Annotated in this window: 53 protein-coding genes (1 of these 53 only partly in view); 16 read left to right on the top strand and 37 right to left on the bottom strand. The window is 65.8% G+C overall.

Annotated features, from left to right (window positions below; translation table 11 throughout):
- From IE083_RS09485 to IE083_RS09460, 6 genes are all read right to left on the bottom strand, one after another.
- Positions 1–73, bottom strand: partial view of a very short patch repair endonuclease gene (locus tag IE083_RS09485; protein WP_229799691.1) — the 5' portion only. 371 nt of this gene lie to the left of the window's left edge; only the first 73 of its 444 coding nucleotides appear in the window; the start codon lies at positions 71–73; its stop codon lies off the left edge, out of view.
- 32 nt (positions 74–105) lie between these two features.
- Complete coding sequence (dcm, locus tag IE083_RS09480) at positions 106–1,437, bottom strand: DNA (cytosine-5-)-methyltransferase (RefSeq protein WP_189353364.1); 1,332 nt, start codon at positions 1,435–1,437, stop codon at positions 106–108.
- Between the two features lie 195 nt (positions 1,438–1,632).
- Positions 1,633–2,130 (bottom strand): M48 family metallopeptidase, encoded by a 498-nt coding sequence (locus IE083_RS09475; RefSeq protein ID WP_189353363.1) that lies wholly within the window; start codon positions 2,128–2,130, stop codon positions 1,633–1,635.
- A 78-nt stretch (positions 2,131–2,208) separates the two neighbouring features.
- The gene (locus tag IE083_RS09470) at positions 2,209–3,216 is read right to left on the bottom strand and encodes a class I SAM-dependent rRNA methyltransferase (protein WP_189353362.1); all 1,008 of its coding nucleotides are present in this window, start codon (positions 3,214–3,216) and stop codon (positions 2,209–2,211) included.
- A 146-nt stretch (positions 3,217–3,362) separates the two neighbouring features.
- A complete protein-coding gene (locus IE083_RS09465) occupies positions 3,363–3,716 on the bottom strand; it encodes a DUF1304 domain-containing protein (RefSeq protein ID WP_189353361.1) in 354 nt (117 codons plus the stop codon).
- An 11-nt stretch (positions 3,717–3,727) separates the two neighbouring features.
- Positions 3,728–4,180 carry an acyl-CoA thioesterase gene (locus IE083_RS09460; RefSeq protein ID WP_189353360.1) on the bottom strand — a complete coding sequence of 151 codons (453 nt, stop codon included), beginning with the start codon at positions 4,178–4,180 and terminating at the stop codon, positions 3,728–3,730.
- A gap of 66 nt (positions 4,181–4,246) precedes the next feature.
- Here IE083_RS09460 and IE083_RS09455 point away from each other — a divergent pair, with 66 nt between their 5' ends.
- On the top strand, positions 4,247–4,840 hold the full coding sequence (locus tag IE083_RS09455) for a TetR/AcrR family transcriptional regulator (protein ID WP_189353359.1): 594 nt from the start codon (positions 4,247–4,249) through the stop codon (positions 4,838–4,840).
- Between the two features lie 3 nt (positions 4,841–4,843).
- Here IE083_RS09455 and IE083_RS09450 read toward each other — a convergent pair whose 3' ends face one another.
- The 6 genes from IE083_RS09450 to IE083_RS09425 all read right to left on the bottom strand — a co-directional run bounded on the left by IE083_RS09450 (position 4,844) and on the right by IE083_RS09425 (position 10,871).
- Complete coding sequence (locus IE083_RS09450) at positions 4,844–5,395, bottom strand: YaeQ family protein (protein WP_189353358.1); 552 nt, start codon at positions 5,393–5,395, stop codon at positions 4,844–4,846.
- Between the two features lie 72 nt (positions 5,396–5,467).
- The gene (locus IE083_RS09445) at positions 5,468–6,076 is read right to left on the bottom strand and encodes an FMN-binding negative transcriptional regulator (protein WP_189353357.1); all 609 of its coding nucleotides are present in this window, start codon (positions 6,074–6,076) and stop codon (positions 5,468–5,470) included.
- Positions 6,077–6,224: 148 nt separating this feature from the next.
- A complete protein-coding gene (locus tag IE083_RS09440; RefSeq protein WP_189353356.1) occupies positions 6,225–8,102 on the bottom strand; it encodes a diguanylate cyclase in 1,878 nt (625 codons plus the stop codon).
- A 134-nt stretch (positions 8,103–8,236) separates the two neighbouring features.
- Entirely contained in the window at positions 8,237–8,863 is a 627-nt protein-coding gene (locus IE083_RS09435; RefSeq protein ID WP_189353355.1) for a LysE family translocator, read from the bottom strand.
- Between the two features lie 55 nt (positions 8,864–8,918).
- Positions 8,919–9,419 (bottom strand): GNAT family N-acetyltransferase, encoded by a 501-nt coding sequence (locus IE083_RS09430; protein WP_189353354.1) that lies wholly within the window; start codon positions 9,417–9,419, stop codon positions 8,919–8,921.
- A gap of 303 nt (positions 9,420–9,722) precedes the next feature.
- Positions 9,723–10,871 (bottom strand): GGDEF domain-containing protein, encoded by a 1,149-nt coding sequence (locus IE083_RS09425; protein WP_189353353.1) that lies wholly within the window; start codon positions 10,869–10,871, stop codon positions 9,723–9,725.
- Positions 10,872–11,077: 206 nt separating this feature from the next.
- Here IE083_RS09425 and IE083_RS09420 point away from each other — a divergent pair, with 206 nt between their 5' ends.
- Positions 11,078–11,794, top strand: a complete 717-nt coding sequence (locus tag IE083_RS09420) for a pseudouridine synthase (RefSeq protein ID WP_189353352.1) — start codon at positions 11,078–11,080, stop codon at positions 11,792–11,794.
- Positions 11,795–11,905: 111 nt separating this feature from the next.
- On the opposite strand, the gene IE083_RS09415 is transcribed toward IE083_RS09420, so the two are convergent.
- From IE083_RS09415 to IE083_RS09395, 5 genes are all read right to left on the bottom strand, one after another.
- A complete protein-coding gene (locus IE083_RS09415) occupies positions 11,906–13,114 on the bottom strand; it encodes a heme biosynthesis HemY N-terminal domain-containing protein (protein ID WP_189353351.1) in 1,209 nt (402 codons plus the stop codon).
- Between the two features lie 3 nt (positions 13,115–13,117).
- Positions 13,118–14,146, bottom strand: a complete 1,029-nt coding sequence (locus IE083_RS09410; RefSeq protein ID WP_189353350.1) for a uroporphyrinogen-III C-methyltransferase — start codon at positions 14,144–14,146, stop codon at positions 13,118–13,120.
- A gap of 176 nt (positions 14,147–14,322) precedes the next feature.
- The gene (locus IE083_RS09405; protein ID WP_189353349.1) at positions 14,323–15,087 is read right to left on the bottom strand and encodes a uroporphyrinogen-III synthase; all 765 of its coding nucleotides are present in this window, start codon (positions 15,085–15,087) and stop codon (positions 14,323–14,325) included.
- Between the two features lies 1 nt (position 15,088).
- Complete coding sequence (hemC, locus tag IE083_RS09400; RefSeq protein ID WP_189353348.1) at positions 15,089–16,024, bottom strand: hydroxymethylbilane synthase; 936 nt, start codon at positions 16,022–16,024, stop codon at positions 15,089–15,091.
- A gap of 146 nt (positions 16,025–16,170) precedes the next feature.
- Entirely contained in the window at positions 16,171–17,064 is an 894-nt protein-coding gene (locus IE083_RS09395) for an AEC family transporter (protein ID WP_189353347.1), read from the bottom strand.
- A 52-nt stretch (positions 17,065–17,116) separates the two neighbouring features.
- Here IE083_RS09395 and ppc point away from each other — a divergent pair, with 52 nt between their 5' ends.
- Positions 17,117–19,825 carry a phosphoenolpyruvate carboxylase gene (ppc, locus tag IE083_RS09390; protein WP_189353346.1) on the top strand — a complete coding sequence of 903 codons (2,709 nt, stop codon included), beginning with the start codon at positions 17,117–17,119 and terminating at the stop codon, positions 19,823–19,825.
- A 66-nt stretch (positions 19,826–19,891) separates the two neighbouring features.
- On the opposite strand, the gene IE083_RS09385 is transcribed toward ppc, so the two are convergent.
- Complete coding sequence (locus IE083_RS09385) at positions 19,892–20,032, bottom strand: hypothetical protein (protein WP_189353345.1); 141 nt, start codon at positions 20,030–20,032, stop codon at positions 19,892–19,894.
- A gap of 103 nt (positions 20,033–20,135) precedes the next feature.
- Here IE083_RS09385 and IE083_RS09380 point away from each other — a divergent pair, with 103 nt between their 5' ends.
- From IE083_RS09380 to IE083_RS09365, 4 genes are all read left to right on the top strand, one after another.
- Positions 20,136–21,044, top strand: a complete 909-nt coding sequence (locus tag IE083_RS09380) for a LysR family transcriptional regulator (protein ID WP_229799690.1) — start codon at positions 20,136–20,138, stop codon at positions 21,042–21,044.
- Between the two features lie 144 nt (positions 21,045–21,188).
- Complete coding sequence (gene rarD / locus IE083_RS09375; RefSeq protein WP_189353343.1) at positions 21,189–22,103, top strand: EamA family transporter RarD; 915 nt, start codon at positions 21,189–21,191, stop codon at positions 22,101–22,103.
- 81 nt (positions 22,104–22,184) lie between these two features.
- Positions 22,185–24,998, top strand: a complete 2,814-nt coding sequence (locus IE083_RS09370; protein ID WP_189353342.1) for a DNA translocase FtsK — start codon at positions 22,185–22,187, stop codon at positions 24,996–24,998.
- A gap of 281 nt (positions 24,999–25,279) precedes the next feature.
- Positions 25,280–25,813 carry a hypothetical protein gene (locus IE083_RS09365; RefSeq protein ID WP_189353341.1) on the top strand — a complete coding sequence of 178 codons (534 nt, stop codon included), beginning with the start codon at positions 25,280–25,282 and terminating at the stop codon, positions 25,811–25,813.
- 24 nt (positions 25,814–25,837) lie between these two features.
- On the opposite strand, the gene IE083_RS16000 is transcribed toward IE083_RS09365, so the two are convergent.
- From IE083_RS16000 to phoB, 4 genes are all read right to left on the bottom strand, one after another.
- On the bottom strand, positions 25,838–26,938 hold the full coding sequence (locus IE083_RS16000) for a methyl-accepting chemotaxis protein (RefSeq protein ID WP_189353340.1): 1,101 nt from the start codon (positions 26,936–26,938) through the stop codon (positions 25,838–25,840).
- A 167-nt stretch (positions 26,939–27,105) separates the two neighbouring features.
- Positions 27,106–28,167, bottom strand: coding sequence for a transaldolase (tal, locus tag IE083_RS09355; protein WP_189353339.1), 1,062 nt, complete (start codon positions 28,165–28,167; stop codon positions 27,106–27,108).
- A 159-nt stretch (positions 28,168–28,326) separates the two neighbouring features.
- Positions 28,327–29,631, bottom strand: coding sequence for a phosphate regulon sensor histidine kinase PhoR (gene phoR / locus IE083_RS09350; protein ID WP_189353338.1), 1,305 nt, complete (start codon positions 29,629–29,631; stop codon positions 28,327–28,329).
- Positions 29,632–29,635: 4 nt separating this feature from the next.
- The gene (gene phoB / locus IE083_RS09345) at positions 29,636–30,325 is read right to left on the bottom strand and encodes a phosphate regulon transcriptional regulator PhoB (RefSeq protein WP_189353337.1); all 690 of its coding nucleotides are present in this window, start codon (positions 30,323–30,325) and stop codon (positions 29,636–29,638) included.
- Between the two features lie 368 nt (positions 30,326–30,693).
- Between phoB and IE083_RS09340 the strand changes: the two genes are divergently transcribed.
- Entirely contained in the window at positions 30,694–32,706 is a 2,013-nt protein-coding gene (locus IE083_RS09340) for a BCCT family transporter (protein WP_189353336.1), read from the top strand.
- Positions 32,707–32,777: 71 nt separating this feature from the next.
- Here IE083_RS09340 and IE083_RS09335 read toward each other — a convergent pair whose 3' ends face one another.
- The 4 genes from IE083_RS09335 to IE083_RS09320 are packed head-to-tail and all read right to left on the bottom strand — an operon-like array spanning position 32,778 to position 35,949.
- The gene (locus IE083_RS09335; protein WP_189353335.1) at positions 32,778–34,184 is read right to left on the bottom strand and encodes a 4Fe-4S binding protein; all 1,407 of its coding nucleotides are present in this window, start codon (positions 34,182–34,184) and stop codon (positions 32,778–32,780) included.
- The gene (locus IE083_RS09330; protein ID WP_189353334.1) at positions 34,181–35,002 is read right to left on the bottom strand and encodes an FTR1 family iron permease; all 822 of its coding nucleotides are present in this window, start codon (positions 35,000–35,002) and stop codon (positions 34,181–34,183) included. The genes IE083_RS09335 and IE083_RS09330 overlap by 4 nt, the downstream gene beginning before the upstream one ends.
- Before the next feature lie 17 nt (positions 35,003–35,019).
- Positions 35,020–35,349 (bottom strand): cupredoxin domain-containing protein, encoded by a 330-nt coding sequence (locus IE083_RS09325; RefSeq protein ID WP_189353333.1) that lies wholly within the window; start codon positions 35,347–35,349, stop codon positions 35,020–35,022.
- A gap of 54 nt (positions 35,350–35,403) precedes the next feature.
- A complete protein-coding gene (locus IE083_RS09320; protein WP_229799689.1) occupies positions 35,404–35,949 on the bottom strand; it encodes an iron transporter in 546 nt (181 codons plus the stop codon).
- Between the two features lie 156 nt (positions 35,950–36,105).
- Here IE083_RS09320 and IE083_RS09315 point away from each other — a divergent pair, with 156 nt between their 5' ends.
- Both IE083_RS09315 and IE083_RS09310 read left to right on the top strand, forming a co-directional pair.
- Complete coding sequence (locus IE083_RS09315; RefSeq protein WP_189353332.1) at positions 36,106–36,567, top strand: hypothetical protein; 462 nt, start codon at positions 36,106–36,108, stop codon at positions 36,565–36,567.
- The gene (locus tag IE083_RS09310) at positions 36,554–36,997 is read left to right on the top strand and encodes an Lrp/AsnC family transcriptional regulator (protein ID WP_189353331.1); all 444 of its coding nucleotides are present in this window, start codon (positions 36,554–36,556) and stop codon (positions 36,995–36,997) included. The genes IE083_RS09315 and IE083_RS09310 overlap by 14 nt, the downstream gene beginning before the upstream one ends.
- Before the next feature lie 67 nt (positions 36,998–37,064).
- Here the strand turns inward: IE083_RS09310 and IE083_RS09305 are convergent, their stop codons facing one another.
- The 4 genes from IE083_RS09305 to gap all read right to left on the bottom strand — a co-directional run bounded on the left by IE083_RS09305 (position 37,065) and on the right by gap (position 39,293).
- The gene (locus IE083_RS09305) at positions 37,065–37,322 is read right to left on the bottom strand and encodes a hypothetical protein (RefSeq protein ID WP_189353330.1); all 258 of its coding nucleotides are present in this window, start codon (positions 37,320–37,322) and stop codon (positions 37,065–37,067) included.
- Positions 37,319–37,705 carry a phage holin family protein gene (locus tag IE083_RS09300; protein ID WP_189353329.1) on the bottom strand — a complete coding sequence of 129 codons (387 nt, stop codon included), beginning with the start codon at positions 37,703–37,705 and terminating at the stop codon, positions 37,319–37,321. The genes IE083_RS09305 and IE083_RS09300 overlap by 4 nt, the downstream gene beginning before the upstream one ends.
- Positions 37,705–38,019 (bottom strand): ElaB/YgaM/YqjD family protein, encoded by a 315-nt coding sequence (locus IE083_RS09295; protein ID WP_189353328.1) that lies wholly within the window; start codon positions 38,017–38,019, stop codon positions 37,705–37,707. The genes IE083_RS09300 and IE083_RS09295 overlap by 1 nt, the downstream gene beginning before the upstream one ends.
- Before the next feature lie 263 nt (positions 38,020–38,282).
- On the bottom strand, positions 38,283–39,293 hold the full coding sequence (gap, locus tag IE083_RS09290; RefSeq protein ID WP_189353327.1) for a type I glyceraldehyde-3-phosphate dehydrogenase: 1,011 nt from the start codon (positions 39,291–39,293) through the stop codon (positions 38,283–38,285).
- A 213-nt stretch (positions 39,294–39,506) separates the two neighbouring features.
- Between gap and IE083_RS09285 the strand changes: the two genes are divergently transcribed.
- From IE083_RS09285 to IE083_RS09270, 4 genes are all read left to right on the top strand, one after another.
- Positions 39,507–40,157 carry an MBL fold metallo-hydrolase gene (locus IE083_RS09285; RefSeq protein WP_229799688.1) on the top strand — a complete coding sequence of 217 codons (651 nt, stop codon included), beginning with the start codon at positions 39,507–39,509 and terminating at the stop codon, positions 40,155–40,157.
- Positions 40,157–40,480: an MGMT family protein gene (locus IE083_RS09280; RefSeq protein ID WP_189353326.1), complete on the top strand. Its 324-nt coding sequence runs from the start codon at positions 40,157–40,159 to the stop codon at positions 40,478–40,480. The genes IE083_RS09285 and IE083_RS09280 overlap by 1 nt, the downstream gene beginning before the upstream one ends.
- A gap of 208 nt (positions 40,481–40,688) precedes the next feature.
- Positions 40,689–41,459, top strand: a complete 771-nt coding sequence (locus IE083_RS09275; RefSeq protein WP_189353325.1) for a DeoR/GlpR family DNA-binding transcription regulator — start codon at positions 40,689–40,691, stop codon at positions 41,457–41,459.
- A 158-nt stretch (positions 41,460–41,617) separates the two neighbouring features.
- On the top strand, positions 41,618–43,501 hold the full coding sequence (locus IE083_RS09270; RefSeq protein ID WP_189353324.1) for a ribonuclease catalytic domain-containing protein: 1,884 nt from the start codon (positions 41,618–41,620) through the stop codon (positions 43,499–43,501).
- Positions 43,502–43,685: 184 nt separating this feature from the next.
- Here IE083_RS09270 and alaC read toward each other — a convergent pair whose 3' ends face one another.
- The gene (gene alaC, locus IE083_RS09265; RefSeq protein WP_189353323.1) at positions 43,686–44,894 is read right to left on the bottom strand and encodes an alanine transaminase; all 1,209 of its coding nucleotides are present in this window, start codon (positions 44,892–44,894) and stop codon (positions 43,686–43,688) included.
- A 193-nt stretch (positions 44,895–45,087) separates the two neighbouring features.
- Here alaC and IE083_RS09260 point away from each other — a divergent pair, with 193 nt between their 5' ends.
- Complete coding sequence (locus tag IE083_RS09260) at positions 45,088–47,841, top strand: class I SAM-dependent DNA methyltransferase (protein ID WP_189353322.1); 2,754 nt, start codon at positions 45,088–45,090, stop codon at positions 47,839–47,841.
- An 82-nt stretch (positions 47,842–47,923) separates the two neighbouring features.
- Positions 47,924–48,406 (top strand): hypothetical protein, encoded by a 483-nt coding sequence (locus IE083_RS09255; protein WP_189353321.1) that lies wholly within the window; start codon positions 47,924–47,926, stop codon positions 48,404–48,406.
- An 86-nt stretch (positions 48,407–48,492) separates the two neighbouring features.
- On the opposite strand, the gene IE083_RS09250 is transcribed toward IE083_RS09255, so the two are convergent.
- The 6 genes from IE083_RS09250 to IE083_RS09225 all read right to left on the bottom strand — a co-directional run bounded on the left by IE083_RS09250 (position 48,493) and on the right by IE083_RS09225 (position 55,268).
- Positions 48,493–49,602, bottom strand: coding sequence for an ABC transporter ATP-binding protein (locus tag IE083_RS09250; protein WP_189353320.1), 1,110 nt, complete (start codon positions 49,600–49,602; stop codon positions 48,493–48,495).
- A 3-nt stretch (positions 49,603–49,605) separates the two neighbouring features.
- Positions 49,606–50,463, bottom strand: a complete 858-nt coding sequence (locus IE083_RS09245) for a carbohydrate ABC transporter permease (protein WP_229799687.1) — start codon at positions 50,461–50,463, stop codon at positions 49,606–49,608.
- On the bottom strand, positions 50,456–51,358 hold the full coding sequence (locus IE083_RS09240; RefSeq protein WP_189353319.1) for a carbohydrate ABC transporter permease: 903 nt from the start codon (positions 51,356–51,358) through the stop codon (positions 50,456–50,458). Before IE083_RS09240 ends, IE083_RS09245 begins: the two co-directional genes overlap by 8 nt.
- Positions 51,359–51,600: 242 nt before the next feature.
- Complete coding sequence (locus tag IE083_RS09235; protein ID WP_189353318.1) at positions 51,601–52,845, bottom strand: ABC transporter substrate-binding protein; 1,245 nt, start codon at positions 52,843–52,845, stop codon at positions 51,601–51,603.
- A 303-nt stretch (positions 52,846–53,148) separates the two neighbouring features.
- Positions 53,149–54,573 (bottom strand): sensor histidine kinase, encoded by a 1,425-nt coding sequence (locus IE083_RS09230; RefSeq protein WP_189353317.1) that lies wholly within the window; start codon positions 54,571–54,573, stop codon positions 53,149–53,151.
- A gap of 11 nt (positions 54,574–54,584) precedes the next feature.
- A complete protein-coding gene (locus IE083_RS09225) occupies positions 54,585–55,268 on the bottom strand; it encodes a response regulator transcription factor (RefSeq protein WP_189353316.1) in 684 nt (227 codons plus the stop codon).
- Positions 55,269–55,392: the final 124 nt, after the last annotated feature.

Genomic DNA, 55,392 nt, shown 5'->3' with positions numbered 1-55,392 from the left:
AACCGGCTGCATGCAGGGCTTTGCGGATGATCAGCTCCGGTTTGGTATCTTTGGCCTTGATACCGGACATCATCCGGCTGCGGGTGGCCTGATCAACAACGTCTGTCAGCTGACGCTTTCTTTCCGGTGTGTCTGGTATGGCGAGGGGCTTTCAAGCAGATCCACACCGCTGCCATTGCTTTCCCACATATCCTTGATCACTGGCTCGAATTGTTCTGCCACAATTCGTGGCTTCATGATTTCGGCCACAGCATGAAACACCGGCATGACCACGGAGTTACCAAATTGTTTGTAGGCGCGGGTGTCCGACACGGGAATGACAAAAGAGTCGTCCAGCCCCATCAATCGTGCGCATTCTCGCGGCGTCAAACGACGAGGGTTCTTGCCCACGCCCTGGTCAACCAGAACTTCCGATCCGTCCTTGTAGTATCGGGCTGATAGTGTCCGTGCAATGCTGTTCGGACCAACAAGGCCAAAGCCGAAACCATTACCTTTTTCCCGATGCTTTACGGCGTAATTCTGCAGGTATTGCCACAGCTTCGGGGTCAGGGTGTATTTGGGATTGACCTGACCGGTTTCGTGATCGAAGTATTTGTTGCCGTCATGCTCGTTCCATGGCTCGGTACCATCCGTTTTGTGCAGGATGTCCTTGATCGTGGTATTGCCCTTTGGGGGCAGGGCAAGCAAGTCCCAGTTGAAATCAGTTGGCTCCCTGAAGCCGACAATCACGATACGTTCGCGGTGTTGCGGTACAAAATGCTGGGCATCAATAATCTTGCAGTGAATGTGGTAACCCAGCTCTTCGCTTAGTGTCCGGCGAATGACATCAAAGGTGCGCCCTTTGTCGTGGGACATCAGGTTCTTCACGTTTTCCAAAAGAAACGCCCGTGGCCGCTTTACCTGCAAGATGCGAGCGACATCAAAGAACAGGGTGCCCTGGGTTTCATCTTCAAAGCCATGAGCACGGCCAAGGGCATTCTTCTTGGAGACACCGGCAATGGAGAACGGCTGGCAGGGGAAGCCTGCCAGCAGGACATCATGATCAGGAATGTCGAATGCGTTGACTTGTGTGATATCGCCGTTCAGTGCGTGCGAGTCATGGCGGAAGTTGGCCGCATAGGTTTTTTGCGCGTAGGTATCCCATTCGCTGGTAAAGACGCATTCGCCGCCAACCCGCTCGAATGCCTTGCGTATTCCACCGATACCGGCAAACAAATCAATAAAACGAAACTCGGTTTCGCGCTTTTCCTGCGGGCCGAAAGGCAGCAAAAGCTGCTTCAGGCTATCTACTACATAAGGTTTAGGTTCGGTTTCGCGTGCAGCCCAGCGCCGGATCGTACCTTGGTCGCTACCAAGGCGATTGGCCAGTTCGGCTTTACTGTAGTACTTGAGGGCTTCATCAAGATATTGATGAACGAGTTCTTGGCGTGTGTTCATGACTGCTTTTTCTGGGAATTTATTGTGCATTTTGACACAAAAATTCCCTTTTTTCCGGAGGAATTCTGGATACGGTCTGAAACATCGGGATGGGTACGCTGGATTGGATCAGGCCGGGTAGATGCGCTCAGCAGAGCGTAATCGTACGTATCCTTCAAAAGGTTGGCCGCAACGTCTGTGGCCAACCTTGCGGCCTCAGCGTTCCAGCGCGCGCGCGGTCAGCCACAGCCGGGTGTCGAATTCCAGCTGGTGGTAGTCCGGCAGCATGTGGCAGCACAGCTGGTAGAACGCCTTGTCGTGGTTCTTTTCCTTCAGGTGCGCCAGCTCGTGCACCACGATCATCTGCAGGAACGGCTCCGGCGCCTCGCGGAACAGGGTGGCGATGCGGATCTCGTTCTTGGCCTTCAGCTTGCCGCCCTGCACCCGCGACACGAAGGCGTTGGTGCCCAGCGTGCCGTGGACCGGGTGCATATTGTTGTCGTACTGCACCTTGGCCAGCGGCGGCGCGTTCTTCAGGTAGCGCTGCTTCAGCGCCATCACGTAGTCGTACAGCGCGCGGTCGGTGGCGGCGTCGTGGCGCTCGGGATAGCGGCGGGCGAGCCACTGGCCGAGCTGACCCTGGTCCAGCAGCGCGCGCACCTTGTCCAGCAGTTCGGCGGGATAGGCTTGCAGATAGGTCAGCGGCTGGCTCATGAGGGTCGTGCTCGATCTCGGGGCGTTGAAACAGGGACAGCGCCCGGCGGGCGCTGTCGGATAGCGGCGAAGGCGTGCTTAAACGTGCAGCAGCGCCATCTTCAGCGGATGCTTGCCGTCAAACGACGGGAAGTCGGCTTCCGGGGTAATCCACTCCACCTCGCGCACGGTGCGGCCAACCTTGGCGGCGCTGCGCTTGAGCTGCTCCAGCCAGGCGTCGGCATCGACCTGCGCCACGTTGTTGCAGCAGATGATGACGCCGCCTTCGGCGGTGGCCAGCAGCGCCGGCTTGAACAGCGCGGCGTAGTCGTTGACCAGGTCGACCACACCGAACGGGCTCTTGGCGTAGCGCGGCGGATCGAGGAACACCAGGTCGAACTGGCGCGCTTCCAGCGGCTGGAACGGGGGCATCTTCTTGCCGCGCACCATCTTCGCCTGGCCGAGGCCGGACAGCTGGCGGATGGCCGGGAAGAAGTCGCTCTGCACGCAGCGCGGGCGGGTGGCCAGGGTGTTGAGCTTGGCGTTGCCGCGTGCCACGCGCAGGCTGGATTCGGCGAAGTCCACGTTCATCACGAAGCTGGCGCCGGCCTTGGCGGCGGCAACACCGACACCGCCGGTGTAGGCGAACAGGTTGAGCACGCTCTTGCCCTCGGCCAGCTGCATCACGCGGCGGCGGCCGGCGCGCAGGTCGAGGAACAGCCACGGGTCCTGGCCGTCGTGACGCGCCTCGAAGTGGTAGTTGACGCCCAGTTCGCTGATCACGCGCGGCTGTTGCGCCTCGACCAGTTCTTCCTCGCTCAGCGCGTTGCCGATGCGCGAATTGCTGCCGCTGCGGTCGTTGTACACCGCGTGCAGGCCCAGCGGCGCGTAGTGGTCGAGGATGGTCTGGTGCTCTTCGTCGCTGAGCGGGGTGTGGAAGGTCTGGATCAGCAGCACATCGCCGTAACGGTCGATGGTCAGGCCGTCGCGGCCCTCGACGCTGCCGTGAAACAGGCGGTAGGCGTTGGTGTTTTCTTCTTGCAGTTGCGCCAGCAGCGCGGTGCGCTGGGCATCGGCGGCTTGCAGCAGGGGCAGCAGTGTGGACATGGCTTCTCGCAATTCCTGAAAAAAGTGCGGCCGGTGGTCATCTTGCCCCGGCCGAGAATGGCGGAATTGTACGCTGATACCGCCACCGCTGTCGCAGCCGGTGTGGCGTCGCCGCAACCCGCCGCCGCGCTCTTGCGGCCAAGCTTTTAGACCAGCCACCACAGCGCCAGCGCCACGGCTGCCGGCAATGCTTGTACGTACAGTATCTTGCGGCTGGCGGTGGCGGCGCCGAACACGCCGGCGACGATCACGCAGCCGAGGAAGAACGGCGCGATGGCGGCCGGGCTGCCCGGCAGCAGGCTCCACAGCAGGCCGGCGGCGAGAAAGCCGTTGTACAAGCCCTGGTTGGCGGCCAGCACGCGGCTGGCGGCGGCGAATTCCGGCGTCAGGCCGAAGGCGCGGCGCCCGGCAGGACGCGTCCACAAGAACATTTCCAGCACCATGATGTAAACATGGATCAGCGCGACCACGGCGAGGGCGAGACTGGCGGCGAGTGTCATGGCGGCTCCGTTCAGGCGCTTTGCGGCAGCGGCAGCGCGGCAAAATCGGCGCTGCGCGGCAAGTCGGCGAGGATGGCGGCCAGTGCCGGCGGTGGCGCGATCAGCTTGCGGCTGCGCAGGTCCAGCCAGGCGCCGGCGACGTCATAGATCGCGGCCAGGGTGCCGTCCGCCTTGCGCATTTCCTGGCGAATGTGCCAGCGGCTGTTGTCCGGGCTGGCGGCGGCGATCAGCACATTGATGCTAAGGCGTTCCCCCAGGTTCACCTCGCGGCGATAATCGGTGCTTTCGCGGAACAGCACCGGGCCGAAGCCCTGGCGTTTGAATTCGTCGGCGCCGAAGCCGGCCGCCTGCAGCCACTCCAGCCGGGTGTGGGTGCACAGGTCGGCGTAGGCGCTGTGGCGCATGTGCTGGTTGGCGTCGATATCGGCCCAGCGGACCTCGACGACCTTGCTGAATGCGGTCATGAGTGTGATTCCTAAAATAGAACGATCGTGCTATTTTGCACGAAGACAGCGGCAAGGCAAGCAGCGATGACGAAAAAGGCGGCAACGAGAGAGGCAATTCTGCAACAGGCGCTGGCGCTGGCCAGCCAGGTCGGCGTCAGCGGGCTGACCATCGGCAGCCTGGCGGCGGCCAGCGGCCTGTCGAAAAGCGGGCTGTTCGCCCACTTCGGCAGCAAGGAGGCGCTGCAGCTGGCGGTGGTGCTGGCGGCGCAGCAGCAGTTCGTCGCCGAGACGGTGCAGCCGGCGCTGGCGCTGCCGCGCGGCATGGCGCGGCTGACGGCGCTGTTCGACGGCTGGCTGGTGCGCATGGAGCAGGGCCGCTACCCGGGCGGCTGTCCGCTGCTGGCCGCGGCCTATGAGTTCGACGACCAGCCCGGCGCGGTGCGCGAGGCGCTGGTCGCCGGCCAGCGCTGGCAGCGCGACACGCTGCAGCGGCTGCTGCAACAGGCCTGCGACGCCGGCGAGCTGGCGGCGGATTGCGACGTGGCGCTACTGGCCTTCATGCTGTTCGGGCTGGTGCAGAGCGCGCACCACGACCAGCAGTTGCTGGACAGCGCCGACGGCATGGCGCTGGCGCGGCGCGGTTTTGTGCGGCTGATGGCGATGCACCAGGCCGGCTGAGGGTCAGCGTTCGCCGCTGCCGTACAGCCGTTGCGGGGTAAAGGAAACGCTGCCTTTTTCCGACGACAGCCACAGCGTGCCGTCCTGGATGGTGGCGTTGAGCTGCATGCTGCGCTCGCACAGCGCGGCCAGCTCGGCCAGCGTTTCCGGCGCGATGCTGAAGATGTTGAGGTGGTCGAAGCGGCCAACCTTGCCTTCCATGCCCTGCCACCAGATGTCGGCGGCGCGGCCGCCGTAGCTGTACAGCCACACCTTGGCGGCGCGGCCGCAGGCCTTGCGCAGCCGCTTCTCGTCCGGCTCGCCCAGCTCGATCCACTCCTCGATCTCGTCGCTGAAGTTCTTGTGCCACAGGTCCGGTTCGTCGTCGTCGCTGATGCCGCGGGTGAAGGCCATGTACTCGCCGGCGTGCAGCGCGAACACCGCGATGCGCAGCATCATGCGTTCGATGGTTTCCGACGGGTGCTGCGCGATGGTCAGGCTATGGCTGTCGTAATAGCCGCGATCCATGTCGGAAATGGTGAGGTCGGCTTTGTAGATGGTGGCTTTCAGTGCCATGGCGGGCTTTCGGCAAGGGCTGGGAAGGCCGGCAGTATAGACCGCCGGCCCGCTCCGGGCACCTTTGCCGTGTCAGTTGCCGTTTGCGGCCAGCATGCGTGCGGCCAACTGTTGCTGTCCGGCATTGCCGGCCTGCAGCGCGGCGATCACTGCGTTGATGTCTTGCGGCGTGCGGTTCTGGCTCAGTTTTTCCTTTACATCCCAGCGCGTGACCCGCAGCCGGAAGCCGACGATGGCGCGCTGCATTGCCGCCAGTGCCTTTTCCGGCACTGCCGCTTGTGTCCAGCCGCCCGGTCCTTCGAAGCGGGCGGCCAGCTGCGTCAGCAGCGCGGTCAGCTCGTCGCCGCTGACCGCCTCGGCCTGGCCGTGGGCGTGGGCGACGCGGTAGTTCCAGGTCGGCACCATGCCGGGGCTGACATACCAGCGCGGCGAGATGTAGTCGTGCTCGCCGTGGAAGATGGCAACGCTGGGCGCTTGCAGCAGCGCCGCGCTGTGGCCGTTGGCGGCGGCGAGGTGGCCGAGCAGGCAGTCGGGATCCTGCGGATCGGGCAGCAGCAGCAGGTGGCTGAGCCACGGCGTGTCCGGCTGCTGGGTCAGCAGTGTGGCGAACGGAAAGTCGGCGGCCAGCTTGCGGCCAACGTTGGCCGCAGCGGCAAAGGACGGGGGCTGGTAGAACGGCATGGCAGGCTCCGGGGTGGACAGGGATATGGCGTGATGCTGCCGTGCCGGTGGCTCCTCTGCCAGTGCCACTTGCCGGTGCCGGGATGGGGCCGGTTACCGCCGGATGCCGGTGCGGGGGCGGTCCTGCGGCCAACGTTGGCCGCAGCGTTCAGCTGGTGCGCACGCAGTTGCGGCCTTCCTGCTTGGCCAGGTAGAGCGCGGCGTCGGCGCGCGCGATCAGCGGCGTCGGCGTTTCCTCGCCGGGGTACAGCTCGCTGATGCCGATGCTGACGGTGAAGCGCACCGCCTCGCCGCCCAGCGGGTTGTCGAGGCGGATCTGCTCCACCGCCTCGCGCACCCGCTGCATGATCAGGCCGGCGTTGTAGCGGTCGGTGTCCGGCAGCAGGATGGCGAACTCCTCGCCGCCCAGGCGGCCGCAGACGTCTTCCAGCCGCACGTTGAACTGGATGCAGGAGGCGAAGCGGCGCAGCACCTCGTCGCCGAAGCCGTGGCCGAAGCGGTCGTTGAGGCGCTTGAAGAAGTCGAGGTCCAGCATCGCCAGCGACAGCGGCCGTTGCCAGCGCTGGCCGCGCGCGATTTCTTCCTGCGCCCGTTGCAGGAACTGGCGGCGGTTGTACAACCCGGTCAGCTCGTCGGTGTTGGCAAGGCGTTCCAGGTCGGCCTGCAGCTTCTTGGCGGCGCTGATGTCGTACTTGATGGCGACGATGTGGCGCAGCTGCTTGTATTGGTCGTGCACCGGCGTCACCGACACCGTTTCCACGCAGCTGTGGCCGTCGCGGCGGGTGCTGCTCAGCTCGCTGCGCCAGTGCTTGCCGTCGTGAATGGTCTGCAGCAGCTGCTCCTGCAGTTCCGGCTGCTGTTCCAGCAGCAACTGCACCAGCTGGCGCTGGCCGCGCACCTCGTCGAGGCGGTAGCCGGTCATGCTGCTGAACGCCGGGTTGATGTACTGCACCACGCCGTTGCCGTCGGCGATGGCGATGGCCTCGGCGGCGTGGTCGACCGCCGCGCCGCGGATCGATAGCGCCTCGCTGAGCGCCACGCTGTGCAGGTAGCGGCGGATGGCATACACGATCAGCAGCACCATCACCAGCCAGCTGGCGAGGAACAGCGCCAGCTTGCTCCACCACGGCGCCAGCAGGGTGTCCTTGTCGATGCCGACCGACACGATGAGCGGCAGGTGCTCGACCTGGTGCGTGACGTGCAGGCGGCGGCGGCCGTCAAAGGTCGAGGTCATCTCGTACTGCGCCTCGCTTTGCCGGTTGCGGATCATCGCCTCGGCCGCCGCGTCCGGCACCGGCTGTGCCGGCAGTTTCGGCAGCATCGGCTGGCGTGCCAGCAGCTGGCGCTGCTTGTCGGCAAAGACCAGCACGTCGTGGCGGTTGCCGATCATGGCGCGGTTGATCTGCGCCTGGAAGTGTTCGACGCGCACCGCACTGCCGATCAGGCCGATCACCTTGCCGTCGTCGCCGCGCACCCGCTGTGTGGCCAGTACCACATCGTCGCCAGTGATGGTGCGAAAGCGCTCGCTGACGAAACGGTCGTCACGGCTGTTGTCGCGCATCGCCTTGCAGTAGCTGCGCTCGCTGGCATCGAAGCCGGGCGATACCTTGAACGACAGCACCAGCTTGCAGTCGCGATCGACCAGAATCAGGTCGTAGGCCTGCGGCATGCCCTGCATGGCGCGCACCAGCCGCGTTTCCAGCGCGCTGCGCGCCGGGCTGTCGCCGGTGGCGGTAAAGTCGGCGGCATGGAGCTGGCGCGCCAGCGTGCTCTGGATCAGGTCGATTTCGCGAAATTCGCGCTGGACCCATTCCGACAGCAGCAGGTTGGTGACGCGGGCCTGGCTGAAGCCCTGCTTGATGGCGCTGCGATAGGAGCTTGCCAGCTCCAGTGCGCCAAGGCCGAGCAGCAGCAGGCTTAACGCAGTGCCGAGCAGCAGCGTCCTGGCGGTGGGGCCGGACAGGGGAAGGTGCGGGACAAGGGCCATACGCTCGGTGACAAGAGTCGCGATAAGGGATTCTCGCATGAAGTTTTGCATGGCGGCATGACGATTTGCAGTGGCAGCAGCAAGTTGCATGCGGCCTGTATCATGCCCTCGTCGCGAAGTGTGTCACGGGCGGCTTGCCGGCAAGGTGCTGCCGGTGGCGGCATGGCCCGCGCTCAGCGGCTGAAAACCAGGCGCAGTCCGAGCGCCATGAATACGGTACCGGCCAGGCGGTCCAGCCACATGCCGCGCCGTGGCGTGGTCATCAGCCATTGTCCGGCGTAGCCGGAAAAATAGCCGAGCAGGCCGAACAGCAGTGCCGCCTGCAGCGTGAACAGCACCCCCAGTTGCAGCGTCTGCCAGGCAATGGCGCCGCCGTCGGCGATGATGAACTGCGGCAGGAAGGCGAGGAAGAACAGCACCACCTTGGGGTTGATGGCATTGGCCAGCAGCCCCTTGCCGAACAGCGTTGCCAGCCCGTCCGCCGCCCCCTGGCCGTCGCGTTGCCACTGGCTGCCGCGGCTGCGTAGCGCCTGCACCCCCAGCCACACCAGGTACAGCCCACCGGCGAGCTTCAGCGCAAAAAAAGCACTGGCTGATGCCGCCAGCAGTGCGCTGATGCCGGCCGCAGCCAGCAGGGTGTGGCTGAGACAGCCCAGTGCGCAGCCCAGCCCGAACACCATGCCGTGGCGCCGTCCGCGCGTGATGCCGATACTCAGCACCATCAGGTTGTCCGGTCCCGGCGATAGCGTGATCAGCATCGCGGCGGCGAGGAAGGCAAAAATCTGGTCGGGACTCAGCATCGCGGACTCCTGCTATAAAGACTGCATTATCAGTAACTTGCGAACCAAGTCCGGCTCAGCCCAGCGCCTTGCCGAAAATGATCAGGTCGCGGTGCACGCCGTCCAGCACCGCCACACGCGGGAAGTGCGCCCACTGTGCAAAGCCGTGGCGCTGGAACAGCGCGACGCTGGGCTGGTTGTGGCCGAAGACGAAGCCGAGCAGGTTCTCCACCCCGTACTGCGGTGCGATGTCCAGCACCTGCTGCAGCAGGCGGCTGCCCATGCCGCGCCCGCGGCAGCTTTCCGCCAGGTAAATGCTGACCTCGGCGGTGCCGTTGTAGGCGGGGCGGCCGTAGAAATCGGACAGGCTGACCCAGGCGATGACATTATCCTGCTCGCGCACCACCCACAGCGGGCGGCGCGTGGCGTTGTGGGCGTGGAACCACGGCAGGCGGCTATCGACGCTGACCGGCTCCAGATCGGCGGTCACCATGCGCCCGGCGATGGTGCTGTTGTAGATGGCGACGATCTGCGGCAGGTCGTCGAGGGTGGCGATGTCCAGCTGCGCGTGACTCATGCTGTCTCCTTGTTACGGTTGGAACATTGTGCTGGATGGTGCCTGCTTTGTGAATGATGTGCGGCTGCCGGTGTTGTGCGGAGGTGGTGGCAAGGTTGGCCGCATGGCCGCATGGCCGCGTGCGGTGTGCCGCGGCGCGTTCGCGTGCCCTCAGAACCTGTTCAAGGTCTGCTGCGGCTGTTCTCAATTGGGGCGTACCGCGTTGAAAACGGCTTCGGAATGCTCATTGATCCCATGTCAACTCCGCTTCCTCAGCCGTTTTCGCCTTGTCTCGCGTGAGTGCGTGAGACCTTGAACAGGTTCTCAGGTCGGGCCGGGGGTATCACTGTCGATCACGCGGTTGCGGCCGCCGGACTTGGCCAGGTACAGGCGGCGGTCGGCGCTGTCGAACAGCTGGTTCCAGCTGGTACCGGGATGCGGCATGCCGCTGGCGATGCCGATGCTGGCGGTCAGCTGCGTGGTCGGGTCGGCGGGATTGAGCAGGATGCCGTTCAGCGTCCGGCACAGCTTGTCGGCCACCTGGCGTGCGCCGCCGGCATCGGTATCCGGCAGCAGCAGGCAGAACTCCTCGCCGCCGATGCGGGCGAAGATGTCGCCCTGGCGTACCGCGTCGGCGATGTGGTCGGCCACCGCGCGCAACACCTGGTCGCCCTTGCGGTGGCCGTAGGTATCGTTGATGCTCTTGAAGTGATCGAGATCGATGACCAGCAATGCCAGTGAGCGCTGCTGGCGGCCGTGCTGCGCGTACTGGCGCAGCGCCAGGTCGAAGAAGGTGCGGCGGTTGAAGATGCCGGTCAGCGGATCGAGTGCCGCCAGCCTGCTCAGCTGCCGGTATTGCAGCTCGCGCTGTACCTGGATAAAGCCCAGTTGCAGCATGATCGCGCTGCACAGGGTCAGCAGCAGCAGCGCCGGCCGGCTGAACAGCGGCGGCAGGCCGGCGCTGGCGGCATAGGCCAGCAGGTAGAGGCAGAACAGGGTACAGGCACCGCCCAGCAGCAATGCCGCCGGGCCGCGCTTGTGCCGCTTGTGCAGCAGCTGGTGCGCGATACCGGCGAAGAACCAGCCGCTGACCAGCAGGAACAGGGCGCGGCGCGGCGCGGCTTCCGGCAGCAGCAGGATACCGCCCAGCAGCAATGCCGCCTGCGCCGCCGAGGCCGGCGCGCCGTGCCACCACGCGCGGCGGTTTTCGGTCAGCCGTGCCACTGCCTGGCCCAGCAGCTCGTTTTTCAGGCCGATGAGCAGCGCGGCGGGCAGCAGCCAGGCGGTGATGTCACCGGTGGGCAGACAGGCAAAGTACAGCATCAGCACCGCCATCAGCAGCGAGCCACCAAGCCAGAACGCCTCGATGCCGCGCCCGGTCAGCCGGTCGCGCCCCGCGTACACCATTACCCCGCCAAGGCCGTAGGCCAGGGCAATGGCGGTGAGTATGGTCGGGGAATCCGGCGGTGCCATGCGGCAAATATCCTGATCGGTTATTTTTTAAAGAAACAAACGATAATTGTAACATGGTTTTAATCAAGGCTTGTCAGATGGCACGCCGGTTTTAAAGAATTATCCGTTCATAAAGATGGGCTTAGCGGTTATTTGGGGCCGACTGCAGAAAGCCGTGTCCAGCAGCGCCACGAGCCGGCGGCGGGGTGCATGCTAGAATGCGCGCCATGGAACTGTACCGATTCTTGCAACAACAGGGCTTCGGCGGGCGCAAGGCCTGCCGCGAGCTGGTGGACTACGGTCTGGTCGAGCTGGACGGCGTGCCCGCGACCGACTGGCGCATGGCGGTGGAGCCGGCGGCGATCGGCACGCTGTGCGTCGACGGCGAGCCGTGGCCGGTGCTGGCGCTGCCGTGCTACCTGATGCTGCACAAGCCGGCCGGCTACGAGACCTCGCACCAGCCGCAACACCACCTCAGCGTCTATCGCCTGCTGCCGTGGCAGTTCGCCAATCTCGGCATCGCCGCCGTTGGCCGGCTGGACGTGGATACCACCGGGCTGCTGCTGTTTTCCACCGACGGCCAGTTTGTCCACAGCCTGAGCTCGCCGCGCAAAGTTATCCCCAAGTGCTACCAGGTCACCACCCGCCACGCCGTCACGCCGCAACTGTTGCAGCAGCTGCGCGACGGCGTGCTGCTGCACGACGAGAGCGCGCCGCTGGCCGCGACACTGGTCGAGCAGCTGGATGCGCACCGTTTCAACATGAGTATCACCCAGGGCAAGTACCACCAGGTGAAGCGCATGGTCGCCGCCACCGGCAACCGGGTCGAGCAGCTGCACCGTATCGCGGTGGGCGAGCTGGTGCTGGGCGATCTGGCGGAAGGGCAGTGGCGGCTACTGGACGCGGCGGAGCTGGCGCTGCTCGGCTATCCGGCGCCGGGCTAGGGCCGCTTGGCCCGGCTGTGGTCCATGGCCAAATAATTGCTACCCACAAAACACTGCGGCCAACCTTGTGCAAGGTTGGCCGCAGTGTTTTTGCCGTCCGGAGCGCGGCTGTCAGCAGCCGTTTTCCAGCGCGATTCTCAGTGCGTCCTGATAGTGGCGTTCGGCCTTTTCCGGCTTGTCGATCGCCTGCAGCAGCTTGGCCAGTTCGGCGTGGGCGCACAGGGTGGGCTGGATGGACAGGCTGGCTTCCAGATAGTTCTGCGCCTTGCCCCACAGCTGTTCGGCGTGCGCGAGGCGGCCCAGTGACAGCAGCAGCAGGTGGTCGCGCGGCCGTGATTTCAGCCAGTTTTCCGCGTCGCGCAGCAGCGTCAGCCGGCGTGGGCTGTCGATGTGCTCGGCCAGCAGGCCCAGCTCACGCGCCAGCTCCGGTGTTGCCTGTTCGTCGTCGGACAGTGCGCCGGCGATCAGCTCCGCCGCCAGATCGTAGGCATCAAGCTTGATCAGCTGGTTGGCGATGTCGGCGACCAGCGTCGGGTTCTGGCGCTCGACCCCGGGAATGCGTTTCAGCCAGTCGCGGATCTCGTGCTCGCTGCTGAAGCCGGCCAGCTGCTGGCGGTAGGCGGCGAGGCGGTAGCGGCGCGCCTGCTCCGCTTCCAGCGCGTCGGCCTTCAGCAGTTTCTCGGTCAGCGTCAGCACGTGTTCCGGCTGCTTCAGCATCAGGCGGATCTTCAGCTCCAGCCGCAGCGCCGAGGTCAGGTTGCTGGAGATGGCGCGCGCGCGTTCGACGGCGGCCAGCGCTTCCAGCGGCTGCTTGCCGTCGAGGCGGATCTGCGCTTCCAGCATGTGGCGTGCCAGCTGGATGCGTTCCGGCATGTCTTCCAGCCGTGCCAGATAGCCGTCGCGGCGCTCCTGGTCCTGCATGGCAGCGGCGCTGCGCGCGGCGATCATCAGCGCGAGGCCGCGGTTTTCATCGGAATACTCGTCATCAATCGACTTCAGCGCCTCGCGTTCGGCGCGCTGGAAGCGGCCTTCGAACATCGCGATCGCCGCCTCGCGCAGCGCATGGCGCGACGCCTTCAGCTTGCGCTGGCGCTGGTAGGTGCGCACCTCGTGCGGCAGGTTGGCCGCAATGCCGAGCAGGCGCAGCACGCCGTAGGCGAGCAGGATCAGCAGCACGATGGCGAGGATCAGGAAGTTGAACGACACTTCCATGCGGTACGGCGGCACGAACAGGATGGCGTAGCCGGTGTTAATGGTGGAGGCAAGGCCAATCAGCACCGCGAGGGCAAACAGCCCGACGACCCAGAACACGAATCTCACGCTTTATTCCTCTTTGTTGCCCTGCGCCTCGCGCACGGCTTTCAGGCTGGCAGACAGGTCCGGCAGCGTCACGCTCAGGCGCACTGCGGCCAGCCCGGACAGCACCGCCTGCCACTGGCGGGTGGCCGGCGCGTCGCGGTCGAAGTAGCGCGCGGCGTACTGGCCGGCGGCGGCGAGGTCGGCCTGGTAGGCGGCGCCGTCGCGCTGGAGCAGCGCCAGACGCGCGTCCAGCAGGCGCATTTTCAGGTTTTCACGCAGGAAGAACGCCTGCTCCGGCGACAGCAGCAGCGCCTCCGGCTTGTCCATGCGGCGGATGCGCACCAGCTCGCCCAGGCTCTGCGTCAGCTCGCCGGCCAGGCGCGACCACCATGGCGCATCGGCGGCCACGTTGAGCTGCGCCACCGGCTTGCCGCCGAGACGGTGATGGTCGATCACCAGCGGCAGCGTCTCGGCGCCCAGCATCAGCGTGTCCAGCTTGACGGTCAGGCCGACGCTGTCGAGGTAGGGCAGCGCCTTCAGCGTTTCCAGATCCTTGGCCACCGCGCGCTTGACGCCGATCAGGCCGGGATTGTCGAAGTGCGACAGCCGCATCTGCACCCCTTCCAGCGCCGATACCGCGCCGCTGACGTTGCCGGCCAGCTGCAGCTGCTGGCTGGCGACGCCCAGGGTGTGCTCCACCTCGGACAGCAGCCAGTCGCTGCGGTCCTTGGTCAGCTCCTGGTACATGCCGCTGAGAGTGGCGTACTGGCCGGCGGATTCGTTGACGCGGGCCTCGACCAGCGCCAGCTTGGCCTGCAGCTCGCGGGTGCTGGCCTGGGCCTGTTCGGCCTGGTTCTGCAGCGCCTTGGTGCTGCCTCCGGCATCGGCCAGCCGTTCGGCCAGCGCCTGCTGCGCCTTGTTCAGTTGCTGGCGGGTATCCAGGTACTGCCAGCCGGTGAGGCCCAGCGCGACGACAGCAACGATCAGCGCCAGGTTGACGGGTGGTTTGTTCGGCTTGCTGCTGCCGTTTTCAACTGGAGTGGCTTCGCTCATGGATGACGGAGAACCGGAGTGTGGCCCAGCCAAGAGGCGTGGCCGTGTTTGCTCGAATATGGCGGCATCTGCGCCGGGATCATTGCGTCCTGCCGTGCTGTATCGCGGCGCGGCGGCGAAACAAATCTTAACAGAACCGTGGCATTGTAACCGCGCCGTCCCGGTGCTGCCAGCGGCTAGGGCTGGCGGGCGGCAAACAGCGCGCGCAGCGCCGTCTCGTCGGCGGCCAGCTGTGGCTGGGCCACGCCCAGTTGCTGCAGGGTGGCGGCAATGCGCGGATGCAGCGCAATGAAACGGCAGGCCAGTAGCGCGTTGTGGCGTGTGGCGCCGGCCTGGCGGAACAGCAGCCGTGCGCCGTGGCTGGAGGTGATCAGCAGCGCCGGCGGCGAGTCGGCGGCGAGGCGGTCGAACAGTGCCCAGTCGGTCGCTACCGGCACGCGGCGATAGACCTCCGCGTAGTGCACCCGCGCGCCGCGGCGGGCGAGGGTTTCCCCAAGTTGTGGCCGGCCGCCGTCGCCGCGCACAATCAGGACCGTCTGTCCGGCCAGCTGTTGCAGCGGCGGCAGCGCCAGCAGGGCGTCGCTGTCGTTGCCCTGCGGCGGATGCAGCACCGCGCGGCCGCTGAGCGCGGCCAGCTTGTCGGCGCTGGCGCGACCGACGCAGGCAAGCCTGGCCGCAAGCGGCAGCCCGGCCAGCTGCGGCCAGGCGAGGTCGATGCAGGACGGGCTGACGAAGACCAGCCAGTCGGCAGCCTCGGCCTGTTGCGGTAGCGCCGAGAGCGCGGCGTCGTCGGCGACGGTGTCCTCGATGCAGAACGGCAGCGCCGCGATGCCGGCGGCCGCCAGCCGCTGCGCCTGCTGTGCCGCCTGCGCCTGCGGCCGTACCAGTAACAGGGTGGGCAGCAGCGTGGGCAGCAAGGTTGGCCGCGGCGTGGCCGGCATCTTACTTGGCGGCCTGTTCGGCGATCACGGCCTCGATCAGCGGGCCGGCGTCCTGTTCCAGCAGCTTCTTGGCCACCGCGCGGCCCAGCGCGTCGGCGTAGTCGCGCGGCGCGCTGGCGCTGGCGGTGAGCATCACCGAGCCATCCGGATGGGCGACGAAGCCGCCGAGGGTGATCACGTCGTCGGTGATGGTGGCGAAGCCGCCGATCGGGATCTGGCAGCTGCCGCCCAGCACCCGCGACAGCGAGCGCTCGGCGCTGACGCAGGCGTGGGTGTCGGCGTGGTTCAGCGGTGCCAGCAGGGTCATGAGATCGGCGCGGTCGGCGCGGATCTCGATGCCCAGCGCGCCCTGGCCGACGGCCGGCAGGCTCTCGGACGGTGCCAGCTCGGCGCGGATGCGCTCGGCCAGTTCCAGGCGCTTGAGGCCGGCGGCGGCGAGGATGATGGCGTCGAACTCGCCGTCGTCCAGCTTGCGCAGGCGGGTCTGCACGTTGCCGCGCAGCGGCTTGATGGTCAGGTGCGGGAAGCGGGCGCGCAGCTGCGATTCGCGGCGCAGGCTGGAGGTGCCGACCACGGCGCCGGCCGGCAGCTCGTGCAGGCTGCTGTAGCGGTTGGACACGAAGGCGTCGCGCGGGTCTTCGCGCTCGCAGATCGCGGCCAGCGCGAAGCCGTCCGGCAGGTTCATCGGCACGTCCTTGATCGAGTGCACGGCAATGTCGGCGCGGCCTTCCTGCAGCGCCAGCTCCAGTTCCTTCACGAACAGGCCCTTGCCGCCGATCTTGGACAGGGTCTTGTCCAGGATCTGGTCGCCCTGGGTGGTCATGCCGAGGATTTCCACGCTGAGCTGCGGGTACAGTGCCTCCAGACGGGCCTTGATGTGTTCGGCCTGCCACATGGCAAGTTTGCTTTCGCGGCTGGCGATGACGAGTTTGTTCATGGACGGCGATCCTGCACGGGCAAAGGGGAAGATGGCGCGCATTTTAGCACGAGCGTTGCGGCCAACCTTGATGCAAGGCAGTGTGTGTAGCTGCAACAGTACGTGTAGTTTAACTACACGGCGGCGGCGTTTTGCGGCAGGATTGACTAGTACAGCAGGCCCAGCATCAGCGGCAGGCTCAGCATCGCCGCCAGCGTCGAGGTGGTCACCACCGCGGCGGCCAGCTCGCCGTCGCCCTTCATGCGCACCGCGAGGATGTAGGCGGAGGTGGCGGTCGGCAGCATGCTCATCACCAGCGTTGCCTGGCGGTAGACGCCGGAGAGCCCGAACAGCTGCACCGTGGCGACGGCGATCAGCGGCAGCAGCAACAGCTTGATGCCGTTCCAGTACAGCAGCGGCGCGTAGTGGCTGGCCAGCGCGGTAAAGCGCAGCCCGGCGCCGACGGTAATCAGCCCCAGCGGCAGCGCGGCGGCGGCGAGATGGTCGATGGCGGCGAACAGCGGCTGCGGCACCGGCAGGCTGGACACGTTGGCCGCAAGGCCGCTGACTATGCCCCAGATGATCGGGTTGCGCGCCAGCTCGTAAAGCATGCCCTGCTGGCTGGTCTGCGACAGCTGCCACACCGCCATCAGGTTGACCACCGGCACCATCGCGCCGCACAGCAGCGCGATCACCGCGATGCCGGGCGTGCCGGCGAGGCTGCCCATCACCGCGAAGGCGACGTAGGTATTGAAACGGTAGGCGCCCTGGTTGCCGGCGGCGAACGAGGCCTGCGGCAGGCGGAACAGCGGCTTGGCGGCATTGCCGAGCAGGAAGCCGGCGCCGGTGAACAGCAGGCCGCTGGCCAGCATCGGCAGGCTGGCGGCAAAGTCCAGCTCGGCCCGCGCCAGCGCGCGGAACAGCAGTGCCGGGAACAGGATGAAGTAGACGAATTTTTCCGCCTCGGCCCAGAATGCCGGCGACAGCATGCCGCTGCGGCGCAGGGCAAAGCCGGACAGGATGAGCAGGAAATCGGGTAACAGGATCAGCGCCGGGTTCATCGCGCTATCTTCGCAGCATTCGCATCACCATAACAATTAGGGAAAGCAGAGTATGACGGAACTGGACAAGGACTTACCGCTGCGCGAAGACCTGGCGCGGCTCGACCGTTTGCTGGAAAGCCTACTGCGCGAGCAGGCTGGCGAGGAGGTGGTGACGGAAATCCGCGCCATCCCCAGCGGCGCGCAACAGCACGATCGCAGCGCCGACGCGCTGGTCGGCCGGCTGAGCCCGGCGGCGACCACCGCGCTGGTGCGTGCCTGTGGCCTGTATTCACAGCTGTTCAACATCGCAGAAGACCTGCACCACGCCCGCCGCCGCCGCGCGCACCAGCGTGCCGGCAGCGCGCCGCAGCAGGGCAGCCTGGCGCGGGCGCTGAGCCACATCCACGACGCGGGCGTCGACTTCGGCAAGCTCAACCGCGCGCTGCAGGAAGCCAGCGTCAGCGCGGTGCTGACCGCGCACCCGACCGAGGTGCAGCGCCAGAGCGTGCTCGACGGCCACCGCGCGGTGCGCAAGTTCCTGGCGCAGCTGTCGTCGCCGGAGATCACTCCGGAAGAAGAGCAGGAGCTGGAAGCCAAGCTGCAGCGCGTGATCCACTCGCTGTGGCAGACCACCGAGATCCGCTCCTTCAAGATGACCGTCGCCGACGAGATCGAGAACGGCGTCGCCTACCACCCGCTGTCGTTTTTCCAGGCCATTCCGGCGCTGTACGAGCGTCTCGGCAAGCAGGTGCGCGAACTGTGGGGCGAGGACGCCAAGGTGCCGTCCTTCCTGCGCGTCGGCAGCTGGATCGGCGGCGATCGCGACGGCAACCCCAACGTCGACGCCGCGGTGCTGCGCCACGCGGTGACGCGGCAGGCGGAAGTGGCGTTCAAGCACTACTTCTACGAACTGGCGGGGCTGTATCGCGAGCTGTCGCTGTCGTCGCGCCACGTGCAGGTGTCGGCCGCGGTGCAGGCCTTGGCTGCGGTGTCGCCCGACACCGCCATCAGCCGCCGCGAAGAGCCGTACCGGCTGGCACTGGCCACCATTGAGGGCCGGCTGTCGGCGTTGGCGGCCCGGCTGGGCCTGCCGCTGCGCGGCCGCTGGACGGCCGGCGAGCCTTACGCCGACACCGCCGGGCTGCTGGCCGACCTGCAGGCGCTCAGCGATTCGCTGGTCGCCCACGGCAGCGCGCTGCTGCTCGACGGCCGCCTGGGCAAGCTGAAACGCGCGGTGGACGTGTTCGGCTTCTTCCTGATGCCGCTGGACCTGCGCCAGCACGCCGAGAAACACGCCGGCGTGGTCAGCGAGCTGTTCGCCCACGCCAACCTGGAACACTACGAGGCGCTGGACGAGGCGGCGCGGGTGCGCGTGCTGCTGCGCGAACTGGCCACGCCGCGGCTGCTGTACTCGCCGTTCCTGAGCTACAGCGCCGACAGCGAGAAGGAGCTGGCCATCTTCCGCGAGGCGGCCAAGGTACAGGCCGAGTTTGGCGTCGACGCCATCAGCCAGTGCATCATCTCCAACTGCGCCACGGTGTCCGACATCCTGGCGCTGGCGCTGCTGGCCAAGGAAAGCGGCCTGCTGCGTCTGCACGGCGGCGCGCCGAGCATCAGCCTCAACCTGGTGCCGCTGTTCGAAACCATCGCCGATCTGGACGCGGCGGCCGGCATCATGCAGCAGCTGTTCGCGCTGCCGTGGTACCAGCAGCTCTTGAAGAGCCGCGGCGGGGTGCAGGAAGTGATGCTCGGTTACTCCGACAGCAACAAGGACGGCGGCTACGTCACCAGCCAGTGGGAGCTGTACCAGTCCGAGCAGCGCCTGGTGCGCGTGTTCGACGCCGCCGGCATCAAGATGCGCCTGTTCCACGGCCGCGGCGGCTCGGTCGGTCGCGGCGGCGGCCCGTCCTACGAGGCGATCATGGCGCAGCCGGCCGGCACCGTGGTTGGCCGCATCCGCATCACCGAGCAGGGCGAGATCATCACCTCCAAGTTCGCCGATCCGGACAACGCCACCCGCAATCTGGAGGCACTGGTGGCGGCGGCGCTGGAGTCGACGCTGGCGCACAGCGACAGCGGCGCCACCGACGAGAGCGTGCTGGCGGAGTTGTCCGGCCACGCCTTCACCACCTACCGCGCGCTGGTGGAATCCGACGGTTTCATGCAGTACTTCATGGAGGCGACGCCGATCGGCGCCATCGCCAAGCTCAACATCGGCAGCCGCCCGGCCTCGCGCAAGAGCCTCACCAGCATCAAGGACCTGCGCGCCATCCCGTGGGTGTTCTCGTGGTCGCAGTCGCGGGTGATGCTGCCGGGCTGGTACGGCTTCGGCTCCGCGGTGCACGCCTTCCTCGACGCCCACGGCGAGGACGCCGGCCTCGCCCAGCTGCGCGCGCTGCACCAGGCGTCGCCGTTCTTCCAGGTGATGCTGTCGAATATGGAGCAGGTGCTGGCCAAGGCCGATCTGGAGATCGCGCGCCGTTACGCGGCGCTGGTCGGCGATGCCGCGCTGACCGACCGCCTGTTCGGCCGCCTGCAGGCGGAACACGACAAGACGCTGGCGGCGTTCTTCGCCATCACCGGGCAGCAGAAACTGCTGGAAACCAACCCGACGCTGGCGCGTTCGCTGGACACGCGGCTGCCGTACCTGGACGCGCTCAACCTGTTGCAGGTCGAGCTGCTGCAGCGCCTGCGCGAGGCGCCGGACGACGAGGAGGCGCTGTACGCGATCCACCTCACCATCAACGGCATCTCCGCCGGCCTGCGCAACAGCGGCTGACGATGTCCCGGCAACGGCAAAGCCTCCCGAACGGGAGGCTTTTTTCGTGGCGGCCGCAGCCGGCGGCTAGAACCAGCGGCCACGGCTATAGCGCTCGGCTTCGTGGCGCAGGTCTTCCAGCTGGGTATGGTGGCAGTCCAGCGTGTACTCCGGCAGCAGAGACCAGTGGTTGCTCCAGTAGGCAAGTAGGCGACGCAGCGTGTTCATGGCATTCTCACTGTTGAGTGGTTGATCGTGTTTGCAGCATAGAAGACGCCGACCGGCAGAAAAATGGCCAATTACTTGATGGTTTGTCGAGAAAATGAAAACAATGCCACCGCCAGACGACGTGCTGGCCTTTGAAGCGGTTGCCCGTTGCGGCAGCCTGACCGCCGCCGCAACGGCGCTGGGCTGCACCAAGAGCATGGTCAGCCTGCGGCTGAAGGCGCTGGAGAAGCAGCTGGGCGCGGTGCTGGTGTTGCGCACCACGCGGCGGCTGGCGTTGACCGAGGCCGGCCAGCGGCTGCTGCCGCACGCACAGGCGCTGCGTCACAGCCTGCTGCAGATGCAGCCGGCGGTGGACACCGCCAGCTGCGCGGTGGAGGGGCCGATCAGCATCAGCACCACCTCGTCGATGTCGACGCTGCTGGCGCCGCTGCTGGTGGCGTTGGCGCAGCAGCACCCCGGCCTGCAGCTGCGGCTGGAGATCAACAGCCGGGTGCAGGACCCGATCGCCGACGTGCTGGACTTCTGCCTGCGTTCGCGCAAGGTGTACGACGAGTCGCTGGTGGCGCGCTCGGTGGGCTGGGTGGAGGAGGCGCTGTACGCGGCGCCGGCCTATCTGGCGGCACAAGGTTGGCCGCAACAGCCGGACGAGCTGGCCGGCCACCGCCTGCTGGGCGACGAGCAGCAGGCGCAGCAGCGGCTGTACCGCGGCAGCGAGATGGTGACGGTGGCGATGCCGCCGCCGCTGCTGTACAGCGAGACCTACCTCGTCAACCACCAGCTGGCGTGTGCGGGGCTGGGCATCACCGCGCTGCCGGATTTCCTGGTGGCGGAAGACGTCGCAGCCGGCCGCCTGCAGCGGGTGCTGCCGCAGTGGCACTGCGACCACTGGCCAGTGTTCCTGATCTTTCCCTACCGCCAGCCGCTGCCGCGCAAATACCAGGTGTTCCTCGATTTCGTGCTGCCGCGCTTGCGGGCGCTGCTACAGCCGTCGGCCCCGCTGGCGGCCGGCTGATTCCGGCGCGCCGACCGCGGCGGGCAAGCCGTATCCGCCGTGCATGAAGGCCGCGCAGCCGGTGCCGGGCGCAAGCGGCGCTTGCTGCTGCGCTGCGGCACGGGCAGGATAGCGGGCTACCCCCATCCATCGAACGGTTTTGTCATGTCGCACCCTGTTGCCCCGTCCGGACGCGGAATCGCGTTCTCGCTCGCCGCCTCGCTGCTGTTTACGGTGCTGTCCGGCTATACCACCCTGCTGCGGCCGCTGGACGGGCTGGCCATCTTCGCCTGGCGCATGATCTGGACGCTGCCCGGCGTGCTGCTGATCGTGCACCTGACCCGCAAGCGCCAGGCGCTGGTCGAGCTGCTGCGCCGCTTCGTGCGCGAGCCGGCGTTGTGGGCGCTGGTGCCGCTGATGGCGGCGCTGAACGCGGTGCAGCTGTGGGTATTCCTGTGGGCGCCGCTGAACGGCCAGACGGTGGCGGTGTCGATGGGTTACTTCCTGACACCGCTGGTGATGGTGCTGGTCGGCCGCGTGCTGTACGGAGAGCGCATGTACCGGCTGCAGTGCATCGCGGTGGCGCTGGCACTGCTGGGCGTGCTGCACGAACTGTGGCTGACGCGCGCCATCGCCTGGCCGACGCTGCTGGTGGTGCTCGGCTACCCGCCGTACTTCGTGTTGCGCCGCATCAGCAAGATGGAGCCGGTGTCCGGCTTCGCGCTGGAGATGATGCTGATCTTCCCGGTGGCGCTGGGGCTGCTCTACCTGCAGGGCGAGGCCGGCTGGGGCGTGCTGGCGCAGCCGCTGTTCTGGCCGCTGCTGGCCGGCCTCGGCCTGATCAGCTCGGTGGCGCTGCTGCTCAACATCACCGCCAGCCACCTGCTGCCGATGGGGCTGTGGGGGCTGCTGGGCTATGTCGAGCCGGCGCTGCTGTTCCTGCTGGCGATCACCTTCCTCGGCGAGCCGCTGTCCGCCGACCGGCTGCTGACCTACGGCCCGATCTGGCTGGCGGTGCTGCTGACCGGCGCGCACACCCTGCGCCAGCAGCGCAAGCAGTCGCCCGGCCCGGCGCACTGAGCAGGCCGGCGCACAGGGTGTACAATTCTGCCCCTGCGCGCCGTCGGCGCGCCCGATCCAGTTACAGAAGCGGGACTCTCCATGTTGTGGTTGCTGACCTTACCCCTGCTGTTTACCGTGTTGCTGCTGTGGGCGCTGAACAGCGGCAGGCTGAAAAACACGCCGTTGCAGGCGCGCTGGGATGAACTGTTCGCCGGCGCGCCGGACGATGACGCCGCGACGCCGGCACCGGGTGACCAGCCCGCCACCGACACGCCGCCGGCCGGCCTGCCGTGGACGCCGCACGTCACCCCGCGCCCGCCGCGGCGCAGCGGACTGCAGGCGGAAGACGACGCCGGCCCGGCCGCCAGCAAGCCGCCCGCCGCCGACAGCCCGGTGACCGCGCCGGCGGCGCCGCCACTGGTCGAGCTGCCGCTGGCGGTGCCGCGCTACATCCGCAAGCCGGCACTCGCGGCCGCCGCGCAAGCCGACAGGCTGCCGGTGATCGGCCTGGCCGAAGTGCAGCACAACCTGCAGAGCGACGTGCAGCGGCGGCAGAAGCTGGCCGTCAGCGAACGCCGCCAGCGTCGCCTGCAGCAGGACGAGGACAGCGCGCTGCCACTGATCGACCCCGACGAGGTGCGGGCCAGCCTGCAACAGCTGCATGGCAAGCGCGACACGGCTCCGCCGCCGCCGAAACCGGTGGTGGTGCTGCAGCCGACACCGGTGATGCGCACACCGTCCGCCGCTCATCGCCCGGACGAGCAGACGCGGCAGCGCAATGCCGAGGCATTGTTCGGTGCCGGTTCGCGCTTTGCGGCAGCCGGCAAGGTGTCACCTGAGCCGGCCATCACGCCGGCCATCACGCCGGCCAACAGCAGCCTGCCGCCTGCAGAGCCCGCTCCGGCTGCCGCCGCGCTGCCGGCGACCGGCAATGACATGGTCGCGGCACTGCTGGCGGGTGTTGCGGTTGTGACAACGCCTGCGGCCATGTCGCCCGCTGCTGTGCCGGCGCATGACGGCGACAGTGCACTGCTGCCGGCCAGTGCCGGTACGGCACGGGATGACGCTGACGGACAGGCATGCATCGGGACCGCACCGCAGCCGGAGGTGACGACCGAGGTGGCCGATACCGGCGTGCCGCTTGCCGTCGCGGCGCATGCAGCGGCGCTTGACGCGGCAGAGAAGGCCTCGGTGCCGGAGGCCGCCGCCGACATCGTCTGGCATCTGCTGGCCGACGACGAGCCGGCCGCCGAAGAGGCCGCCCCCGCCGGCCTGGTGTGGCAGCTGATCGACGAGCCGGTGCCTGCGGCCAACCTTGCTGCACCTTTTGACGTGCCGGCGCAGCCCGACACCGCCGCAACGTTGGCCGCAGCGCCCGCCACCGTAGCCGCAGCGCCCAGGCCGCACAGCGTGCCGGTGGTGTACGGCGACGCCTGCCTGCCGCCGCTGGCGCTGCTGCGGCCGCCGGAAAGCGACAAGGCGGTGCAGAGCGAGGACTACCTGATCGAGCGCGGGATATTGATCGAGGAAAAGTGCGCCGAGTTCAAGGTCAAGGTGGCGGTGGTGGACGCCTACGCCGGCCCGGTGATTACCCGTTACGAGGTGGAACCGGCGGTGGGCGTGCGCGGCAGCCAGGTGGTGAACCTGGCCAAGGACCTGTCGCGCGCGCTGGGCGTGGCCTCGATCCGCGTGGTGGAGACCATCCCCGGCAAGACCTGCATGGGGCTGGAGCTGCCGAACCCGAAACGGCAGATGATCCGCCTGTCGGAAATCTTCAGCGCCGAGGTGTTCCAGCACTCCGCGTCCAAGCTGACGCTGGCGCTGGGGCAGGACATCAGCGGCGCGCCGGTGGTGATGGATCTGGCCAAGGCGCCGCATCTCTTGGTGGCCGGCACCACCGGCTCCGGCAAGTCGGTCGGCGTCAACGCGATGATTCTGTCGATGCTGTACAAGGCGACGCCGGACGAAGTGCGCTTCATCATGATCGACCCCAAGATGCTGGAGCTGTCGGTGTACAACGACATCCCGCACCTCTTGGCGCCGGTGGTCACCGACATGAAGCTGGCCGCCAACGCGCTGAACTGGTGCGTGGGCGAGATGGAAAAACGCTACCGGCTGATGAGCCACCTCGGCGTGCGCAATCTGGCCGGTTACAACGACAAGGTGCGCGCCGCCGAGGCCCGCGGCCAACGTTTGACCAACCCGTTCAGCCTGACCCCGGAAACGCCGGAGCCGCTGGCGACGCTGCCCTTCATCGTGGTGGTGGTCGACGAGTTCGCCGACCTGATGATGGTGGCCGGCAAGAAGATCGAGGAGCTGATCGCGCGCCTGGCGCAGAAGGCGCGCGCCGCCGGCATCCACTTGATTCTGGCCACGCAGCGCCCGAGCGTGGACGTGATCACCGGCCTGATCAAGGCCAACATCCCGACCCGCATCGCTTTCCAGGTGTCCAGCAAGATCGACAGCCGCACCATCCTCGACCAGATGGGAGCCGAGAGCCTGCTGGGTCAGGGCGACATGCTGTACCTGCCGCCGGGCACCGGCTATCCGCAGCGGGTGCACGGCGCGTTTGTTACCGACGAGGAAGTGCACGCCATCGTCGAGGACCTGAAGCAGTGGGGCGAGCCGGACTACGTGGAAGGCCTGCTCACCGGCGAAGCGGCGGCCGACGACGAACAGGCGGAGGCCAAGGGCCGCGCCACCGCCAGTGAGAGCGACCCGCTGTACGACGAGGCGGTGGAGATCGTGCTGCGTACGCGCAAGGCGTCGATCTCGTCGGTACAGCGTCAGCTGCGCATCGGCTACAACCGTGCCGCGCGCCTGATCGAGGATATGGAGGCCGCCGGCATCGTGTCGGCAATGGAGAACAACGGCAACCGCACGGTGCTGGTGCCGCAGCGCGGCGACTACTGAGCCGCCTCTCCGGCAACAAAACGGCAGCCCGCGGGCTGCCGTTTTTTATGTTTTTCCGGTGGTGCAACTGAAGCGAATCACGGCACAAAATTGCCGCCGCAGCGGCATGTCTTGTCATGCCAGTCATCATGGCTGAAGAGAGTTTTCATGTTTTCTGAAATAAATCAATGGCCGGTACGGATTTTAATGTTAACTCTTTGTAATTATGCCAACTAAATTTGGTGGCATGCTTTTTGCTGCTGGCCGGTATCGGGAATCGGCAAGCAGGGCAGGAGCGGGTCATGCGAATCAGCAGCAACCAAATCACGGTCACATCATTGCAGGCCGCCTATGGCAAGCGGCCGCAGCAGGCCACCACAGCACAAGCAAATACCGGTGCGGCGCGCGCCGACGTGGTGACGATTTCGTCTGCGGCGCGACAGGCGCAGGCGGCAGAGCAAAACGCGGCCGCCGGACCGCAGGCCAACAATCCGGAGGCAGACGTTGCCAAATACCAGATCCCGGACTGGTTGGCATCGTACGGAATGCCGGTGGCAAACCGCCTGGGCGTGAGCGGCAACTGGTTCGAGGCGCATCATCCCGAAGCGGCGCGGCTCTCGTCGGCCGAGCGCAAACAATACGCCGACGCGATAGAGGGGCACTATCAGGCAGTGCTGACCGCCAATGGTATCAGCGGTGCCGAGCAACACTACCAGGCCACCATTCTTGACCCGCAGCGCAGTGATGCGTTACGAAGCCAGTTCCAGCAACGGATACAGGGTGATGCGGCCTTGCTTGAGTTAATGGGCAAGCTGGGTAGGGCGTTGCCGGCGTAACGGAGCCGGCGTGCCCGTGCCGCCTCAGGCGACTGTTTTCAGCTCGCCGAGCATGCGCTCCAGCCCGGCCATCACGCTGGCGTTGGCCTGCTCCATCGCCGCCAGCTCGTGCAGCGCGGCGTCGGGGTTGCCGGCGTAGAACAGTTCCAGCGCACGGCGCGCGTGCTGGTGTACCTCGCGGTGCGGGCTTTCCAGTGCGCCGTAGCCGGGCAGGCGCGAGAAGCGCTCCTTGCCGTCGCCGGCGTAGTACCACTGGCCGAGGCGGCATTGTGTCTCGTCCGGCAGCTGTTCCGGGCGCAGTGACGAGATGCCCATGAATACCTTGTATACCTCCAGTTTCATGGTCAGCTCTTCCAGGTTGGCCAGTTCGACGCCGGACAGCTGTGCGGCGGCGGCAATGGTGGCTTCCATGTGCTGTGCCTGGTCATACAGCTGCTGCATGCTGTGCATCGCCTGTTCGCTGTCGCCGGAGAAGCGGCTGGCATCGTCGGCGCCCTGCTGCATGGTGTGCTTGGCGCTCTCGGTTTCGGCCTGGATCAGGCCGACCAGGCCGGCGATCTCGGTGGTGGCCTTGGCGGTGCGCTCGGCCAGCTTGCGCACTTCGTCGGCAACCACGGCAAAGCCGCGTCCGGATTCGCCGGCGCGCGCTGCCTCGATGGCTGCGTTCAGCGCCAGCAGGTTGGTCTGGTCGGCGATGTCCTTGATCAGACGCACGATGCCGCCGATCTGTTCCGCCTGCTGGTGCAGGGTGGCGACGTTGGTGGACGCCTGCTCGATGCGCTGGAACATGGTTTTCAGGTTGCCGGCGATCAGCTGGAAATTATTGCGGTTGCTGTCGGCCTGTGCCGCCATGGTGTGGGCGGCGTCCTTTTCTTGGCCAAGACTGCCGGCCAGCCCCTGGAACGAGTGCTGCACCCCGCCCAGCGAGTCGCCGAAGCTGCCGATATTGGCGAACACCCCCTGCAGCATCGCACGCTCGCGGGTCAGCGTGTCCAGCTGCATGCGCTGGCTGGCATGCTCGCCTTCCAGGGTGGCGAGGCGGGCCTGCAGGCGCTGGTTTTCCTGTTGCAGTTCGGTATTGAGGCTTTGTGACTGCTGCAAGGCAGCGCGGGTATGGAAGAACATGCGAAGTTTCCCTCGGGTGGTCGGGTGGACTATCGTCGCATCTTACACGGTGGCGGGCGGCAGGCAAAACGGGCAGATCAAGTTTGCTCTGTCACTGTTGCCGTCTGCCTTTGTCGTGCGGCGCGGGCGGTACCGTCGCGCCGGTCCGCCCTGTCCGGGATGCCGGCTCAGGCGGTGAGCTGCAGCAGCTCGGCAAACGCCTGTTCGAACAGCGCGAGGCCGTCTTGCTGCAGCTGTTCGCCGACGGCGTCGAAGTCGATGCCGGCGGCCTCTGCTGCGGCCAACGTGGCCAGCGCCGCATCGCCGTCAGCGGCCAGCGTGGCGGCGGCGTGGCCGTGGTCGCGGAACAGCGCCAGCGTGGCGTCCGGCACGGTGTTGACGGTGTCGGCGCCGATCAGGCTCTCCACGTACAGCACGTCGGAGTAGGCCTTGTTCTTGGTGCCGGTGGACGCCCACAGCAGGAACTGCGGCCGCGCGCCGGCGGCGTGCAGCGCGGCGAATTCGGCGCCGTGGAAACGCTGCAGGTAGCGGCGGTAGGCCGCCTTGGCCAGCGCGATCGCCGCCTTGCCCTGCAGTGGGGCGGGTAGTTGCGGATCGAGCAGGCTGTCGACGCGCGACAGGAAGAAGCTGGCCACCGCCTTGACGTGGCGCAGCGGCTGGCCGGCGGCATGGCGCGCAGTCAGGCCGGCGATGTAGGCGTCCCACACCGCCTCCACCTGTTTCAGCGAGAACAGTAGCGTGATGTTGACGTTGATACCCTCGGCGGTCAGTTGGCGGAAGGCGGCGATGCCTGGCGCCGTGGCCGGGATCTTGATCATCGCGTTCGGGCGGTCGATGGCGACCCACAGCCGGCGCGCGGCGGCGAGGGTGCCGGCTTCGTCGTGCGCCAGTGCCGGCGATACTTCCAGCGACACGTAGCCGTCGTCGCCGGCGGTGGCCCGGTATTGCGGCAGGTTGAGGTCGCAGGCGGCCTGGATGTCGGCGATGACCAGCGTTTCGTAGCGCTGTTCGGCGCTCAGCGTGGCGTCGCTTTTCAGCTGCGCCAGCTCGTCGCGGTAGCGCGGGTCGGTGCTGATCGCCTTGTGGAAGATGGCCGGGTTGGAGGTGACGCCGGCGATGCCGTCGTCGGCCAGCAAGCGGGCCAGTTCGCCGCTGGCGATCAGTTCGCGCGACAGGTTGTCCAGCCAGAGACGCTGGCCGAAGGGGCGGATGGCTTGTAGACGATTCATGGTGCGGGTCCCGGTATTGGTTTGATTTTTTGGCACCCCATCGTAGCGCGTGCCCGCGCTGAAGCAAAGAGACTACAGCGCGGCGGCCTCAGCTGGCCGCCAGTACATCGGCGACTACGTGGCGCGCGGCGGCCGCGCAACACGGCCGCCGCCGGTGGCTCATTCGCGGGCGGTGAGTTGTTCGGCGTTGAAGATCACGCTGAAGCAGCTGCCCTTGTCCGGCTCGCTGTGCACCTCCAGCCGTGCCTGGTGGCGCGCCAGCACGTGCTTGACGATAGCGAGGCCGAGGCCGGTGCCGCCGTTGCCGCGCGAGCGGCCGCGGTCGACGCGGTAGAAGCGCTCGGTGAGGCGCGGCAGGTGTTCGCGCGGGATGCCGATACCGGTGTCGCTGACGCTGAACACGGCGCGGCCCTCGTCCTGTTCCTGCCAGCTGAGGGTGACGCTGCCGCCCTCCGGCGTGTAGCGCACCGCGTTGGACACCAGGTTGCCGAACGCCGAGTGCAGCTCCTGTGCGTTGCCGCGCAGCCAGCGCGGGCAGCGCTTGTCCAGCGTGATCCGGTGGCGTCCCTGCGACAGGCCTTCGGCTTCGACCATCAGCGTGTCCAGCAGCTGGTCCATGTCCACCGTCTCCTGCGCCATGCTGCGCGGGCTGTTCTCGATGCGCGACAGCGTCAGCAGGTCCTCGACCAGGCTCTGCATCCGCCGCGACTGTTCCAGCATCAGCGCCAGGAACTGGCGCAGGGTGGCGTCGTCGACCTTGGGCATGTCCGACAGCGTCTCCAGGAAGCCACCGACCACGGTCAGCGGCGTGCGCAGCTCGTGCGACACGTTGGCGACGAAGTCGCGGTGCACGGTCTGTACCCGCTCCAGCTGGGTGATGTCGCGCGACAGCAGCAGCTTGCGGGTGATGTCAAACGGCACCAGCTGGATCGACAGCACGCGTTCGTCCGGGGTCGTGCGGTGCAGGATCAGCGGCTGGCTGTAGCTCTGCGCCGCCATATAGGTGTGGAACGAGGGCTGGCGCACCAGGTTGAGGATCTGGTTGCCGACATCGGCCTTCGGGTCCAGCCCGAAGTGTTCGACGCCGACCGGGTTGACCCACTCGATGCGGTCGTATTCATCCAGCACCACCACGCCGTCCGGCATCGCCTCGCCGGCATTGATGAAGCGGTCGAGGATGCTGGCCAGCTTGCGCTTGCTCTGCTTCTGCTTGCGCGCCTGGCGGTACAGCGCCATGAATGCGTTGTGCCAGATGCCGTAGCCCTCCGGGATGCGGCCGGGGGCCGGCCGCTCCAGCCAGCGCAGCAGCAGCCCGATATGGTGCAGGTGGAAGCCCAGCCACAATAACAGCTGGCCGCACAGTACCAGCAGCCCGATCTCCGGGCCGTAGATCAGCGAAAAGCCGAAAGCGATGCTGCTGATGGCGAACAGCCAGCCCAGCGAACGCCGCGCAAAGTCAGTCAATGGATTACCCCTGTGCCGAGAAACGGTAGCCGGTGCCGCGCACGGTCTGGATCAGCGCGTCGTGGCCGGTGGCCTCCAGCGCGCTGCGCAGGCGGCGGATGTGCACGTCGACGGTGCGCTCCTCGACGAAGATGTGGTCGCCCCACACCTGGTCCAGGAGCTGGGTGCGCGAGTGCACGCGTTCGGCGTGGGTCATGAAGAAGTGCAGCAGGCGGAATTCGGTGGGGCCGAGGTCGATGCTGTCGCCGTTGCCCTGTACGCGGTGGGTGGCCGGATCCAGGCGCAGGCCCTTCACCTCGACCGCGTCGTCGGTCATCTGCGGCGCGCGGCGGCGCAGCACCGCCTTGATGCGTGCCAGCATCTCGCGCGGCGAGAACGGCTTGGTGATGTAGTCGTCGGCGCCGGCCTCCAGCCCCTGCACCTTGTCCTGCTCCTCGGAGCGGGCGGTGAGCATGATGATCGGGATCTGGCGCGTGCGCTCGTCGCCGCGCAGCTTGCGCGCGATCTCGACGCCGGAGGCACCGGGCAGCATCCAGTCCAGCAGGATCAGGTCCGGCAAGGCGTTCTTCACCAGCATCAGCGCCGCTTCGGCGGTACTGGCGCGCAGCACGTGATGGCCGGCCTGGGTCAGGTTGAAGGCAATCAGTTCCTGGATCGCGGGCTCGTCTTCGACAAGCAGGATATTGGCAGCCATGGATGGGCATCCTCCCATTGGAAATTATGGCAAGGATAGAAACAGGGCGTTACAGAAATATGACGCTTCATGCTTCTGTCCGTTTTATGACTGAGAAATGGTACGGCGTGCCGCCGCTTGCCGGACAGGCTGCGCGATTATGGCATGAATCGGTACCGGTGCCGTACAGCGGTCATTGACTTGTAATTAAGTTTTGTGCAAAAATTAATTTGTGACGTAGAATGCCATCTCTCGCGTCGTGCTGTGACGCGTCCAGTCCCTGCTTGCCGGACACCCGCCGGTCTTCACGCCTTACCCCCATCTTGTGGCTTCTGCCGCGATCTGGGCGCTCCCGCGACATCCTGCGACCCAAGTCTTGAAAGGAAAGCATGGACAACGCTGTCTCCTCCCGTGACACCACACTGGCGTGGCCAGTGTTCATTCCCGGCCTGCTGCTGATTTGCAGCCTGCTGGCATGGTCGGTGCTGCTGCCGGGCAGTGCCGAACACACCTTTTTACAGGCGCAGCAGTGGGTGATCCATAACTTCGGCTGGTTCTATATCCTGGCGGTGGCGATTTTCCTGCTGCTGTTGCTGGCCATTGCCGTCAGCCGCTACGGCGATATCCGCCTGGGGCCGGACGAGGCGCGGCCGGCGTTTTCGTTTGCCTCGTGGCTGGCGATGCTGTTTGCTGCCGGTATGGGCATCGGCCTGATGTATTTCGGCGTCGGCGAGCCGATGCTGCACTTCCTCACGCCGCCGACCGCCGCGGGCACGCCGGCGGCAGCGGTGCAGGTGGCGATGCTGACCACCTTTCAGCACTGGGGGCTGCACGCGTGGGCGATCTACGCAGTGGTCGGCCTGGCGCTGGCTTATTTCGGCTTCCGTTACCAGTTGCCGCTGACGATACGCTCCGGCCTGTATCCGCTGCTGGGCGAGCGCATCAACGGCCCGCTTGGCCACGCGGTGGACGTGTTCGCGCTGGTCGGTACCGTGTTCGGTATCGCCACCACCCTCGGCTACGGCGTACTGCAAATCAGCGCCGGTCTCGCCACGCTGACCGGCTGGGAGACCGACACGCTGAGCTTCCAGCTGGGGCTGATCGCAGTGGTGATGCTGCTGGCCGGGCTGTCGGTTGCTTCCGGGCTGGACAAGGGTGTGCGCCGCCTGAGCGAGCTGAACCTGGTGCTGGCCGGGCTGCTGTTGCTGTTCGTGCTGGCGACCGGGCCGACGCTTTACCTGCTGAACGCCTTCAGCGAGAACATCGGCCACTATCTGTCCAGCGTGGTATCGCTCACCTTCCGCACCTTCAGTTACAGCGATAGCGACATGCAGGGCTGGTTCGGTGGCTGGACGCTGCTGTACTGGGCATGGTGGATCTCGTGGTCGCCGTTTGTCGGCATGTTCATCGCCCGTATCTCGCGCGGGCGTACCATCCGCGAGTTCATCATCGGCGTGCTGCTGGTGCCGTCGCTGTTCAACCTGCTGTGGATGACGGTGTTCGGCAACAGCGCGATCTGGCTGGACAGCCATGTCGCCGCCGGTGCGCTAGGCGCCAGCGCCGGCAATGTCGATGCGCTGCTGTTCCGCTTCTTCGACTACCTGCCGTATCCGCAGCTGACCTCCGGTGTGGCGGTGCTGCTGGTGGCGGTGTTTTTCGTCACCTCCGCCGATTCCGGTGCGCTGGTGCTCAATGCCATCGCCAGCCGCGGCGCGGCACAATCGCCGCTGTGGCAGCGCGGCTTCTGGGTGGCGCTGCTGGGGCTGACCGCGGCGGTGCTGCTTGCCGCCGGCGGACTGCAGGCGTTGCAGGCCATGACGCTGATCAGTGCACTACCGTTTGCCGCCATCATGCTGTTGCTGTGCTGCGGCCTGCTGCGCGGCTTGCGTGCCGACCGTCACCACGCCATGCAGGCGCTGGCGCCGGCGACCTCGTTCTGGAGCGGCCACCACTGGCGGCAGCGGCTGGCGGTGATGCTGAACCAGCCACAGGCGGCCGAGGTGCAGCAGTTCATCGATGAAACGGTACAGCCGGCACTGCAGGCGGTGGCGGCAGAGTTGGCCACGCGCGGCGTGGCGGCGCAAGTCATACGCGATGCTGCCAGCGGTGCTCTGCAGCTGAGCATCCCGCAGCCGGCACTACGCGATTTTGTCTATGGGGTGCGCTGCGCGGGGCAGGCGACACCGGCTTTCGTGCTGCGCGATGTGGCGCTGCCAGCCGGCCAGCGGCCGCACAGTTATCAGGCGATGACGTTCTTTGTGGATGGCCGCGAGGGCTACAGCATCGAATACCTGCAACAGCAGGAGGTGATCGCCGACGTGCTGAAGCAGTACCAGCGCTATCTGGTGCTGCTGCACGACGCGCAGGCGCGCCTGCTCAGTGCCGCACCGGCACACGGCTGAGGCAGCAACAAGCTTGGCCGCAAGCACGCTTGCAGCCAAGCTGTTGTCGGGTTGCTATGTGATTCAGGCGCTCACCACCACCAGAACAGCCAGCCCCAGGCGCTGTCTATCCACAGCAGCGCGGCACAGAATGGCAGCAATGCCAGTACCTGCCGCAGCCAGCTGCGCTGCCAGCCGGCGCCGATGCGCGCCGCCAGCCACAGCGACCAGCCATTGGCGCCCAGCAACAGCAGCAGCCGCACGTCGTTGACCCACGGCCACACGATGTGCTCGCTGCGCAGCAGGCTGAGGGTGACGGTGGTGAGGCCGAGGAACACGCCGCAGCCGGCCAGCGGGATCAGCGCCTGCACCAGGTGGTGGAAGCGCTGGCGCTGCCAGCCGTGACAGGCTACCGCCACAGCCAGCAGCAGGCTGCACAGCCCGCCCAGTGCGATGGCGGTCACCGCGATATAGGCCAGCAGCAGGCCGCCATCCAGCCAGCTGAATACGTCGTTCTGCTGCGGGTAGCTGGTCAGCAGCCACCATGGTGCACCGGTGTCCAGTGGCCACATGATGTCGCGTTCGATCAGCCACTCCGCCAGCGCGGTATGCAATGTGGTGAACCACGGGCTGGCACTCCAGTGGAAGGCGCCGATGGCGACGCCGAGCAGGCCGAACAGGATCAGCGCGCTCTGCCAGCCGTCGGCATCGTGCGCGCCGAGGCGCACCACCTCGTCGACCGGCGAGCGGGCACTGAGCGCCACCGCATCGCGGTGGCCGCTGCAGCGGCCGCACATGTGACAGCCGCTGGCGCCCTGCATCTGGCGGATCGGCAGCAGCGGCGCACAATCCACCGCCTTGACCGGCAGCATGCGCTTGTTGTCCAGCGACGCCTGCCATGCCTGCTCGCTGACGCGGAAATGCAGCGGTGCCAGCTTGGCCAGCAGTGAAAATACGCCATTGACCGGGCACAGGTAGCGGCACCAGGCACGCTTGCCGCGGGTGTAGTAGTAGCCGACCCACACCGCGGCGACGGTGGAGCCGCCCAGCACCAGCAGCACCGCCTGCGGATACTGGTAGACGCTGACCATCTGCCCGTACACCGTGGTCAGCACGAAGGCGGTGAACGGCCAGCCCGGCCAGCGCAGCCAGCGCGGAATCGGTCGTGCCTTGCCGTGACGCGCCGCCCATTCCGACAGTGCGCCCTCCGGGCACAGCACGCCGCACCACAGCCGGCCGAACAGCACCATCGACAGCAGCACGAACGGCCACCAGATGCCCCAGAATGCAAATTGCGCGATCAGGGTGACGTGGTTCCACAGGTGCGCGGTTTCGTCCGGCAGCGGGGTCAATACAGGAAGCACGATCAGCACCAGATACACTGTCACCACCAGCCATTGCAGGCGGCGGATCAGCGCAGCATGCTGCTGCAGACCGTCGCCGATCCGCGCCAGCCACGGCCGCGCGGCGACCGCCGTGGTGCAGTCGTGCGCTTTCATGCGGCCAACCTTGTCACCACACGGCGGCCGCGCCAGCGCATCAGCGCCAGCACCGCCAGCCAGTAGCCGGCGTAGGCCAGCAGCGTCATCAGCGCCGGGTGGGCACGGTAGCCGGTCAGTGCCGACACCACGCCGCCGCTGGCGCTCATGTCGTCCAGCAGTGCCGAGCTGTCCCACAGCGGATCGACCAGCGCCGGCAGGATGTCCAGCGAGATCAGCTTGTCGATGCCGCTGGTGAACAGCGCCGCCGCCAGCAGCAGCAGCATGACTTCGGTAACGCGGAAGAACAGCCGCCACGACAGGTAACGCCCGCCCAGCTGCAGCAGCCAGAACGACAGCAATGCCAGCAGGAAGCCGGCGGTGCCGGCCAGCAGCAGCGGCCACAGGGTCTCGCTGCCGGACAGCGTGCCGTACAGGAAGACCACGGTTTCGCTGCCTTCGCGGCCGACCGCCAGCGCCACCAGCAGCAGGATGCCCCAGCCGTTATGGCGCGCGCTGCTGGCGGCAAGGCCGGCCTCCAGTTCGCACTTCAGGTTGCGGCCGTGCTCGCGCATCCACAACACCATGTGCACGATCAGCGCCGCGGCGGTGAACACCATTGCTGCCTGGAACATATCCTGGTAGCTGCCGAACAGCTCGCTGGCGGCGAACAGCCCCAGTGCCAGCAGCGCCGCCAGCAACAATCCGGCCAGTACGCCGCCCCACAGCCAGCGCTTGCCGCCGGTGACCGGGTTTTGCGATAGCCACGCATGCAGGATGCCGATCACCAGCATCGCTTCGACACTCTCGCGCCAGACGATAAACAATACCTGTTCCATCGTGCCTGTTCCTTACCTCATTTCACGACCAGCACGCCCTGTGCCGTCGCCATGTGGAATTCATCAAAAAACTTGTACTCACCGGGGCTGAGCGGGTTGAACACCACGAAACTCTGTGCACCGGGGGCCAGTACTTTTTCCTTGCGCAGCTGCAGGCTTTCGAACTCCACCGGCGTCTTGCCGCGATTGAAGATCTCGATCTTGAAGCGCTTGCCGGCCGGCACCACCAGCCGTGCCGGTTTCAGCTGGCCGTCGTTCAGCTCCAGCCGGAATACCGGCAGCTCTTCGGCATGGAGGGGGCCGGCCAGCAGCAGGGCCAGCATCGGCAGTATATGGCGTGCACGCATGTGCTTGCTCCTGTGGGAGAGGCTGCGGCCGGGGGGCGGCCGCAGCAGACAGGCTTAGTAGCCGCCCTTCTTGCCGATACCGGCGTAGGTGAATTCGTAGTTCAGTTCGATCGGCTGGAACCACGGTGCAACACCGGTTTCCTTGTCGACATGGCGGCCGAAGTGGGCGTGCGGGTTCATGCTCGGCGGCAGGATGGTGTACTTCAGTTTGTACTTGCCCGGGCCTTGCAGCTTGATATTATCGCCATAGTGCGGACCGTCGGAGGCCACCATCGGCATGAAATCGCCCTTGATCACGTCCTTGCCGCCGACCTTGCTGATCTCGTACTTGACCAGCAGGTAGGGTACCCAGTCGCCCTCGGCCAGGCCGTTCTTGTTGCTGGCGGTGGCGTGGATGTCGGCTTCGAGGTGGACGTCGGACTGTTCCGCCTTGCGCATCATGCCGTCCGGCTCCATCTTCACCGGCTGCAGGTAAACGGCGGCGATCTCCATGCCACCCTTCAGCTGTGGCTTGCCGATAGGATACTCCAGCGCCTGGGCTGACAGGCTGGCACCAAGCAGCACAGGCAGAGCCAGTACCGGGATCATGCTTTTCTTCATTACGGGTTCCTTTACGAATGTGGCGCCATTGATGCGGCGCAAACCTTGATAGTAATTTGAATGCGAATACTTATTGTTGTTCAGACGCAACAATAACAGACAAGACCGTGCGCAAGCCAGCGGCACGGGCCGCTCCACAACGGGGCAGCTGTCATCATGTGGCATTACTACAAAGAAGAATGGTTCGTATTGTCGTCATTGCTCAGCGACAATGGATTGATCTGGATTAAGGACCGGCAAGATAATACCGTGCAGTGCGTCATGGCATGGCTGGCAAGGCACTGCCAACGGACGGAATGCGGACAAAAAAATGCCTGCCCGGTGAGGGGCAGGCGACTAAGGGTCGGCTTGTGGCCAATCGGGCCGCAAGCGCTTAAAGACCAGGGACAAAGAGATCACCAGAACAGTTCCAAAGATGTCAGCAGTACCGACACCCTCAATACCTATCCAGAAGCCGGCAACCTCGGGCGCGGACCCGTTGCTGCCAACACGGGGCGAATTGTACGTGGCTTGCTGCGGCTGCATAACAAGCAATCAAAGGTTTTAGTAGAGATGTTCTTTGTATACAATTTATTTTTGACTGATTTGCTTTCGAATCTAAAGCATGGACAAGTTTGACCGCAAAATCATTGCTGCCCTGCATGAAAATGCCCGCCTCAGCTACGCGGAACTGGCGCGCCGCGTCAGTCTGTCCGCGCCGGCTGTTGCCGAAAGGGTGGAAAAACTGGAGCGTTCCGGTGTCATTGCCGGGTATCGCGCAATAATCAACCCGGAAAAGCTGGGTTATCCGATCCAGTGCCTGATCGAGCTGACGGTGAAAAACCTGGAATACTACGGTGTGCTGGAGACGCTGAAGACGATGCCGGAGATCACCGAGTGCTACTCGATCACCGGCAGCAGCGGGCTGATGATCAAGGTGGCGGTCGACAATATGGCCACCCTGCAGCAGGTGATCGCGCGGCTGATGCAGTACGGCGACACCAAGACCTCAATCGTGATCGACGTGCCGGTCGGCGCGCGGATGCCGGGCTGGCGCGACGAGGAATAGCCGCCAGCGGCGTAGCGGGAAACCGGCCGTCGCCGGCCGGCGTTACCGTCAGATCGTGAACAGGTTCTCAGCGCCGCAGCAGCCGCCACAGGCCGAGGATGGCCAGCAGCCACTTCAGCCAGCGCCTGAGCCTGCCGTGGCGCAGCAGCAACAGCGCGCTGCCGAGCAGGCCGCCGCCGGTGGCGGTGCCGAACAGGCTTGCGCCCTCGCGCAGCAGCTGTGCCGGCTGGCGCCAGCGTTCGGCCTCCAGCGTCAGCTGCATGCGCAGCAGCTCACCCTTCAGCAGCAGCAACTGCTTGTGCTGTTCGCGTTGCGCCCGTGTCATGGCTGCTCCTTGCCGGACAGCGCCTGCCAGTCCTTGCGCAGCTCCTGCAGCGTGCAGGCGAACGCCGCTGGCGCGCGTTCCGCCCGCCGCCGCAGCGCCAGCAGCAGGCCGATGCCGCTGCCGGCCAGCAGCAGTGCCAGCGCGCCCATCACCGTGGCGCGCCACGCCGCCGGCGTTACCAGCGCCACGAACAGCAGCAGCGCGATCAGCGCCGCCAGCAGCACCACCACCGCCAGCCCCGCCAGCATGGTCTGCAGCAGCAGGCGTTCCTGTTGTTCCTGCCACTCCAGCCGTGCCAGGTCCGCACGGCTGGACAGCAGTGCGCCCAGCCCGTGCAGCAGCGAGGAGAGACTGCCCGGAAGCGGGCGCGGGGTGTCCGCCATCAGCGGCGCGATACCAGCAGGCCGATCAGGAAGGCGATGGCGGCGGCGATGCCGATCGCTTTCCACGGGTGTTCATGCACGTACTGGTCGGTCACCTTGGCCGCGGCGCGGGCCTTGGCCACCGTCAGCTTTTCCGCCTCCAGCAGCCGCTCCTTGGCCAGCTTCAGGTTGGCGCCGAGCTTGTTGCGCAGCTCCTGCGCCTTGGCACCGCCTTCCTCGCCGGCGCCGGCCAGCAGCTCCTCGGTGTGGTTGAGCACGCTGCGCACATCGGCCAGCAGTTGTTCTTTCTCGGCGTTAAGGATCTGATCGGGCATGACTACCTCCTTGGACGAACATCACGACGTGGATAAACGCAAGTTCCGGCACCGTACGCGGTGCGGCCGGCCTGGCCGGGCAGCCGGTGCATTGTCATGGCTGGCGCCGTACGGGCCGTGTCGGTGGCAGCAGCTTCCGCGCCGGCAGGTTTGAGCATAGACGTAAAAAAGCCTGCCCGATGACGGGCAGGCAAACGGTTTATGCACGAAGAAGCAACAGAACCAAAGAACGAGGCGCCCGTCTCCACACGGGCGCCGGGGAATTACCTGGCGGCAGCCCAGGCGCGTGCGGTGTCCAGCATGCGGTTGGAGAAGCCCCACTCGTTGTCGTACCAGGACAGCACCTTCACCTGGCGGCCTTCGATCACGCGGGTCAGCGAGGCGTCGAACACGCTGGACGCCGGGTTGTGCATGAAGTCGATGGACACCAGCGGCAGGGTGTTCACCGCCAGCACGCCCTTGAGCGGACCATTGGCGGCGGCGGTGACGATCTCGTTCACCTCGGCGACGGTGGTATCGCGGCGGGCGGTGAAGGTCAGGTCCACCAGCGACACGTTGGCGGTCGGCACGCGCACCGCGAAGCCGTCCAGCTTGCCTTTCAGCTCCGGCAGCACCAGGCCGACGGCGGCGGCGGCGCCGGTCTTGGTCGGGATCATCGACAGCGCGGCGGAACGGGCGCGGCGCAGGTCGCTGTGCTCGGTGTCCAGCAGCACCTGGTCATTGGTGTAGGAGTGCACGGTGGTCATCAGGCCGTGGGCGACGCCGATGGTGTCGTTCAGCGGCTTGACCAGCGGCGCCAGGCAGTTGGTGGTGCAGCTGGCGTTGGACACGATGCTCATCTCGCTGCGCAGGGTGTCGTGGTTGACGCCGTAGACGATGGTGGCGTCGGCGTCGTCGGCCGGGGCGGAAATCAGCACCTTCTTGGCACCGGCTTGCAGGTGCAGGCCGGCCTTGTTGCGCTTGGTGAAGATGCCGGTGCATTCCAGCACGATGTCCACGCCCATCTCGCCCCACGGCAGTTCGGCCGGGTTGCGGACCGACAAGAGCTGGATAGGCTTGCCATTGATCACCAGCTTGTCGCCTTCCAGCGCCACGGTGCCGGGGAACGGGCCGTGGATGGAGTCGTACTTGGTCAGGTGGGCGTGCAGTTCCGGGTTGCCCAGATCGTTGATGGCAACGATTTCAATATCCTGCCCGGCGAAGCGTTCCTGCCAGGCACGCAGTACCATGCGACCGATACGGCCATAGCCGTTAATTGCCAGTTTCAGTGCCATGATGACTCCTTGTTATGTGTTTGGCCGGACGCAAGGCCGCGTCCCGATGGGTGACATCGTTGCCGCAACGGGCGATGTACTCAACCGACTACACCACTGTAAGGGGTGGATTACCAACACTGCGTACAGGGGCTTGCCGGTGGCGGCAAGGTTGGCCGCACCGCCCGCCCGTGCCACAATCGCGGGACCGATTTCCTTCAAGTGATGCCTGCCATGTCCCTGCAACTGCAAGTCGTCCCGGTGACGCCATTCCAGCAAAACTGTTCCGTGATCTGGTGCGATGTCACCCGCCGTGCCGCCGTGGTCGACGCCGGCGGCGATATCGACCGCATCCTCGCCTTCGTGCGCGAGCACGACCTGACGGTGGAAAAGCTGCTGCTCACCCACGGCCACATCGACCATGCCGGCGGCGCGCGCGCGCTGGCCGATGCGCTGGGGGTGCAGATCGAAGGCCCGCAGCGCGCGGAAAGCTTCTGGCTTGATCAGCTGCCCAGCCAGGGCACCATGTTCGGCTTTCCGCGCAGCGAGCCGCTGACGCCGGAGCGCTGGCTGGAAGAGGGCGACACAGTGACGGTGGGCGAGGAAGTGCTGGATGTGCTGCACTGTCCCGGCCACACCCCGGGTCATGTGGTGTTCGTCAGTCATGCGGCCAACCTTTGCATCGTCGGCGACGTGCTGTTCCAGGGCAGCATCGGGCGCACCGACTTCCCGATGGGCAACCACCAGCAACTGATCGACGCCATCCGCGGCAAGCTGTTCGCGCTGCCGGACGACATGGTGGTGGTGCCGGGCCATGGCCCCTTTACCACTATAGGAGAGGAGCGGCGCAGCAACCCCTTCGTTGCCGACCGCCGCTACGGCTGATGGCACCGGAGTTCGAGCACGCGGTGCTGCGCGCGCTGCGCGACATCCCGCCGGGGAGGGTCAGCACCTACGGCACGCTGGCGGCGCTGGCCGGCTACCCGCGCCACGCGCGCCATGTCGGCGCGCTCTTGGGGCGGCTGCCGGCGGAGCTGGCGCTGCCGTGGTTCCGCGTGGTCGGCAGCGGCGGCCGCATCGCGCGGCCGGGCAGCGAGGACGCCGACTACCAGCGCCTGCTGCTGCAGCAGGACGGCATCGAGCTGGACGGCAAGGGTCGCGTCGACCTGTTCCGCTACGGCTGGCCGCCGCAGCACTTCCTGCGCTGAGCGGCCCGCGCACCCCATCTCCGGCGCGTCGCCCTGCGGGTGACGCACCCTACGCGGCCTTGTGCGCCGGTACGGAACATCCCGCCCGCCGCGACCGCAGCGGCGCTTTTTTATGGCAAATGGTTCGTTTGTGGCGCCGAAAAGTTGCGGTTTGTGTAGCAACTATGTTAAAGACTAAGCTGTAATTTTCGTTTACGAACTTGCTGCCATGAGCCGATCACCCAGACACGACAAGATTTTGCAGCTGGTGCGCGAAAACGGCTTTATGCCGATTGAAGAGCTCGCCCGCTTGCTGGACGTTACCCCGCAGACCATCCGCCGCGACATCAACCAGCTGTGCGAGGCCAACCTGCTGCGCCGCTATCACGGTGGCGCCGCCCTCGGCAGCAGCGTGGAAAACGAGGATTACTTCGCGCGCAAGGGCAAGCTGCAGAGCGAAAAGGCGCACATCGCCGACATGATCGCGGAAAACATCCCCGACCATGCCTCGCTGTTCATGAGCATCGGCACCACCATCGAGGCAGTGGCGCAGGCGCTGACCAACACCCACAAGGGGCTGCGCGTGATCACCAACAACATCCACGTCGCCTCTGTCATGTCGGCCAATCCGGAGTTCACCGTATTGATCACCTCCGGCGTGGTACGCGCCTCCGACGGCGGCATCACCGGCGTGGCGACGCTGGATTTCATCAACCAGTTCAAGGTTGATTACGCCGTGATCGGAGTATCGGGAATAGAGGCCGACGGCTCGCTGCTCGATTTCGACTACCGCGAGGTACGCGTGGCGCAGGCGATGATGAATAATGCCCGTCACCGCTTCCTGGCCGCCGACCACAGCAAGTTCGGCCGCAATGCGCTGGTGCGCATGGGTCACATCACCGAATTCAATGCCATCTACACCGATGCCACGCCGCCGGAAAGCCTGAAAAAGCTGCTGGAAGAGCACAACGTGCGCATGTACCTGGCCGACCCGCTATGAACCGTCCCGCCGCAGCCTGGCCGCCGGCCGGGAGCGGCGCCGCCGTGTCGTGACAAAACCCACACCGCGGTGCGATGGCACGGCGGGATCACGGGCGCTGCTGGTATACTTTCCGGTTTCACCTACGATCCGGGGCGAGCCTGTCCCGCAGAGCCAGCATGAACGTCTTTTACGAAGAAAGCGGCAGCTTCAAGGTGGGCAGCATCGTCTCCCGCAATGATGCCAGCCTGCAAGTCGACACCCAGCACGGCAAGCGCGCCAAACTCAAGGCCGCCAACGTGTTCCTGGAGTTTTCCAGTGCGCTGCAGGAGTTCCTGCCCGCGGCCGAGGCGATTGCGGCCGACATCGACGTCGACTTTCTGTGGGAATGCTGCGGCGACGACGAATTCGGCTTCGACACCCTGGCCGCTGACTATTTCGGCCACGCGCCGAACGCGTTCGAATCGGCCGCCATCCTGATCAAGCTGTACGCGGCGCCGATGTACTTCTACAAGAAGGCCAAGGGCCGCTTCAAGTCGGCACCGGAAGAGACGCTGAAGGCGGCGCTGGCCGGCATCGAGCGCAAGAAGCGCGAGCAGGAACAGGTCGACGCCTGGGCCGCCGAGCTGGCCGCCGGCACGCTGCCGGACGCGATCCGCAGCCACCTGATGCCGCTGCTGTACCGCCCGGACAAGAACACCCTCGAATTCAAGGCCTTCGACCAGGCCAGCCGCGCCTGCGGCCTGCCGCCGCTGCGCCTGGCGCACCACGTCGGCGGCATCCCGTCGGTACCGGAATACCTGATGGCCGGCTTCCAGCTGGAGCACTTCCCGAAAGGGCTGGGCTTCGGCAGCTACGCGCCGGCCACGCTGCCGGCCGACCTGCCGCTGTCCGACGTGGCCGCCTTCTCCATCGACGACGCTGCCACCACCGAGATCGACGACGCGCTGTCGGTACAGTGGCTGGACAACGGCAACATCCGCGTCGGCATCCACATCGCGGCGCCGACACTGGGCGTGGCGGTCGGCTCCGACATCGAGAAACTGGTGCACAACCGGCTGTCCACCGTCTACTTCCCCGGCGACAAGATCACCATGCTGCCGGACGACGTGGTGCACCAGTTCACGCTGCAGGAAGGCCAGGCCTGCCCGGCGCTGAGCCTGTACGTGGAAGTGGCGCCCGATTTTTCGCTGGTGGCGTTCGACAACCGCATCGAGCGCGTCAACATCGCGGCCAACCTGCGCCACGACCAGCTGGAGCAGGTGTTCAACGAGGAAACGTTGGCCGCACCCGGTTTCGGCCCCGACTACGCGTTCAAGAAGGAGCTGGTGTGGCTGTGGCAGTTCGCCAACGCCCGCGAGGCCTTCCGCGGCAAGACCCCGGACCCGAACCGCCCGCCGCAGGTGGACTACAACTTCAACGTGGTCGACGGCAAGGTGATCATCAGCGTGCGCAAGCGCGGCTCGCCGATGGACAAGCTGGTGTCCGAGCTGATGATCCTCGCCAACAGCGAGTGGGGCCGCATGCTGGCCGAGGCCGATATCCCGGCCATGTACCGCGCGCAGAGCATGGGCAAGGTACGCATGACCACCCGTCCGGAGCCGCACATCGGCCTCGGCGTCGCGCAGTATGCGTGGAGCACCTCGCCGCTGCGCCGCGCGTCGGACTTCGTCAACCAGCGCCAGCTGGTGGCGATGATCCGCGGCGAGACGCCGCAATACCCGCAGGGCGACGCGATGCTGTTCGCGCTGCTGCGCGACTTCGACGCCGCCTACAGCGCCTACCTGGGCTTCCAGGACAAGATGGAGCACTTCTGGTGCCTGCGCTGGTTCAGCCAGCAAGGCATCAGCGAGCCGACCGCCAGCTACATCAAGGAAGACCTGGTGCGCATCGACGGCGTGCCGATGCGCCAGCGCATTCCCGGTCTGCCGGAGCTGGCCACCGGCGACCGCATCAAGCTGCAGATCATCCGCATCGACGAGCTGATGCAGGAGATCGAGTTCCGCTTCATCGAGGTCATCGAGCGCAAGCAGCAGCCGGTCAGCGACACTGTCGCCGGCTGAGCCGTACCGCAATCCGCACCTGGCCACGGCAGGTTTCCCGCTTCATGGTGCGTGCGGTGCCGCAGCCTGCGGCCAACGTTGGCCGCAACGCAAAACGCCGCCCGGTATGGGCGGCGTTTTGCATGGCATCGTAATTTCGTGGCCCGGATAAGGCGCAGCCGCATCCGGGGAAGGGGCGGGCAACTCACCCCGGCGGCAGGATGCCGTCGGCGCGGAACATGGTCTTGATGCCGCGGATCGCCTGGCGGATGCGGCTTTCGTTCTCGATCAGCGCAAAACGCACGTACTCGTCACCGTAGTCGCCAAAGCCCACGCCCGGCGACACCGACACCTTGGCCTGGTCCAGCAGCAGGTTGGCAAACGCCAGCGAGCCCAGCGCGCGGTAGTGCTCGGGAATGCGCGCCCAGATGTACATCGACGCCTTCGGCAATTCCACCTGCCAGCCGGCCTCCAGCAGGCCCTTGTACAGTACGTCGCGGCGCTTCTGGTAGCTGGCGGCGATGTCCTTCACACACTGCTGGTCGCCTTCCAGCGCGGCGATGGCCGCGATCTGCAGCGGGGTGAAGGTGCCGTAGTCGTGGTAGCTCTTGATGCGCGCCAGCGCGGCGACCAGATCGGGGTTGCCGACCATGAAGCCGATGCGCCAGCCGGCCATGTTGTAGCTCTTGGACAGGGTGAAGAACTCCACCGCGATGTCCTTGGCGCCCGGCACCTGCATGATGGACGGCGCCTTCCAGCCGTCGAACACGATGTCGGCGTAGGCGAGGTCGTGCACCACGAAGATGTCGTGTTTCTTCGCCAGCGCGATCACGCGCTCGAAGAAGTCCAGCTCCACGCACTGCGCGGTGGGGTTGGACGGGAAGCCGATCACGATCATCTTCGGCTTCGGGTAGCTACCGCGGATGGCGTTTTCCAGCTCGGCGAAGAAGTCCACGCCCGGTGCCAGCGGCACGCTGCGGATCTGCGCGCCGGCGATCACCGCGCCGTAGATGTGGATCGGGTAGCTCGGGTCCGGCACCAGCACGGTGTCGCCGCGATCCAGCGTCGCCAGCATCAGGTGCGCCAGCCCTTCCTTGGAGCCGATGGTGACGATGGCCTCGCTGTCCGGGTCGATGTCCACCTGGTAGCGCTCCCGGTACCAGCGGCTGATCGCGCGGCGCAGGCGCGGGATGCCTTTGGACGCGGAGTAGCCGTGGGTGTCCGGGCGCTGCGCGGCCTCGGTCAGCTTGGCGACGATGTGCGGCGGCGTGGCGCCGTCGGGGTTGCCCATGCTCATGTCGACGATGTCGTCGCCACGACGGCGGGCGGCCATCTTGCGTTCGGCGGTGATGTTGAAAACGTAGGGCGGGAGACGATCGATGCGCGCAAAGCGGCGCTTGCCGGTAGACGACATGGGGAATCCTTCAACGTAAGCGCCCGGAACCGTCCGAGCGACGCCCTCCCGACACAGGAGGAAACGCCATACTACGCGGCGGCGCGCGGCGGCGTCCAGTGTGGCGGCCAAGGTTGGCCGCAGGCTTTCTTGCCCTTGGCATGAGGCATGACGGACAATTGCGGTCTTGTCTTGATTACAGCGGTAGCCTGTCATGCCTTTATCGTGGAACGAAGTTAAAGACCGCGCCCTTGCCTTTTCCAAAGAATGGGCCAATGAAACCAGCGAAGATGCTGAAGCCAAGAGTTTCTGGGATGGCTTCTTCAACATCTTCGGTCTATCCCGGCGCAGATTGGCCAGCTTCGAGCAGCCGGTCAAGAAAGCCGATGGCAAAGGCGGTTTTATCGACCTGCTGTGGAAAGGTGTGCTGCTGGTTGAACACAAATCCCGTGGTAAAGACCTGGACCGTGCCGCGACACAGGCTTTCGATTACTTTCCCGGCCTGAAAGAACGCGATCTGCCACGGTTTGTGCTGGTGTCCGACTTTGCGCGCTTCCGACTGTATGACCTGGACGAAGACAAGACCTTCGACTTCTCCTTGGCCGAGTTGTACAAAAAGGTGCGCCTGTTCGGCTTCATGCTGGGCATGGAGACCAAGAGTTTCGGCAAGGAAGACCCGGTCAACATCAAGGCGGCAGAAAAGCTAGGCAAACTGCACGACCTGCTGAAAGCCAGTGGTTACGAAGGGCATGAACTGGAAGTATTGTTGGTTCGCCTGCTATTCTGCCTGTTTGCCGAAGACACGGCCATTTTCCAGCGCGGCCAGTTCCAGCTCTACATCGAAAGCGAAACCCGCGAAGATGGCGGTGACTTGGGCATGCATCTGGCTCAGCTGTTCCAGGTGCTCAACACGCCGGAAAACAAGCGCCAAAAGAGCCTGAACGACCTGCTGGCCGCCTTCCCCTATGTGAATGGACGGCTTTTTGCCGAGCCACTATCGCTGGCTGCGTTCGACAGCCAGATGCGCGAGACATTGCTGGACTGTACCGCGCTGGACTGGAGCCGTATCAGCCCGGCCATCTTCGGCAGCCTGTTCCAGAGCATCATGGACAAGAAAGCTCGCCGTGATCTGGGCGCGCATTACACCAGCGAAACCAACATCCTCAAGGCGCTGAAGCCACTCTTTCTCGACGAGTTGCACGGCGAATTTGAAAAGCTGCGCAACAAGCCGAACCAGCTAATGGATTTTCACCAGAAACTGGCCAACATCCACATTTTTGACCCGGCCTGTGGCTGCGGTAATTTTCTGGTGATTGCCTACCGCGAACTGCGCCTGCTGGAGCTGGAAGTCCTGCGCGAGCTGCACAAAGCGCAGAAAAGCCGGGTACTGGACGTGGGCGAACTGGTCTGGCTGAACGTGGATCGCCTGCACGGGATTGAGCTGGAGGAGTTCCCGGCACAAATTGCCCAAGTGGCACTGTGGCTCACCGATCACCAAATGAACCTGCTGGTGTCGGAAGAATTCGGCCAGTATTTTGCCCGTCTGCCGTTGAAAACGGCACCGCATATCGTGCAAGGCAATGCCTTGGACATGGACTGGGCCGGGCTGATTGCCCCGGACGTGCTCAGCTACATCGTGGGCAACCCGCCATTTCTGGGTGCCAAGATGCTGTCCGAGCAACAGCGTCAGGATGTAGACGCGGTATTTCACGACACCAGAAATTCCGGATTGCTGGACTACGTTAGCTGCTGGTACCGCAAGGCGGTGGACTACTGTGCGGCCAACGTGGCGATACGGTGTGCTTTTGTCTCCACCAACTCCATCACCCAGGGCGAACAGGTTGGTGTGCTGTGGGGGGACCTGCTGGCACGCGGCATTCATATCCACTTTGCCCACCGTACTTTTCAGTGGAATAGCGAGGCGCGCGGCAAGGCGGCGGTGCACTGCGTCATTATCGGCTTTGGTTTGCGGGATGCTGCCGAGCACTGGCTGTATGACTACGAAACGCCCAAGTCGGAGCCCGCAGCGCTAAAGGTTGGCCGCATCAATCCGTATCTGGTAGACGCTGCGGACATCCTGCTGCCCAACCGCAGCCAGCCTATCTGCGCTGTACCCGGTATCGGTATCGGTAACAAGCCAATCGATGGTGGGCACTACTTGTTCAGCGATGAAGAAAAAGACGCTTTCATTGCGAAGGAAGCGGCAGCGGCCAAGTGGTTCCGTCGCTGGCTGGGTGCCGACGAATTCATCAATGGCTGGCAACGCTGGTGCCTGTGGCTGGGAGACTGCCCGCCAGCCGAACTGCGCAAGATGCCGGAAGCAATGAAGCGGGTACAAGCGGTAAAAGAAGTCCGTCTTGCCAGCAAATCGGCACCGACTCGTAAGCTTGCGGATACGCCTACTCACTTCCATGTAGAAAATATCCCAGGAGCAGACTATCTGGTTATTCCGGAAGTGAGCTCGGAGCGACGGTTTTATATCCCCATTGGTTATGTTAGTGCCGATACGCTTAGCAGCAATAAGCTTCGCATCATGGCAAACGCCAGCCACTACGATTTTGGTGTTACACAATCATTAATGCATATGGCGTGGGTGCGATACACAACAGGTCGGCTAAAAAGCGACTACCAATACTCCGTCAATTTGGTCTACAACAACTTTCCCTGGCCAGACGCCAGCGAAAAACAACGCGCCGCCATCGAACAGGCCGCACAGGCAGTGCTGGATACCCGTGCACGGTTTGCCGACGCCACGTTGGCCGATCTGTACGACCCGCTGACTATGCCCCCCGCCCTGCTGAAAGCCCACCAGCAGCTTGACAAGGCGGTGGATGCAGCCTACGGCCGCAAAGCCTTTGCCAGCGAGGCCGAGCGGGTGGCTTTCCTGTTCCAGCGCTATCAGGAACTTACCAGCTTGTTGCCTACCGCCAAAAAAGCTGGCCGTGGCAGGCCACAGGCAGAAGACTGATCCATCTTGAGGCCTGCGGCCAACGTTGGCCGCAGCGCTGCCCGAGCAGAAGCAACAGGAACAGAGACAGAAAGGAACAACCATGCCACCACGCACGCTGGCCGAACTGGACGCCCTGCGCGACGAATGCAAGGCGATGGTGACCCGCCGCGCCGGCCTCTCCGCCGGTGCCGCGGTGCTGCCGGTGCCGGGGCTGGATATCGGCACCGACGTCAGCCTGCTGCTGGAAATGATCCCGGCCATCAACCGCAAGTTCGGCCTCAGCCCGGAGCAGATCGAGGCGCTGGATCCGCAGCTGAAGAAAATCATGCTGGTTGCCATCAGCAGCATCGGCAGCGAGCTGGTCGGCAAGCTGGTGACGCGGCCCTTGCTGCTGAAGGTGCTGCAGCGCATCGGGCTGCGGCTGGCGACCAAGTCGGCGGCCCGCTTCGTGCCGCTGCTGGGGCAGGCGCTGGCGGCATCGCTCAGTTTTGGCGCGATGAAGCTGGTCGGCAACGCGCACGTGGACGACTGCTACGCCGTCGCCCGCAAGGTGTTGCTGGCGGGGGAGACGCCGGCCGGCTGAGCCGGTCGCGCGATGCGGCCAACGTTGGCCGCATGAAAAAGGCGGCCCGCAGGCCGCCGTGGTGAGGCAGGAAAACGCCGCCGGCGCTACACGATCCGCGCTTCGGTTGCCGGGTCGAACAGCACCGCCTTGGACACGTCGAACACCAGCTCCATGCTCTCGCCCGGGTACTTGGCCTCGGTCGGGTGGGTGCGGCAGCAGACCTTGGTGTTGTTCAGCGACACGAACACCAGCGTGTCCGGGCCGGTCGGCTCGATCACGTCGATGTGGCAGGCCATCACCGGCAGGCCGTCGCGGTGGGCGGTGCGCGCGTCGGTGATCTGTTCCGGGCGGATGCCGAAGATCACTTCCTTGCCCACAAATGCGGCCAGCTTCGCCTTGTCGTGCGGCAGCGGCAACACCACGCAGCCGTTGTCGTCGCAGATCTTGACGCCGATGTCGCTGCCGGACTGCACCACGGTGGCCGGGATGAAGTTCATCGACGGCGAGCCGATGAAGCCGGCGACGAACAGGTTGGCCGGGTTGTCGTAGATGTCCTGCGGGCTGCCGAACTGCTGCACGATGCCGTCCTTCATCACCGCGATCTTGTCGCCCAGTGTCATCGCCTCGATCTGGTCATGCGTCACGTAGACGATGGTCGATTTCAGGCGCTGGTGCATCAGCTTGATCTCGGTGCGCATCTCGACGCGCAGCTTGGCGTCGAGGTTGGACAGCGGCTCGTCGAACAGGAAGATCGCCGGGTTGCGCGCCAGCGCGCGCCCCATCGCCACGCGCTGGCGCTGGCCGCCGGACATCTGCCCCGGCTTGCGCTCCAGCAGGTGGGTGATCTGCAGCATCTCGGCCACGCGCTTGACGGTGGCGTCGATCTCGGCCCTGGGCGTCTTGCGGATTTCCAGGCCGAAGCTGATGTTCTCGCGCACCGTCATCGACGGGTACAGCGCGTAGCTCTGGAACACCATGGCGATGTCGCGGTCCTTGGGCGACAGCTCGTTGACGCGTTTGTTGCCGATGGCGATGTCGCCGCTGGAGATGTCGTCCAGCCCGGCGATCATGTTCAGCAGCGTGGACTTGCCGCAGCCGGAGGGGCCGACCAGGATCAGGAACTCGCCGTCCCCGATCGCGATGTTGATGCCCTTGAGCACGTCGGTGCCGTTGGCGTAGGTCTTGCACACGTTATTGATGGAAAGCGCTGCCATTTCTTAACCTTTCACGGCACCGGCTGTCAGGCCACGCACGAAGTAGCGGCCGGCAACCATGTAAACGAACAGGGTAGGCAGCGCGGCGATGATCGCCGCGGCCATGTCCACGTTGTATTCCTTCACCCCGGTGGAGGTGTTGACCAGATTGTTCAGCGCCACCGTGATCGGCTGCGATTCGCCGGCGGCGAACACCACGCCGAACAGGAAGTCGTTCCAGATCTGGGTGAACTGCCAGATGATGCAGACCACGAAGATCGGGCCGGAGATCGGCAGCAGGATGCGCAGGAAGATGGTCCAGAAGCCGGCGCCGTCGATGCGCGCCGCCTTCACCAGCTCGTCCGGCACCGTGATGTAGAAGTTGCGGAAGAACAGGGTGGTGAACGCGGTGCCGTACACCACGTGCACCAGCACCAGGCCGGCGGTGGTATTGGCCAGCCCGAGCAGGCCCAAGAGCTGCGCCATCGGCAGCAGCACTACCTGGAAGGGGATGAAGCAGCCGACCAGCAGCATGGTGAACAGTGCGTCGGAGCCCTTGAAACGCCACATCGATACCACGTAGCCGTTGACGGCGCCGAGCAGGGTGGAGATCGCCACCGCCGGCAGCGTCATCTTGATCGAGTTCCAGAAGAAGCCCTGCATGCCGTTGCATTCGACACCGGTACAGGCTTCGGCCCACGCCTTGCTCCAGGCGCCGCCCTGCCACAGCTGCGGCAGCGCCAGCATATTGCCCTCGCGGATGTCGTCCAGCGACTTGAACGAGGTGGTCAGCATCACGTACAGCGGCAGCAGGTAGTAGATGGCCATCAGGAGCAGCGCGGCGTACACCAGCGCGCGGCCAACGGTGAGGTTCTTAAACACGTTTGGCACTCCTTGTTTCCATATACATCAGCGGCACCAGCACGGCGACGATGGTGATGAGCATCATCATCGCGGAGGCGGCACCCACCCCCAGCTGGCCACGGGTAAAGGCGAACTGGTACATGAAGATCGCCGGCACGTCGGACGAATTGCCGGGGCCGCCGCCGGTCAGCGCCATCACCAGATCAAAGCTCTTGATCGCGATGTGCGACAGGATCAGCAGCACGCTGAAGAACACCGGGCGCAGGCTGGGGATCAGGATGCGGCGGTAGATGGTGGGCAGGCTGGCGCCATCGACCTGCGCCGCCTTGATGATGGAGTCGTCGATGCCGCGCAGGCCGGCGAGGAACAGTGCCATCACGAAGCCGGAGCTTTGCCACACGCCGGCGATGACCACGGTGTAGATCGCCATGTCCGGATTGACCAGCCAGTCGAAGGTGAAGTCGGTGAAGCCGAGGTCGACCACCACCTTCTGCAGCCCCATGTCGGGGTTGAGCATCCACTTCCACGCGGTGCCGGTGACCACGAAGGACAGCGCCATCGGGTACAGGTAGACGGTGCGCAGTGCGCCTTCGGCGCGGATTTTCTGGTCCAGCAGCACTGCCATCAGCAGGCCGACCAGCAGGCAGAACAGGATGAACAGGCCGCCGAAGATGCCAAGGTTGGCCGCAGTGGTCCACCAGCGCTCGTTTTCGAACAGCGCCTGGTATTGCACGAAGCCGGCCCACTCGTAGCGCGGCATCAGGCGGGACTCGGTAAACGAGAGCCAACCGGTCCAGGCGATGAAGCCATAGACGAAGATCAGGCTGGCAGCCAGCGTCGGCGACAGCACCAGCTTGGGCAGCCAGCGGTCGGCCAGCGCGTGCAGGCTGCCTTGGGATGAAGATCCGGACATGATGATTCCTTGCTGTCTCGGTACAAAAACACGGGGCCGGTCCGCCCGCCTGGGGCGGACCGGTCAGACCGGCGGCGGGGTGCCGCCGGTGCCGCGGATCACGATCTGCTGCGATTTGATTTCAACTGGGGCGATACGGCGTCAAGTACGATTGAGATATGCGTATTTACTACTTGTAAACGCCGCTTCCTCAGCCGTTTTCGCCTTGTCTCACCTTAGCTCGCTAGATCGTGAATACGCTCTTAGCGCACGGCGCCGGCACGGGCCAGCCGCTCGGTGGCCTGCTGCGCGGTCATGCTCGAGTTCATGAACTGCGAGATCACGTCCACCATCGCGCCTTCGGTGGCGGACGGCATCGCCATCTTGTGGGCGAAGCTCGGCACCAGCTTGCTGCTCTTGGAGGCGGCGTTCATGTCGAAGCTGGACTTCTTCGCGCAGTCGTCGAACTTGGCCATCGGCGTGTCGAGACGGGCAGGGATCGAGCCCTTGTTGAGGTTGAACACTTCCTGGAACGCCGGGCTCATCACCGTGGCGGCCAGCTTGGCCTGGGCCTGAACCGCGGCCGGGTTTTTCTGCTGGAACATGGCCAGGCTGTCGATGTTGAAGGTGAACGCGTTCTGGGTGCCCGGTGCGTCGGTGCAGATGAAGTCCTTGCCCGGCACCTTGCCGGCGGCGGTGAACTCACCCTTCGCCCAGTCGCCCATGAACTGCATGCCGGCCTTGCCGTTGATCACCATGGCGGTGGCCAGGTTCCAGTCGCGGCCGGCGGCGCCCTTGTCGATGTAGGTCTTCACCTTGCCCAGGGTCTCGAACACCTTGACGGTTGTCGGGCCGGCGAGGGTGGCCTTGTCCAGCTTCACGAACGCCTTGTTGTAGTAGTCGGCACCGCCGACGCCCAGCGCCACCGATTCGAACAGGGTGGCGTCCTGCCACGGCTGGCCGCCGTGGGCGATAGGCTGGATGCCGGCCTTCTTCAGCTTGTCGGCGGCGGCAAAGAATTCCGGCCAGGTCTTCGGCACGGTGGCGCCGGCCTTCTTGAACGCTTCCGGGTTGGCCCACAGCCAGTTCACGCGGTGCACGTTGACCGGCGCGGCCACGTACTTGCCCTTGTACTTCATCACGCGGCTGACCACCGGCGGCAGCTGCTTGTCCCAGTTGCCGGCGCGGGCCACGGCGTCGATGTCGGCCAGCACGCCTTCGGCACCCCACTCCTGGATCGCCGGGCCCTTGATCTGGGCGGCGGTCGGCGGGTTGCCGGACACCACGCGCGTCTTCAGCGCGGTCATCGCGTTGTCGCCGCCGCCACCGGCGACGGCAAAGTCCTTCCAGGTCACGCCCTGGGCGCTCATCATCTTCTTCAGTTCGGCGACGGATTTGGCTTCGCCACCGGAGGTCCACCAGTGCAGGACTTCCACGTCGGCGGCCTGGGCGGCAACGGGGAACAGGCTGGCTGCCAGCACGGCCGCGCTCAGACGTTTCAGTTTCATAACTCTCTCCTTCTGTAGTTGTGATGTCCGCACGGGTTTTTTTGTGATGCGGATGATCGTGTCCCGGCGGCCGCGCACCCAAAGCGGGGCGGCGCGCAGGATTGCTTGCACTATAGCGGGGAGTTAGTAAGTTTTGTGTAAGGATTTTGGGGGAATGGCGTAAGGAAACGGGGCGCGGATCGTGCGCCGCGTCATGACATCGGCGAAAGGCTTGCCTTTGCTGGCAGGCGGGTTTGCTGCGATGCACCAAAAAACGGCGCTGTAGTGTGTCAACTACACACGCGGCCAATTGGCGGCGCCGTTTTAGTGCGGCAACAACGTGAAATCGACGCTGGCGACCAGGCCGTGCGGCGGGTTGTCGGACAGCGCGATGCGGGTGTGATGGCGGCGCGCGATCTCCTGCACGATGGCGAGACCGAGGCCGCAGCCCTTGCCCTGGCCTTCGGCACGGCCGCGGTAGAAGCGGGCGAACACCTGCTCGCGCTCGCTCTCGGGAATGCCGGGGCCGTTGTCGCACACCTGCAGCGTCACCGTGCCGGCGGTGCGCCGCAGCCTGACGGTGACCTCGCCGCCGGGCGGCGTGTACTGGATGGCGTTGTCGATCAGGTTGGCCAGCAGCTCGCGCAGCAGGCCACCGTGGCCGGCGACCGGCAGCGCATCGTCTTCCGCCTCCAGCCCGAGGTCGATGTCGCGCGCCAGCGCCTGCGGCACCGCCTCGCTGGTGACCTCGCGCGCCAGCTGGCGCAGGTCCAGCGCCGCCAGCTGCAGCCCGGCCTCCGGCTCGGCGCGCGCCAGCGCCAGTAGCTGGTTGATCAGGCGGATGGAGCGCGCGACGCTGGTCTCCACCTGCTGCAGCTGGCGGCTGGCGCTGGCGACATCCGGCGGCGTGGCGGCCAGCTCGGCGCGCACCAGCTCGCTCTGCGACTTCAGCCCGGCCAGCGGTGTGCGCAGCTGGTGCGCGGCGTCGGCGATGAAGCGGCGCTGCTGCGCCACTTGGCCATCGACCTCGTGCAGCAGCTCGTTGATGGCACGCGCCAGCGCGCGCACCTCGGACGGCGCGTTGTCGATCTCGATCGGCGCCAGGTCGCGCGGCGAGCGGTTTTCCACGCTGCGGCGCAGGTGGCGCAGCGGCGACAGGCCGCGGCTGATGCCGGCCCACACCAGCACGCTGGTCAAGAGCATCACCGCCAGCAGCGGCAGGCCCATGTCGCGCAGGATCTTGCGCGCCAGCTCGGCGTTCAGCGCCCGGCTCTTCGCCACCTGCACCAGCATCAGCTCCGGCCGGTCCGGGGTGCCGGCCGGCAGGTACAGCGCGGCGACGCGCACCTCCAGCCGCTTGATGCGGCCATCGTAGAAGAAGGTTTCTCCCGCCTTGCGCGGCAGGCCGGCCGGCGGCCGCGGCATCGCCGGTTCGCCAAGCAGGAAGGCCTCTGGCGGCGAGCTGACCATGTAGTAGATGCGGTCGTCCGGGTCCTGCTCCAGGATCTCGCGCGCCGCCTGCGGGAAGTCGATGTAGAAACCGTTGCCGAACGGTTTCACCTGCCGCGCCAGCGCGCGCGAGGACTTGGCCAGCGAGCGGTCGATCACCTCGCCGGCGTAGCTCATCGCCATGCTGTGCGCGAGGAAGGCGGCGCCCAGCCACAGCACCAGCTGCGGCAGCAGCAGCCACAGCAGCAGCTGGCGGCGCAGCGACAGCTGGCGGGGGCGGGTGGCGGGCGGCGGCGTCATGCGGCCAACCTTTACGCGCCGGCGTCGCTGACGGCCAGCAGGTAGCCCAGCCCGCGCACCGCGCGGATGCCGACGCCGCTGCCGTCCAGCTTCTTGCGCAGGCGGTGCACGTACACCTCCACCGCGTTGGCGCCGACCTCCTCGCCGTCGCCGGACAGCTCGCCGGCAATCTGCTCCTTGGTCACCACGCGGTCGGCGTGGGCCATCAGGATGTCGAGCAGCTGCAGTTCGCGCGCCGACAATTCCAGCGCCTGCTGCCCGCACCACGCGCGCTGCCCGCCGCGGTCCAGCCGCAGGCGGCCGAAGTGCAGCTCGTCGCGCACGTTGTCGGCGACGCGGTGGCGGCGCAGCAGCGCGCGGATGCGCGCCTCCAGCTCCGGGAATTCGAAGGGCTTGACCAGGTAGTCGTCGGCGCCGGCGTCCAGCCCGGCGACGCGGTCTTCCATGCTGTCCAGCGCGGTCAGCAGCAGGATGGGCAGCGCCGGTTTGTGCACGCGCACGTTGCGCAGTACCTGCAGGCCGCTCTGGCCGGGCAGGCCGATATCGAGGATCACTGCGTCGAACGGCTCGGCCAGCAATTGCCGCTGCGCGGCGAGGCCGTCGGCGGCGTGGCTGACGCTGAAGCCGAGCTGGCCGAGGCGGGTGAGCAGGGCATCGGTGAGGACGGCGTCGTCTTCGGCTAGGAACAGTTTCATGGGGTATCCGGCGGCGGACTGGGACAAGCCGTGATGTTAGAAGCTCGCGCCGGCTTTGGCGAGGGGAGGGCCTGTCCGAATTTTTGTGTAAACGGGGTTTCAAATCACATCTGAGGAATGCGTT

Origin of the sequence: Vogesella fluminis, from assembly GCF_014652335.1 — a bacterium.
In the GTDB taxonomy this organism is placed as follows: Bacteria; Pseudomonadota; Gammaproteobacteria; order Burkholderiales; family Chromobacteriaceae; genus Vogesella; species Vogesella fluminis.
Note: the sequence above shows the minus strand (reverse complement) of the source record. Positions and strands in the feature narration are given on the sequence as shown.

Coding starts and splice junctions, on each gene's coding strand:
- IE083_RS09420 (WP_189353352.1), top strand. CDS start 11,078: ATGGAACTGTACCGATTCTTGCAACAACAGGGCTTCGGCGGGCGCAAG.
- IE083_RS16000 (WP_189353340.1), bottom strand. CDS start 26,938: ATGTTCTTCCATACCCGCGCTGCCTTGCAGCAGTCACAAAGCCTCAAT.
- IE083_RS09370 (WP_189353342.1), top strand. CDS start 22,185: ATGTTGTGGTTGCTGACCTTACCCCTGCTGTTTACCGTGTTGCTGCTG.
- IE083_RS09395 (WP_189353347.1), bottom strand. CDS start 17,064: ATGAACCCGGCGCTGATCCTGTTACCCGATTTCCTGCTCATCCTGTCC.
- IE083_RS09335 (WP_189353335.1), bottom strand. CDS start 34,184: ATGAAAGCGCACGACTGCACCACGGCGGTCGCCGCGCGGCCGTGGCTG.
- IE083_RS09445 (WP_189353357.1), bottom strand. CDS start 6,076: ATGCCGTTCTACCAGCCCCCGTCCTTTGCCGCTGCGGCCAACGTTGGC.
- IE083_RS09310 (WP_189353331.1), top strand. CDS start 36,554: ATGGACAAGTTTGACCGCAAAATCATTGCTGCCCTGCATGAAAATGCC.
- IE083_RS09440 (WP_189353356.1), bottom strand. CDS start 8,102: ATGCGAGAATCCCTTATCGCGACTCTTGTCACCGAGCGTATGGCCCTT.
- IE083_RS09435 (WP_189353355.1), bottom strand. CDS start 8,863: ATGCTGAGTCCCGACCAGATTTTTGCCTTCCTCGCCGCCGCGATGCTG.
- IE083_RS09325 (WP_189353333.1), bottom strand. CDS start 35,349: ATGCGTGCACGCCATATACTGCCGATGCTGGCCCTGCTGCTGGCCGGC.
- IE083_RS09365 (WP_189353341.1), top strand. CDS start 25,280: ATGCGAATCAGCAGCAACCAAATCACGGTCACATCATTGCAGGCCGCC.
- IE083_RS09300 (WP_189353329.1), bottom strand. CDS start 37,705: ATGGCGGACACCCCGCGCCCGCTTCCGGGCAGTCTCTCCTCGCTGCTG.
- IE083_RS09475 (WP_189353363.1), bottom strand. CDS start 2,130: ATGAGCCAGCCGCTGACCTATCTGCAAGCCTATCCCGCCGAACTGCTG.
- IE083_RS09455 (WP_189353359.1), top strand. CDS start 4,247: ATGACGAAAAAGGCGGCAACGAGAGAGGCAATTCTGCAACAGGCGCTG.
- IE083_RS09275 (WP_189353325.1), top strand. CDS start 40,689: ATGAGCCGATCACCCAGACACGACAAGATTTTGCAGCTGGTGCGCGAA.
- phoB (WP_189353337.1), bottom strand. CDS start 30,325: ATGGCTGCCAATATCCTGCTTGTCGAAGACGAGCCCGCGATCCAGGAA.
- IE083_RS09240 (WP_189353319.1), bottom strand. CDS start 51,358: ATGTCCGGATCTTCATCCCAAGGCAGCCTGCACGCGCTGGCCGACCGC.
- alaC (WP_189353323.1), bottom strand. CDS start 44,894: ATGTCGTCTACCGGCAAGCGCCGCTTTGCGCGCATCGATCGTCTCCCG.
- IE083_RS09285 (WP_229799688.1), top strand. CDS start 39,507: ATGTCCCTGCAACTGCAAGTCGTCCCGGTGACGCCATTCCAGCAAAAC.
- gap (WP_189353327.1), bottom strand. CDS start 39,293: ATGGCACTGAAACTGGCAATTAACGGCTATGGCCGTATCGGTCGCATG.
- IE083_RS09450 (WP_189353358.1), bottom strand. CDS start 5,395: ATGGCACTGAAAGCCACCATCTACAAAGCCGACCTCACCATTTCCGAC.
- IE083_RS09260 (WP_189353322.1), top strand. CDS start 45,088: ATGCCTTTATCGTGGAACGAAGTTAAAGACCGCGCCCTTGCCTTTTCC.
- IE083_RS09460 (WP_189353360.1), bottom strand. CDS start 4,180: ATGACCGCATTCAGCAAGGTCGTCGAGGTCCGCTGGGCCGATATCGAC.
- IE083_RS09465 (WP_189353361.1), bottom strand. CDS start 3,716: ATGACACTCGCCGCCAGTCTCGCCCTCGCCGTGGTCGCGCTGATCCAT.
- IE083_RS09340 (WP_189353336.1), top strand. CDS start 30,694: ATGGACAACGCTGTCTCCTCCCGTGACACCACACTGGCGTGGCCAGTG.
- IE083_RS09315 (WP_189353332.1), top strand. CDS start 36,106: ATGTGGCATTACTACAAAGAAGAATGGTTCGTATTGTCGTCATTGCTC.
- IE083_RS09410 (WP_189353350.1), bottom strand. CDS start 14,146: ATGAGCGAAGCCACTCCAGTTGAAAACGGCAGCAGCAAGCCGAACAAA.
- IE083_RS09280 (WP_189353326.1), top strand. CDS start 40,157: ATGGCACCGGAGTTCGAGCACGCGGTGCTGCGCGCGCTGCGCGACATC.
- ppc (WP_189353346.1), top strand. CDS start 17,117: ATGACGGAACTGGACAAGGACTTACCGCTGCGCGAAGACCTGGCGCGG.
- IE083_RS09255 (WP_189353321.1), top strand. CDS start 47,924: ATGCCACCACGCACGCTGGCCGAACTGGACGCCCTGCGCGACGAATGC.
- rarD (WP_189353343.1), top strand. CDS start 21,189: ATGTCGCACCCTGTTGCCCCGTCCGGACGCGGAATCGCGTTCTCGCTC.
- IE083_RS09305 (WP_189353330.1), bottom strand. CDS start 37,322: ATGACACGGGCGCAACGCGAACAGCACAAGCAGTTGCTGCTGCTGAAG.
- tal (WP_189353339.1), bottom strand. CDS start 28,167: ATGAATCGTCTACAAGCCATCCGCCCCTTCGGCCAGCGTCTCTGGCTG.
- IE083_RS09380 (WP_229799690.1), top strand. CDS start 20,136: ATGCCACCGCCAGACGACGTGCTGGCCTTTGAAGCGGTTGCCCGTTGC.
- IE083_RS09470 (WP_189353362.1), bottom strand. CDS start 3,216: ATGTCCACACTGCTGCCCCTGCTGCAAGCCGCCGATGCCCAGCGCACC.
- IE083_RS09235 (WP_189353318.1), bottom strand. CDS start 52,845: ATGAAACTGAAACGTCTGAGCGCGGCCGTGCTGGCAGCCAGCCTGTTC.
- IE083_RS09250 (WP_189353320.1), bottom strand. CDS start 49,602: ATGGCAGCGCTTTCCATCAATAACGTGTGCAAGACCTACGCCAACGGC.
- IE083_RS09270 (WP_189353324.1), top strand. CDS start 41,618: ATGAACGTCTTTTACGAAGAAAGCGGCAGCTTCAAGGTGGGCAGCATC.
- IE083_RS09225 (WP_189353316.1), bottom strand. CDS start 55,268: ATGAAACTGTTCCTAGCCGAAGACGACGCCGTCCTCACCGATGCCCTG.
- IE083_RS09330 (WP_189353334.1), bottom strand. CDS start 35,002: ATGGAACAGGTATTGTTTATCGTCTGGCGCGAGAGTGTCGAAGCGATG.
- IE083_RS09425 (WP_189353353.1), bottom strand. CDS start 10,871: ATGGCACCGCCGGATTCCCCGACCATACTCACCGCCATTGCCCTGGCC.
- IE083_RS09320 (WP_229799689.1), bottom strand. CDS start 35,949: ATGAAGAAAAGCATGATCCCGGTACTGGCTCTGCCTGTGCTGCTTGGT.
- hemC (WP_189353348.1), bottom strand. CDS start 16,024: ATGAACAAACTCGTCATCGCCAGCCGCGAAAGCAAACTTGCCATGTGG.
- IE083_RS09230 (WP_189353317.1), bottom strand. CDS start 54,573: ATGACGCCGCCGCCCGCCACCCGCCCCCGCCAGCTGTCGCTGCGCCGC.
- IE083_RS09295 (WP_189353328.1), bottom strand. CDS start 38,019: ATGCCCGATCAGATCCTTAACGCCGAGAAAGAACAACTGCTGGCCGAT.
- IE083_RS09405 (WP_189353349.1), bottom strand. CDS start 15,087: ATGCCGGCCACGCCGCGGCCAACCTTGCTGCCCACGCTGCTGCCCACC.
- dcm (WP_189353364.1), bottom strand. CDS start 1,437: ATGAACACACGCCAAGAACTCGTTCATCAATATCTTGATGAAGCCCTC.
- IE083_RS09430 (WP_189353354.1), bottom strand. CDS start 9,419: ATGAGTCACGCGCAGCTGGACATCGCCACCCTCGACGACCTGCCGCAG.
- IE083_RS09385 (WP_189353345.1), bottom strand. CDS start 20,032: ATGAACACGCTGCGTCGCCTACTTGCCTACTGGAGCAACCACTGGTCT.